58 protein-coding genes (2 of these 58 running past the window's edge) are annotated in these 55,263 nt (G+C 72.5%); 36 read left to right on the forward strand and 22 right to left on the reverse strand.

The window, feature by feature from the left end; all coding sequences use genetic code 11:
- Both HG542_RS07305 and HG542_RS07310 read left to right on the forward strand, forming a co-directional pair.
- Positions 1-578 carry the final stretch of a GNAT family N-acetyltransferase gene (locus tag HG542_RS07305; protein WP_171079250.1) on the forward strand. The gene continues 796 nt to the left of window position 1, outside the view, so the window shows 578 of its 1,374 coding nt (coding positions 797-1,374); its start codon lies off the left edge, out of view; its stop codon occupies positions 576-578.
- Between the two features lie 32 nt (positions 579-610).
- Entirely contained in the window at positions 611-2,296 is a 1,686-nt protein-coding gene (locus HG542_RS07310) for a DUF885 domain-containing protein (RefSeq protein WP_171079251.1), read from the forward strand.
- A 17-nt stretch (positions 2,297-2,313) separates the two neighbouring features.
- Here the strand turns inward: HG542_RS07310 and HG542_RS07315 are convergent, their stop codons facing one another.
- From HG542_RS07315 to HG542_RS07325, 3 genes are read right to left on the reverse strand one after another with little or no spacing between them, the layout of a single operon-like run.
- Entirely contained in the window at positions 2,314-5,436 is a 3,123-nt protein-coding gene (locus tag HG542_RS07315) for an AAA family ATPase (protein WP_171079252.1), read from the reverse strand.
- The gene (locus HG542_RS07320; RefSeq protein ID WP_171079253.1) at positions 5,433-6,599 is read right to left on the reverse strand and encodes an exonuclease SbcCD subunit D; all 1,167 of its coding nucleotides are present in this window, start codon (positions 6,597-6,599) and stop codon (positions 5,433-5,435) included. The genes HG542_RS07315 and HG542_RS07320 overlap by 4 nt, the downstream gene beginning before the upstream one ends.
- Positions 6,600-6,659: 60 nt before the next feature.
- Positions 6,660-7,286, reverse strand: a complete 627-nt coding sequence (locus HG542_RS07325) for a YigZ family protein (protein ID WP_171079254.1) — start codon at positions 7,284-7,286, stop codon at positions 6,660-6,662.
- A 58-nt stretch (positions 7,287-7,344) separates the two neighbouring features.
- On the opposite strand from HG542_RS07325, the gene HG542_RS07330 reads away from it, so the two are divergent.
- The gene (locus tag HG542_RS07330; protein ID WP_171079255.1) at positions 7,345-7,752 is read left to right on the forward strand and encodes a CoA-binding protein; all 408 of its coding nucleotides are present in this window, start codon (positions 7,345-7,347) and stop codon (positions 7,750-7,752) included.
- Between the two features lie 6 nt (positions 7,753-7,758).
- Here the strand turns inward: HG542_RS07330 and HG542_RS07335 are convergent, their stop codons facing one another.
- Positions 7,759-8,313, reverse strand: coding sequence for a YbaK/EbsC family protein (locus tag HG542_RS07335; RefSeq protein WP_229922599.1), 555 nt, complete (start codon positions 8,311-8,313; stop codon positions 7,759-7,761).
- Positions 8,314-8,323: 10 nt separating this feature from the next.
- Entirely contained in the window at positions 8,324-8,905 is a 582-nt protein-coding gene (locus tag HG542_RS07340) for a helix-turn-helix domain-containing protein (RefSeq protein ID WP_171079256.1), read from the reverse strand.
- 107 nt (positions 8,906-9,012) lie between these two features.
- Between HG542_RS07340 and HG542_RS07345 the strand changes: the two genes are divergently transcribed.
- The gene (locus tag HG542_RS07345; RefSeq protein WP_171079257.1) at positions 9,013-9,879 is read left to right on the forward strand and encodes a DMT family transporter; all 867 of its coding nucleotides are present in this window, start codon (positions 9,013-9,015) and stop codon (positions 9,877-9,879) included.
- 15 nt (positions 9,880-9,894) lie between these two features.
- Here HG542_RS07345 and HG542_RS07350 read toward each other — a convergent pair whose 3' ends face one another.
- The 4 genes from HG542_RS07350 to HG542_RS07365 form a co-directional block, all read right to left on the reverse strand.
- On the reverse strand, positions 9,895-10,617 hold the full coding sequence (locus HG542_RS07350) for an acyltransferase (RefSeq protein WP_171079258.1): 723 nt from the start codon (positions 10,615-10,617) through the stop codon (positions 9,895-9,897).
- 67 nt (positions 10,618-10,684) lie between these two features.
- Entirely contained in the window at positions 10,685-11,242 is a 558-nt protein-coding gene (locus HG542_RS07355; RefSeq protein WP_171079259.1) for a gamma carbonic anhydrase family protein, read from the reverse strand.
- Positions 11,243-11,252: 10 nt separating this feature from the next.
- Complete coding sequence (locus HG542_RS07360; protein ID WP_171079260.1) at positions 11,253-11,909, reverse strand: DedA family protein; 657 nt, start codon at positions 11,907-11,909, stop codon at positions 11,253-11,255.
- 154 nt (positions 11,910-12,063) lie between these two features.
- Positions 12,064-12,858 carry an AfsR/SARP family transcriptional regulator gene (locus tag HG542_RS07365; protein WP_171079261.1) on the reverse strand — a complete coding sequence of 265 codons (795 nt, stop codon included), beginning with the start codon at positions 12,856-12,858 and terminating at the stop codon, positions 12,064-12,066.
- Between the two features lie 255 nt (positions 12,859-13,113).
- Here HG542_RS07365 and HG542_RS07370 point away from each other — a divergent pair, with 255 nt between their 5' ends.
- The 4 genes from HG542_RS07370 to HG542_RS07385 all read left to right on the forward strand — a co-directional run bounded on the left by HG542_RS07370 (position 13,114) and on the right by HG542_RS07385 (position 17,741).
- On the forward strand, positions 13,114-13,434 hold the full coding sequence (locus HG542_RS07370; RefSeq protein ID WP_171079262.1) for a hypothetical protein: 321 nt from the start codon (positions 13,114-13,116) through the stop codon (positions 13,432-13,434).
- Positions 13,428-15,704 carry a TOMM precursor leader peptide-binding protein gene (locus HG542_RS07375; RefSeq protein WP_171079263.1) on the forward strand — a complete coding sequence of 759 codons (2,277 nt, stop codon included), beginning with the start codon at positions 13,428-13,430 and terminating at the stop codon, positions 15,702-15,704. The genes HG542_RS07370 and HG542_RS07375 overlap by 7 nt, the downstream gene beginning before the upstream one ends.
- A gap of 179 nt (positions 15,705-15,883) precedes the next feature.
- A complete protein-coding gene (locus tag HG542_RS07380; RefSeq protein ID WP_229922600.1) occupies positions 15,884-17,071 on the forward strand; it encodes a sensor histidine kinase in 1,188 nt (395 codons plus the stop codon).
- A 55-nt stretch (positions 17,072-17,126) separates the two neighbouring features.
- A complete protein-coding gene (locus HG542_RS07385) occupies positions 17,127-17,741 on the forward strand; it encodes a response regulator transcription factor (RefSeq protein ID WP_171079265.1) in 615 nt (204 codons plus the stop codon).
- Between the two features lie 11 nt (positions 17,742-17,752).
- On the opposite strand, the gene HG542_RS07390 is transcribed toward HG542_RS07385, so the two are convergent.
- The 4 genes from HG542_RS07390 to HG542_RS07405 form a co-directional block, all read right to left on the reverse strand.
- The gene (locus tag HG542_RS07390; RefSeq protein ID WP_171079266.1) at positions 17,753-18,997 is read right to left on the reverse strand and encodes an acyltransferase domain-containing protein; all 1,245 of its coding nucleotides are present in this window, start codon (positions 18,995-18,997) and stop codon (positions 17,753-17,755) included.
- 33 nt (positions 18,998-19,030) lie between these two features.
- Entirely contained in the window at positions 19,031-20,776 is a 1,746-nt protein-coding gene (locus tag HG542_RS07395; RefSeq protein WP_171079267.1) for a fatty acyl-AMP ligase, read from the reverse strand.
- Between the two features lie 118 nt (positions 20,777-20,894).
- The gene (locus HG542_RS07400; protein ID WP_171079268.1) at positions 20,895-21,083 is read right to left on the reverse strand and encodes an acyl-CoA carboxylase subunit epsilon; all 189 of its coding nucleotides are present in this window, start codon (positions 21,081-21,083) and stop codon (positions 20,895-20,897) included.
- A gap of 66 nt (positions 21,084-21,149) precedes the next feature.
- Entirely contained in the window at positions 21,150-21,830 is a 681-nt protein-coding gene (locus HG542_RS07405; protein ID WP_171079269.1) for a hypothetical protein, read from the reverse strand.
- A gap of 205 nt (positions 21,831-22,035) precedes the next feature.
- On the opposite strand from HG542_RS07405, the gene HG542_RS07410 reads away from it, so the two are divergent.
- The 9 genes from HG542_RS07410 to HG542_RS07450 all read left to right on the forward strand — a co-directional run bounded on the left by HG542_RS07410 (position 22,036) and on the right by HG542_RS07450 (position 28,541).
- Positions 22,036-22,209 carry a hypothetical protein gene (locus HG542_RS07410; protein ID WP_171079270.1) on the forward strand — a complete coding sequence of 58 codons (174 nt, stop codon included), beginning with the start codon at positions 22,036-22,038 and terminating at the stop codon, positions 22,207-22,209.
- A gap of 55 nt (positions 22,210-22,264) precedes the next feature.
- The gene (locus HG542_RS07415) at positions 22,265-24,040 is read left to right on the forward strand and encodes an acyl-CoA dehydrogenase family protein (protein WP_171079271.1); all 1,776 of its coding nucleotides are present in this window, start codon (positions 22,265-22,267) and stop codon (positions 24,038-24,040) included.
- 13 nt (positions 24,041-24,053) lie between these two features.
- Positions 24,054-24,878, forward strand: coding sequence for a 4'-phosphopantetheinyl transferase family protein (locus tag HG542_RS07420; protein WP_171079272.1), 825 nt, complete (start codon positions 24,054-24,056; stop codon positions 24,876-24,878).
- A 17-nt stretch (positions 24,879-24,895) separates the two neighbouring features.
- Positions 24,896-25,747 (forward strand): thioesterase II family protein, encoded by an 852-nt coding sequence (locus HG542_RS07425; RefSeq protein ID WP_171079273.1) that lies wholly within the window; start codon positions 24,896-24,898, stop codon positions 25,745-25,747.
- Positions 25,748-25,776: 29 nt separating this feature from the next.
- Complete coding sequence (locus tag HG542_RS07430; protein WP_171079274.1) at positions 25,777-26,601, forward strand: AfsR/SARP family transcriptional regulator; 825 nt, start codon at positions 25,777-25,779, stop codon at positions 26,599-26,601.
- Positions 26,602-26,687: 86 nt separating this feature from the next.
- Positions 26,688-26,957: an acyl carrier protein gene (locus HG542_RS07435; protein WP_171079275.1), complete on the forward strand. Its 270-nt coding sequence runs from the start codon at positions 26,688-26,690 to the stop codon at positions 26,955-26,957.
- Complete coding sequence (locus HG542_RS07440) at positions 26,954-27,703, forward strand: SDR family NAD(P)-dependent oxidoreductase (RefSeq protein WP_171079276.1); 750 nt, start codon at positions 26,954-26,956, stop codon at positions 27,701-27,703. Before HG542_RS07435 ends, HG542_RS07440 begins: the two co-directional genes overlap by 4 nt.
- Positions 27,703-28,092 carry a SchA/CurD-like domain-containing protein gene (locus HG542_RS07445; RefSeq protein WP_171079277.1) on the forward strand — a complete coding sequence of 130 codons (390 nt, stop codon included), beginning with the start codon at positions 27,703-27,705 and terminating at the stop codon, positions 28,090-28,092. Before HG542_RS07440 ends, HG542_RS07445 begins: the two co-directional genes overlap by 1 nt.
- Complete coding sequence (locus HG542_RS07450; RefSeq protein WP_171079278.1) at positions 28,089-28,541, forward strand: anthrone oxygenase family protein; 453 nt, start codon at positions 28,089-28,091, stop codon at positions 28,539-28,541. The genes HG542_RS07445 and HG542_RS07450 overlap by 4 nt, the downstream gene beginning before the upstream one ends.
- Before the next feature lie 85 nt (positions 28,542-28,626).
- Here the strand turns inward: HG542_RS07450 and HG542_RS07455 are convergent, their stop codons facing one another.
- Positions 28,627-29,025: a SchA/CurD-like domain-containing protein gene (locus tag HG542_RS07455; protein ID WP_171079279.1), complete on the reverse strand. Its 399-nt coding sequence runs from the start codon at positions 29,023-29,025 to the stop codon at positions 28,627-28,629.
- A 176-nt stretch (positions 29,026-29,201) separates the two neighbouring features.
- On the opposite strand from HG542_RS07455, the gene HG542_RS07460 reads away from it, so the two are divergent.
- The 11 genes from HG542_RS07460 (at position 29,202) to HG542_RS07510 (ending at position 37,219) form a co-directional block, all read left to right on the forward strand.
- Entirely contained in the window at positions 29,202-29,537 is a 336-nt protein-coding gene (locus HG542_RS07460) for a TcmI family type II polyketide cyclase (RefSeq protein ID WP_171079280.1), read from the forward strand.
- Entirely contained in the window at positions 29,534-29,968 is a 435-nt protein-coding gene (locus tag HG542_RS07465) for a cupin domain-containing protein (RefSeq protein WP_171079281.1), read from the forward strand. The genes HG542_RS07460 and HG542_RS07465 overlap by 4 nt, the downstream gene beginning before the upstream one ends.
- Entirely contained in the window at positions 29,965-31,254 is a 1,290-nt protein-coding gene (locus HG542_RS07470) for a beta-ketoacyl-[acyl-carrier-protein] synthase family protein (protein WP_171079282.1), read from the forward strand. Before HG542_RS07465 ends, HG542_RS07470 begins: the two co-directional genes overlap by 4 nt.
- Entirely contained in the window at positions 31,251-32,483 is a 1,233-nt protein-coding gene (locus tag HG542_RS07475) for a ketosynthase chain-length factor (RefSeq protein WP_171079283.1), read from the forward strand. Before HG542_RS07470 ends, HG542_RS07475 begins: the two co-directional genes overlap by 4 nt.
- 60 nt (positions 32,484-32,543) lie before the next feature.
- Positions 32,544-33,008 (forward strand): SRPBCC family protein, encoded by a 465-nt coding sequence (locus tag HG542_RS07480; protein ID WP_171079284.1) that lies wholly within the window; start codon positions 32,544-32,546, stop codon positions 33,006-33,008.
- Between the two features lie 10 nt (positions 33,009-33,018).
- The gene (locus tag HG542_RS07485; protein WP_171079285.1) at positions 33,019-33,480 is read left to right on the forward strand and encodes an anthrone oxygenase family protein; all 462 of its coding nucleotides are present in this window, start codon (positions 33,019-33,021) and stop codon (positions 33,478-33,480) included.
- Between the two features lie 64 nt (positions 33,481-33,544).
- Positions 33,545-34,297, forward strand: a complete 753-nt coding sequence (locus HG542_RS07490) for an SDR family NAD(P)-dependent oxidoreductase (protein ID WP_171079286.1) — start codon at positions 33,545-33,547, stop codon at positions 34,295-34,297.
- Positions 34,294-34,626 (forward strand): antibiotic biosynthesis monooxygenase family protein, encoded by a 333-nt coding sequence (locus tag HG542_RS07495; RefSeq protein WP_171079287.1) that lies wholly within the window; start codon positions 34,294-34,296, stop codon positions 34,624-34,626. Before HG542_RS07490 ends, HG542_RS07495 begins: the two co-directional genes overlap by 4 nt.
- Positions 34,616-34,927, forward strand: coding sequence for an antibiotic biosynthesis monooxygenase family protein (locus HG542_RS07500; protein WP_171079288.1), 312 nt, complete (start codon positions 34,616-34,618; stop codon positions 34,925-34,927). Before HG542_RS07495 ends, HG542_RS07500 begins: the two co-directional genes overlap by 11 nt.
- A gap of 17 nt (positions 34,928-34,944) precedes the next feature.
- On the forward strand, positions 34,945-35,832 hold the full coding sequence (locus HG542_RS07505) for an NAD(P)-dependent oxidoreductase (RefSeq protein ID WP_171079289.1): 888 nt from the start codon (positions 34,945-34,947) through the stop codon (positions 35,830-35,832).
- Between the two features lie 193 nt (positions 35,833-36,025).
- Complete coding sequence (locus HG542_RS07510; protein WP_171079290.1) at positions 36,026-37,219, forward strand: nucleotide disphospho-sugar-binding domain-containing protein; 1,194 nt, start codon at positions 36,026-36,028, stop codon at positions 37,217-37,219.
- Positions 37,220-37,337: 118 nt separating this feature from the next.
- On the opposite strand, the gene HG542_RS07515 is transcribed toward HG542_RS07510, so the two are convergent.
- On the reverse strand, positions 37,338-38,192 hold the full coding sequence (locus tag HG542_RS07515) for an LLM class flavin-dependent oxidoreductase (protein ID WP_171079291.1): 855 nt from the start codon (positions 38,190-38,192) through the stop codon (positions 37,338-37,340).
- Between the two features lie 55 nt (positions 38,193-38,247).
- On the reverse strand, positions 38,248-39,000 hold the full coding sequence (locus HG542_RS07520; protein WP_171079292.1) for an SDR family NAD(P)-dependent oxidoreductase: 753 nt from the start codon (positions 38,998-39,000) through the stop codon (positions 38,248-38,250).
- 162 nt (positions 39,001-39,162) lie between these two features.
- Between HG542_RS07520 and HG542_RS07525 the strand changes: the two genes are divergently transcribed.
- On the forward strand, positions 39,163-40,395 hold the full coding sequence (locus HG542_RS07525; protein WP_218039010.1) for an FAD-dependent oxidoreductase: 1,233 nt from the start codon (positions 39,163-39,165) through the stop codon (positions 40,393-40,395).
- Between the two features lie 109 nt (positions 40,396-40,504).
- Here the strand turns inward: HG542_RS07525 and HG542_RS07530 are convergent, their stop codons facing one another.
- From HG542_RS07530 to HG542_RS07540, 3 genes are all read right to left on the reverse strand, one after another.
- On the reverse strand, positions 40,505-41,257 hold the full coding sequence (locus HG542_RS07530; RefSeq protein WP_171079294.1) for an SDR family NAD(P)-dependent oxidoreductase: 753 nt from the start codon (positions 41,255-41,257) through the stop codon (positions 40,505-40,507).
- A 117-nt stretch (positions 41,258-41,374) separates the two neighbouring features.
- Entirely contained in the window at positions 41,375-42,724 is a 1,350-nt protein-coding gene (locus tag HG542_RS07535) for an FAD-dependent oxidoreductase (RefSeq protein WP_229922601.1), read from the reverse strand.
- Between the two features lie 109 nt (positions 42,725-42,833).
- On the reverse strand, positions 42,834-44,165 hold the full coding sequence (locus HG542_RS07540) for a lysine N(6)-hydroxylase/L-ornithine N(5)-oxygenase family protein (protein WP_171079296.1): 1,332 nt from the start codon (positions 44,163-44,165) through the stop codon (positions 42,834-42,836).
- Positions 44,166-44,377: 212 nt separating this feature from the next.
- On the opposite strand from HG542_RS07540, the gene HG542_RS07545 reads away from it, so the two are divergent.
- Entirely contained in the window at positions 44,378-44,893 is a 516-nt protein-coding gene (locus HG542_RS07545) for a flavin reductase family protein (RefSeq protein WP_171079297.1), read from the forward strand.
- Between the two features lie 70 nt (positions 44,894-44,963).
- On the opposite strand, the gene HG542_RS07550 is transcribed toward HG542_RS07545, so the two are convergent.
- Positions 44,964-45,977, reverse strand: a complete 1,014-nt coding sequence (locus tag HG542_RS07550) for a methyltransferase (protein ID WP_171079298.1) — start codon at positions 45,975-45,977, stop codon at positions 44,964-44,966.
- A 210-nt stretch (positions 45,978-46,187) separates the two neighbouring features.
- On the opposite strand from HG542_RS07550, the gene HG542_RS07555 reads away from it, so the two are divergent.
- Positions 46,188-47,792, forward strand: a complete 1,605-nt coding sequence (locus tag HG542_RS07555; RefSeq protein ID WP_171079299.1) for an FAD-dependent monooxygenase — start codon at positions 46,188-46,190, stop codon at positions 47,790-47,792.
- Positions 47,793-47,837: 45 nt separating this feature from the next.
- Here the strand turns inward: HG542_RS07555 and HG542_RS07560 are convergent, their stop codons facing one another.
- Entirely contained in the window at positions 47,838-48,299 is a 462-nt protein-coding gene (locus HG542_RS07560) for a MarR family winged helix-turn-helix transcriptional regulator (RefSeq protein WP_171079300.1), read from the reverse strand.
- Between the two features lie 132 nt (positions 48,300-48,431).
- Between HG542_RS07560 and HG542_RS07565 the strand changes: the two genes are divergently transcribed.
- The 3 genes from HG542_RS07565 to asnB all read left to right on the forward strand — a co-directional run bounded on the left by HG542_RS07565 (position 48,432) and on the right by asnB (position 51,674).
- On the forward strand, positions 48,432-48,920 hold the full coding sequence (locus HG542_RS07565) for a hypothetical protein (protein ID WP_171079301.1): 489 nt from the start codon (positions 48,432-48,434) through the stop codon (positions 48,918-48,920).
- 139 nt (positions 48,921-49,059) lie between these two features.
- A complete protein-coding gene (locus HG542_RS07570; RefSeq protein ID WP_171079302.1) occupies positions 49,060-49,827 on the forward strand; it encodes a TenA family protein in 768 nt (255 codons plus the stop codon).
- Complete coding sequence (asnB, locus tag HG542_RS07575) at positions 49,815-51,674, forward strand: asparagine synthase (glutamine-hydrolyzing) (RefSeq protein ID WP_171079303.1); 1,860 nt, start codon at positions 49,815-49,817, stop codon at positions 51,672-51,674. The genes HG542_RS07570 and asnB overlap by 13 nt, the downstream gene beginning before the upstream one ends.
- 60 nt (positions 51,675-51,734) lie before the next feature.
- On the opposite strand, the gene glnT is transcribed toward asnB, so the two are convergent.
- Positions 51,735-53,120 carry a type III glutamate--ammonia ligase gene (gene glnT, locus HG542_RS07580; RefSeq protein ID WP_229922602.1) on the reverse strand — a complete coding sequence of 462 codons (1,386 nt, stop codon included), beginning with the start codon at positions 53,118-53,120 and terminating at the stop codon, positions 51,735-51,737.
- A gap of 159 nt (positions 53,121-53,279) precedes the next feature.
- On the opposite strand from glnT, the gene HG542_RS07585 reads away from it, so the two are divergent.
- Both HG542_RS07585 and HG542_RS07590 read left to right on the forward strand, forming a co-directional pair.
- Positions 53,280-55,031: a tryptophan halogenase family protein gene (locus HG542_RS07585; protein WP_171079304.1), complete on the forward strand. Its 1,752-nt coding sequence runs from the start codon at positions 53,280-53,282 to the stop codon at positions 55,029-55,031.
- 204 nt (positions 55,032-55,235) lie between these two features.
- Positions 55,236-55,263 carry the beginning of a right-handed parallel beta-helix repeat-containing protein gene (locus HG542_RS07590; RefSeq protein ID WP_171079305.1) on the forward strand. The gene runs 1,550 nt beyond the window's last position, so only the first 28 of its 1,578 coding nucleotides appear in the window; the start codon lies at positions 55,236-55,238; its stop codon lies off the right edge, out of view.

The raw sequence follows: 55,263 nt of genomic DNA on the forward strand, positions 1-55,263 counted from the left end.
TCGAGCTCGACACCCGGCTCGGTCCGCGGATGCCCGCACGCAGCGATGTGCTCACCCTGCCCGAGGGCAACGAGATCACCGTCCGCCGCGCCGACCTCGGCGACCTCGCCGCCGCGCGCGCCATGCACGACCGCTGCTCCGCCGCCACCCTCGCCCGCCGCTACCACGGACCGGTCACCGACGCCGACCGCTACCTGCGGCATCTGCTCGGCCCGCGCTTCGGTCGCACCCTGGCCGCGTACACCGCGTCCGGCCGGCTCGTCGCGCTGGGGCACCTGCTGTGGGACGGCGACGAGACCGAGGTCGCCCTGCTCGTCGAGGACGCGTGGCAGCGGCGCGGCGTCGGCGGCGAACTCCTGGGCCGGCTCGTCGCCATGGCCACGGAGGCCGGCTGCGCCCGCGTCTACGCCGTCACCACCTCCTCCAACACCGGGATGGTGGCGGCCATGCGGGCCCTCGGCCTGCCGCTGGACTACCAGATCGAGGAGGGCACCGTCGTCGTCACGGCCCGGCTGGCACCCGCCCGCGCGGCCGCGGGCGTGCCGGCATGGCGGTCCGCCCAGAGCAAATCCCCCTGACACGGACGCTCTTCGCGTACGAGGATGTGCGCATGCCGAAGACCACGAGCAGCCAGCTGCCCCGCCAGGTCGCCGACGCCCACGTCGACGCGACCGTCGCCCTCGACCCCATCACCGGCACCTTCCTCGGAACGGCCGAGTCAGCCCGGCGGCTTCCCGACTTCTCGCCCGACGGGCAGCAGGAGGTGGCCGGCCTGGCCCGCGCGACGCTCAAGGCGCTCACCGAGGCCGAGGCGCAGCCGGGGGCGGACAGCGACGTCGAGCGGCGCTGCGCCCGGCTGCTGCGCGAGCGGCTGACCGCCGAACTCGCCGTGCACGAGGCCGGGGAGCCGCTGCGTGCCGTCAGCAACATCCACTCGCCCCTGCACTCGGTGCGCGAGGTCTTCACCGCGATGCCCACCGACACCGCGGACGACTGGGCGGCGGTCGCCGCGCGGCTGCAGGCCGTGCCGGCCGCGCTGGAGGGCTACCGGGCCTCGCTCGCCGAGGGGATCCGCCGCGGTCTGCCGGGCGGCCCGCGCCAGGTGACCACCGTGCTCGGGCAGCTGGACGAGTGGATCGGCACCGGGAACGGCTGGTTCGGCGACTTCACCGCCGCCGGCCCCGAACAGCTGCGCTCCGACCTGGACAAGGCCGCCGCCACCGCCACGGGCGGCCTCGCCGCCCTGCGCGACTGGCTGCGCGACGTCTACGCCCCGGCCGCCGAAGGTGCCCCGGACATCGTCGGCCGCGAGCGCTACGCCCGCTGGTCGCGCTACTGGAACGGCACCGACCTGGATCTGGACGAGGCGTACGCGTACGGCTGGTCCGAATACCACCGGCTCCTCGGCGAGATGCGCACCGAAGCGGCGAAGATCCTGCCGGACGCGCGGACCCCGTGGGAGGCCTTGGCCCATCTCGACGTGCACGGCCACCACATCGAGGGCGTCGAGGAGGTGCGCGTCTGGCTCCAGGAACTGATGGACGAGGCGATCGACGCGCTCGACGGCACCCACTTCGAACTGGCCGAGCGGGTACGGCGGGTGGAGTCGCGCATCGCCCCGCCCGGCGGCGCGGCGGCCCCGTACTACAGCCAGCCGTCGGAGGACTTCTCCCGGCCGGGCCGCACCTGGCTGCCCACCATGGGCGAGACCCGCTTCCCGGTGTACGACCTCGTCTCCACCTGGTACCACGAGGGCGTTCCCGGCCATCACCTGCAACTGGCGCAGTGGGTGCACGTGGCCGACAGCCTCTCCCGCTACCAGGCCACGGTGGGCTGGGTGAGCGCCAACTGCGAGGGCTGGGCGCTGTATGCGGAGCGGCTGATGGACGAACTCGGCTTCCTCGCCGACCCCGAGCGCCGGCTGGGTTATCTGGACGCCCAGATGATGCGCTCGACGCGGATCATCGTCGACATCGGCATGCACCTGGAGCTGGAGATCCCCGGCCACTCCCCGTTCCACCCGGGCGAGCGCTGGACGCCGCAGCTGGCACAGGAGTTCTTCGGCCTGCACAGCGGCCGCCCGGCCGCGTTCGTCGAGAGCGAGCTCATCCGCTACCAGGGCATGCCGGCCCAGGCCATCGGCTACAAGCTGGGCGAACGGGCGTGGCTCGCGGGCCGGGAGGCGGCGCGGAAGCGGCACGGGGACGCGTTCGACGCGAAGGCGTGGCACATGGCGGCGCTGTCGCAGGGGTCGCTGGGGCTGGACGATCTGGTGGCGGAGCTGTCGGTGCTCTGAGGCGGTGGCCGCGCCCCTTACGGGGCGCGGTGCCGTACGGCCGAGCCCGAGCGGCCCTTGACGACCTGCAGCTGTGCGGGGATCCGCTGCCTCAGGTCGGGGACGTGGCTGACGATGCCGACCGTGCGGTCCCGTTCGCGGAGCGAGTCCAGGACGTCCAGCACCTCGTCCAGGGTCTCCTCGTCCAGGGTGCCGAAGCCCTCGTCGATGAAGAGCGTGTCCAGGCGGGTGCCGCCCGCCTCCTCGGTGACGACGTCGGCGAGACCGAGCGCGAGGGCGAGCGAGGCGAAGAAGGTCTCGCCGCCCGAGAGTGTCGCGGTGTCGCGCGCGCTGCCCGTCCAGGCGTCGACGACGTGCAGGCCGAGCCCCGAGCGGCCGCGGCCGGCGGCCCGGGCGTCGGAGTGGACGAGCGTGTAGCGGCCGCCCGACATGCGCTGCAGGCGTACGGTCGCGGCGGCCGCGACCTGTTCGAGGCGGGCCGCCAGGACGTAGGACTCCAGACGCATCTTGCGCTCGTTGCGGGCCGAGGTGCCCGCGGCGAGCGCGGCGAGACCCGCGACGCGGTGGTGCTCCTCGCGCAGCGGGGCGAGCCGTACGGCGTCGGTCGCGGCACGGCGGGAGAGCCGGTCCAGTTCCGCGCAGCGGGTCCGCGCGGCGGCGTCCCGGGCGGCGGCCTCCTGCAGTCTGCGGGTCGCCGCATCCGCGGCGGCCTGGGCGGCCGCGGGGTCGGCGGGCGGCTGCGCGGCGGCGGCCGCCAGGCTCGCGTCGGCCAACTCCGCGGCGACGGCGGCCTCTTCACTCTGCCACCGGTCGAGGCGTTCCTGGAGCCGCCGCTGCCCGGCGGCGTCCAGCAGGGCCTCGGCCGCCCGGCCGGGGGTGTCGAACCCGGCGCGGTAGGCGGCGTCGGCGAGGCGGTCGTCGGCCTCCTTGAGGCGGTCCGCAGCGGCTTCCGCGCCGCGCACGGCCTCGGCCGCCTCGGCGAGGCGGGCGAGCTGCTGCTCCAGCAGCGCCGCCCGGCGCTCGACACTCTCCTCGCCTCCGCGCGCCTGCCTCAACTCCTCCTCCAGGGAGCGGAGTTCGCGATCGAGGTCGTCGCGGTGGGAGGTGCGGGCGGCGATGCGCAGCTGGGCGTCCTGCTGTTCTCGGCGGCGGCGCTCGTATTCGTGCTCGGCGCCGGACAGCGCGTCCCGTGCGGTGCGCAGGTCCGCGGCGGCGGCCTGCGCCTGCGCGAGGGAGCGTTCCAACGCGGCGGCGTCGGCGGCGAGTTCGGCGGTGGATGCCGTGCCGGCCGTGGCGGTCGCGGCGGCGAGGGCCTCGCGCAGCGACTGCACCTGCCGTGCGGCCTCGTCGCGGAGTGCGTCGGCCGCCTGGGAGGCGTCCAGTGCGGCCTGCTCGGCCGCGCGGTCCGGGTGCTCGGCCGCAGCGCGGGCGGGGGCGGGGTGCTCGGTGGCGCCGCACACGGCGCACGGGGCGCCGGGCTCCAGTCCGGCGGCCAGTTCGGCGGCGATGCCGCGCAGGCGGCGGTCCTTGAGCTCCAGCCAGTGCTCGCGGGCGGCGGCGGCCTGTTCGCGGGCGCGCAGCAGCCGGGCCTCGGCCTCGTCGGCCTCGCCGGTGAGCATGTCGCGACGCCGGGCGGCGGCGAGCCGTTCCCGGGCGGGCGCGATGCGACTGCCGAGCTGTTCGGCCCGCGCGGCGGCCTCCTGTGCGGCGTCGACCCGCTGCCGGAGGGCGTGCCGCCGGCCGTCCCAGTCGTCGAGCCAGGACACCGCTTCCGCAACGGCCTCTTCGTCGGCCCGCGCCTCGCGGTCCAGCCGGGCGGCCTCCACGGTGACGGCGGCGGCCCGCTGTTCGGCGCGGCGGGCGGCGGCGAGCGACCCGAGTTCCTCGCGGAACGTGCGTTCCAGGGCGGCGAGTTGCTCGCCGCTCGCGTCCCGGTGCGTGTCGGGCAGTCGGCGGCGCGCCGCCGACTCGGCCGCGGCGGCGGCCCGGTGGGCCCGGCCGGCCTCGTCGCGCAACTCCAGCGCAGGCGCAACGGCCTCGGCGGCCCGCGCCGCCGCCAACCGCCCGCGCACGGGCTCCAGTTCCCCGCGCTGCGCCGCGAGCAGGGCGCTGCGCTGCCGGGCCGCCTCGTACCGCCGCTGCATCCGCGCCAGTTCACGCGCCTGTTCGGCGCGCTCCTGCGCGGCACGGTGGTCCTGCTCGGCGGCACGAAGAGCGAGCGCGGCGATGTCCCGCCTTTCCCTGGCCTGCGCCCGCGCGAGCGCGGCCCACTCGAGAACGGCCTCGACGAGCCCGTCGTCACCGGGCCCGAGAGGCGCTTCGGCGGCCCGGGGGGCGGGGACTGCGGGGCGGGTGCTGCGCCGCGGTGCGGCAGCGCCGGCCTCGGGGGGCGACTCGACGCCGCCCCCCGCACGAGCCGGCTCCCCCGCCCGGGAGGGCTCCGGTGTACCGACCTCCGGCAGGGCCGGGTCCGCCGCGGCCTGCCGTATCCGGTGGGCCAGGGCGAGGAGTTGCTCGTCCCCCGCGCGGACGCGCGCCTCCGCCGTGCGGCGGCGTTCCGCCAGGTGGTTCTCGACCGCCGCGAAGCGGCCCGTGTCGAAGAGCCTGCCGAGCAGCCGGCTGCGGGCGGTGTCCTCGGCGTGCAGGAAGCGGGCGAAGTCGCCCTGCGGCAACAGCACGACCTGGCAGAACTGTTCGCGGCTCATGCCCAGCAGCTGGATGATCTCCTCGCCGATCTCCTGGTGCGAGCGGCTGAGGCCGTGCCAGGCACCGTCGCGGTGCTCGCGCAGTGCGCTGTAGGCCTTCTCGCGCGTGAAGCCGGCGCCCTTCTTCTTCGGGCGCAGTTGCTCGGGCCTCCTCGTGAGCTCCAACTTCCGCCCGCCGACGGTGAGTTCGAGTGCCACCTCGGTGGGCAGGTCGGCGGCGGCGTGGTCGCTGCGCAGGCTCAGGCCGCTGCCCTGGCGGGCGCCGGGCACGCTGCCGTAGAGGGCGTAGCAGACGGCGTCGAGAACGGAGGTCTTGCCCGCGCCGGTGGGGCCGTGCAGCAGGAACAGGCCGGCGGCCGACAGGGCGTCGAAGTCGACGTGCTGGGTGCCGCCGAACGGCCCGAAGGCGGTGACGGTGAGCCGGTGCAGCCTCATCGGGCGGTCTCTCCGAGGGTCTCGTCCAGGCGAACCGAGTCGAGCGCGGCCGTCAGCACGACCCGCTCGGCCTCGTCGGGTCCCCGGCCGCCTCGCACGTGCGCCACGAAGTCCTCCGCGATCTCCTGGTCGCTGCGGCCGCGCAGCCGCTGCGCGTAGGAGGCGAACGAGTCCTCGGGGGCGCCCTCGGGGTCGAGGACGAGGCTCACCACGTGGGGGAAGCGCTTGGCCAGGCGCGCCATGGGGTCCTGGGGGCGTACGGGGTCGGTCAGCGTGGCCTCGACCCAGGCGTCCTCGTGGGCCGCGAGCGCCGGGTCGGCGAGGAGATCGTCGAGGCGGCCGCGGATACGGGCCAGCGGGCGCGGCACCGGGCAGTCGACGCGCTCGGCGGCGACGGTTCCGTCGGCGCCGAGGTCGATCAGCCACATGGTCTTGCGGTGGGCGGCCTCGGAGAAGGAGTAGGCGAGCGGTGAACCGGAGTAGCGGACGCGCTCGTTGATCGTCTGGCAGCCGTGGAGGTGGCCGAGCGCCGCGTAGTCGACGCCGTCGAAGATCTCGGGGCCCACGGCGGCGACACCGCCGACCGTGATGTCCCGTTCGCTGTCGCTGGGCGCGCCCCCGGCGACGAAGGCGTGCGCGAGCACGACGGACCGGGTCCCGGCGGGCCGCCCGGCCAGGTCGGCGCGCACGCGGTCCATGGCGGCGCCGAGCACGGCGGCGTGCCCGGCCCGGTCGGCGCCCAGGGCGTCGCGGACGAGTGCGGGTTCGAGGTAGGGCAGCCCGTAGAAGGCGACGTCGCCGTGGGCGTCGGCGAGGACGACGGGGGTGCCGCACCCGGCGGGGTCGGTGCGCAGATGGACCCCGGCGCGCTCGATGAGCCCGGCGCCGACGCCGAGCCGGCGGGGCGAGTCGTGGTTGCCGGAGATCATGACGGTGGGCACGCCGAGCTCCGCGAGCCGGTGCAGGGCCTCGTCGAACAGCTCGACGGCGGCGAGCGGCGGCACGGCCCGGTCGTAGACGTCCCCGGCGACGAGCACGACGTCGACGCGTTCGTCACGGGCGGTGCGCACGAGGTGACCGACGAACTCCCGCTGGGCGTCCAGCAGGCCGATGCGGTGGAAGGACCGGCCCAGGTGCCAGTCCGAGGTGTGCAGGATTCTCACCGGTGGGCTCCGCCCCGCATGCCGCTCCGTTCCCTCCGCTTCGCCGAGTGCACCAGTGTCTCAGACGTCCCCGTACGCCTCGCCGCCAAGCTCGAATTCCGCGGTGCCCGCGGTGGCGTCCGCGAGCCAGGCGCGGAAGGTGTCCACTTCCGCCTCGGGCAGCCCGATCTCGATGCGTACTCCGGCCCCGTACGTCACTTCGCGCACCGCCCGTCCCGTGGCCCGCAGTTCGTTCTCCAGCTTTCCGGCCCGCTGGTGGTCGACGGTGACGGCGGCCAGCCGGTAGCGGCGGCGGGTGACCGTGTCGAGGGTGTCGAGGGCCTCGCCGACGACCCCGCCGTAGGCGCGGATCAGCCCGCCCGCGCCGAGCTTGATGCCGCCGAAGTAGCGGGTGACGACGGCGACGACGTACCGCATCTCGCGCCGCACGAGCATCTGCAGCATCGGCACCCCCGCGGTGCCGCCGGGCTCCCCGTCGTCGCTCGCCTTCTGCACGGAGCCGTCGGCGCCGAGGACGTAGGCCCAGCAGTGGTGCCGGGCGGTGGGGTGCTCCTTGCGGATGCGGGCGACGAACGCCTGCGCCTCCTCCTCGGTCGCGACGGGCGCGAGCGCACAGATGAAGCGCGACTTGCTGATCTCGATCTCGTGCACGCCCTCGCGCGCGACTGTCCGGTATTCGTCGGCCATTCCGCCAGCCTATGCCGGACGCGGGAATGGTCCGGCAGCGGCCGCCGTTGAGCCGGTCATGTACGCAGAGGCGGGGATCATCCGCAAGATCATCGAGGGTACGGGCGACACCTGGGCCGTGGTCGGTCTGTCCTCCAACGAGCAGCGCGCGGCGTTCCGTGTCGCGGAGGTGCTGCAGCACCACGGCAAGCGCATCGTGCCGGTGCACCCGAAGGCCGAGACGGTGCACGGGGAGAAGGGGTACGCCTCGCTGGCCGAGATCCCCTTCGACGTCGACGTGGTCGACGTCTTCGTCAACTCCGAGCTGGCGGGCGCCGTCGCGGACGAGGCCGTGGCGATCGGCGCGAAGGCGGTGTGGTTCCAGCTGGGGGTGATCGACGAGGACGCGTACGAACGGACGCGCGCGGCGGGCCTGCTGATGGTGATGGACCGCTGCCCGGCCATCGAGATCCCCCGCCTGCGCTGAGCCCGTTCAGCCGCCGAGTCCGGCGAGGACCGTCGCACCGGGCAGCTCCGCGAGGGCCTTGCCCGGCACGATGAGCTTGCCGCGGCGGCTGCCGCTGCCGACGATGACGTACGGGCTGTCGGCCACGGCCTGATCGACGAGAACCGGCCATCCTGCGGGCAGTCCGACGGGCGTGATGCCCCCGTACTCCATGCCGGTTGCCTCCAGCACGGTGTCCATGGGCGCGAAGGAGGCCTTGCGGGCGCCGAGATGACGGCGGACGACGCCGTTGACGTCGGCCCGGGTGTGACCGAGGACCATGCAGGCGGCGAGGGTGACCTCGCCGCCGCGCTTCGCCGCCACGACGACGCAGTTGGCGGAGAGGTCCAGCAGCCAGGGCCCGTAACTCTCCGCCAGCACGGCCGTGTCGGCGCGCTCGGGCTCGGTGTCCACGTACAGCAGCTCCTCGACCGGGACCGGGCCGGTCCAGCCGCGCAGGGCATCGGCCACCGGCCGGACCAGCAGGTCCAGACGGTCCACGGCGGGCCGGACATCGTCGAAGGCTTCCATCGGCGTGCGCATGCGCGCCACGCTAACAGCCGCCCCCCACGGGCGGGATGGCGACGGCCATGGTGAGCTCCACCGGCCGGTCGCCGTCGTTGCGGTAGCCGTGCGGGACGTCGGACTCGAAGGCGGCCGCGGTGCCGGCGGGCAGCCGGAACTGCTCGCCGTCCACGACGAGGGTGAGTTCGCCGGCCGTGACGCGGAGCAGCTCCACGGTGCCGGGCGGGTGGGGGTCCGAGGTGCTGGCGTCGCCCGGCTCGACGTGCCAGTCCCACAGTTCCATCGGGCCGCGGACCTGGGTGCCCACCAGCAGCGTGTGGTGGCTGCCGGCCTCGCTGGACCACATGCGTGTGGCCTCCTGCGGCGGCACGATCCGCACCCGCCCCTCCTGCTCGCGCTCCAGCAGGGTGGTGATGCTGACGCCCAGGGCGTCGGCGAGCTTGACCGTGGTGCCGACGCTGGGATTCGTCCGGGCCTGCTCGATCTGGATGATCATGCCGCGGCTGACGCCCGAGCGCGCCGCCAGGGCGTCCAGGGTGAGGCGGCGTTCGCTGCGCCAGCGCTTGAGATTGCGGGCGAGCGACTGCGTGAGCTTGTCGAGGTCCGTCACGGTCAGGTCAGGTCCGTTCCGTCCAGTTTATTTGATTAAATAGTTCAGTTCATTGCACTACAGCGTGGTGCACGCAACCGTCCACCACACTGTACTGCGAGGTGCTCATGACCCCCGTCTTCGCCCTGGCCACCGCCCTCATGTGGGGCCTGGCCGACTTCGGCGGCGGACTCCTCACCCGGCGGCTGCCGGCCCTCACCGTCGTGCTGGTCTCCCAGCTGCTGGCCGTGGGCGCCCTCGGCACGATCGTGATCGCCACCGGTGCCTGGTCCGAGGCCGGACCCCGGCTGTGGTTCGCCGCGGCCGCGGGCGTCGTGGGCACCGCGGCCCTGCTCTGCTTCTACCGGGCGCTGGCCCTCGGCCCGATGGGCGTCGTCTCCCCGCTGGGCGCGCTCGGCGGCGTGGCGGTGCCGGTCGGCGTCGGCCTCGTCCTCGGCGAGCGGCCCGGGCTGCTGCAGTTCGCGGGCATCGCGGTCGCCATCGTCGGCGTCGTCCTGGCCAGCGGTCCGGGGCTGGGCGGGGCGCCCGTGCAGCGGCAGACCCTGGTGCTCACGCTGGTGGCCGCGTTCGGCTTCGGCTCGGTCATGGCGCTGATCGCCGAGGCGTCGCACAGCCTGACCGGCCTGTTCCTCGCCCTGTTCGTCCAGCGCGTGTGCAACGTGGCGGTCGGCGGAACCGTCCTCCTGGTCTCCTCGCGCCGCGGCACCCCCGCGCTGCCGGCCGGCGGCTGGAGCGTGATCCGCTCCTCGCTGCCGGCCCTCGCCTTCATCGGCCTCGCGGACGTGGCGGCCAACGGCACGTACAACCTCGCCGCCCACAGCGGCCCGGTGACGGTGGCGGCCGTGCTGGCGTCCCTCTACCCCGTGGTCACGGCCCTGGCGGCGCGCGGCGTCCTGCGCGAACGCATGCAGACGCTGCAGGCGGCGGGGGCTGGGCTGGCCCTGGTGGGAACGGTGCTGCTGGCGACGGGGTGACCCGTCCGGGCGCGACTACCCCGCGCCCTCCCCCAGTTCCGCAAGACTCGGCGGCCCCGCCGCCCGCAGCGGCGGCTCCCAGCCGCGCACCGCGTCCCACCGCCGCACCACCTTCGCCGGCACCCCGGCCACCACGGAGTGGTCCGGCACCTCGCCGCGCACCACGGCCCCCGCCGCCACCACGACGTTCCGCCCGAGCCGCGCCCCCGGCAGGATCACGGCCCCGGCCCCCAGCCAGCTGCCCGGTCCTATGGAGACGGGCGAACTCCGCGGCCACTGCCGCCCGATGGGCTGGTCGGGGTCCTCGTAGGAGTGGTTGTCGCTGGTGACGTAGACGTACGGCCCGCAGAAGACGTCGTTGCCGAAGGTCACCGGCTGCGAGGCGATGACATGGCTGCCGCGGCCGAGCACGACGCCGTTGCCCAGCCGCAGCACCGGGTCCGGGCCGAGGTCGAGCCCCGGCACCATGCCCGCGGTGAGGGTGACCTGTTCCCCGACGATGCAGTGGTCGCCGAGCTCGATCCAGCCCTCGCCGAAGACCGTGCCGAGCGGGAAGGCGAGCCGGGTCCCGGTGCCGATGCGGCGGAAGCGGTACGGTCCCGGCCGCTCGGCGGTCACCGCACCGGCCTGCTGGAGCCAGCGCCAGCCCCGGTGGACCGCACGGGAGACGGCCCGGCGCCGCCAGGCCCCGAGGGCCGCGACGGCACCGGACGAGAACGTGTTACTGGTCTTCGGCACCCGCTCACCGTACTCAGCGGGGCCGGATCGAGGCCGCGCGAAGTCCTGTGATCTTCACCCCACGGGGTCAGCGCCCGCCAGGGGCGCCGAACCCCCGGCTCTCGACGGCCTCGCGGTGGGCCTTCGCCAGCCCCAGATACGCCTCGGCGTTGGCCCTGATGTGCTCGCGCTCCTCGGCCGTCAGCGCACGCCGCACCTTGGCGGGCACCCCGGCGACCAGGGAGCCGGGCGGGACGTCCATGCCCTGCGGGACCAGCGCCTGGGCCGCGACGAGCGAACCGGCGCCGACCCTGGCGCCGTTGAGGACGGTCGCGCCCATGCCCACGAGGACGTCGTCCTCCACGGTGCAGCCGTGCAGCACGGCGTTGTGGCCGACGGTCACACGCTCGCCGACACGGACCGGGAAGCCCGGGTCGACGTGCACGGTGCAGTTGTCCTGGATGTTGCTGTCGGCACCGATGACGATCGGCCCGCCGTCGGCGCGCAGCACCGCGTGGTACCAGACGCCGGCCCCCGCGGCGAGCGTCACATCGCCGATGAGGACGGAGGTGGGCGCGGCGAAGGCCGCCGGATCGACGTCCGGCTCCTTGCCGCCGATGCCCAGGGTCAGCGCATGCCCGGTCACTGCCGCCTCCTCAGTCGGCGGCCGCGACGGACGCGGACTCGGCGGGCTCCTGCTCGGCGGCCTCGGCCGCCTTCTTCGCCTTGATCCGCATGACGACGAACGAGCCGATGCCGAAGAGGACCGCGACGGCCAGGCCGATGTAGGAGAACTTGCCGATCCACTCCTCGGCGACCTTGCCCACGGTGTAGATGAGGGCGACCGTGCCGCCGGCCCAGGCGATGCCGCCGAGCACATTGGCGATGAGGAACTTCCAGTACGGCATCTTCAGCACGCCCGCCAGCGGACCGGCGAAGATGCGCAGCAGCGCGATGAAGCGACCGATGAAGACGGCCCACATGCCCCACTTCGTGAACGCCTTCTCGGCCGTGGCCACATGGTGCGGGCCGAAGTGCTTGGGGAACTTCCGGCCGAGCCAGTCGAGCAGCGGCTTGCCGCCCTTGCGCCCGATCAGATAGCCGAGGGAGTCGCCGACGATGGCACCGGCGACGGCACAGGCGCCCAGGACGTACGGATTGATGTGGTCCTGGGAGGCGGCCAGCAGCGTGGCGCTGACGAGGACGATCTCACCGGGAAGCGGAATGCCCAGGCTTTCCAGCCCGATGACCCCGGCCACCAGGAGGTAGACGGCAATCGCCGGTACTGATTCGAGCCACTCCTGGATGTGCAACGCCGGTTCCTCCCCGGTTGACGAACTGCTGCCCGGCGTGCGCCGAGCAGACGCACGCCGGGAAGCCTACTGGAGGTAAAGACTCGTCCAGGAGCCCGTTGGTTGACAGCAGAGGGCCACTTCTGCGGAACGTCCCGGTGCGGCGCCCCGTGGCTCAGTCGACGCCGGCGGTCTGCAGGTCGGACACGGTCTCGCCGCAGAGGACCGCGTGGTGGAGCTGCTGGAGCGAGGGCGAAGGCTCCAGACCGAGCTCGGCGACCAGCGCTCCGCGCAGCCGCTGGTACGCCTCGAGGGCCCGCCAGGTGCCGCCCGAGCGGTGCAGGGCCAGCATCAGCTGGGCGCAGAAGCGCTCGTGCATGGGGTGACGTGCCGTCAGGACACGGAGTTCGGGGATGATCTCGGCGTGCCGGCCGAGGCGCAGGTCGGCGTCGATGCGCCGTTCCAGCGCGACCATGCGGTTCTCCTCCAGCCGCAGCACCTCGAGCTCGAGCATGCTGCCCGCCCGGACGTCCACGAGGGCGGGGCCCTGCCACAGGGCGAGGGCGCGGCACAGCAGCCGGGAGGCGCTGCGGTAGTCGGCGGCGTCGAACGCGGTCCGGCCGTCGACCACCAGCTGTTCGAATTCCTGCACGTCGACCGATCCCGGCTGCACCCGCAGCAGATAGCCTCCGAACTGGGTGACCAGCACGTCCTTGGCGCTGCGCGCGGGTTCGTCGGTCAGGGCCGCGGAGATCTTGCGGCGCAGTTGGAGGATGTAGGTCTGCAGCGTGGTGGACGCGCTGCGGGGGATGCGCTCCCCCCAGATCTCGGTCATCAGCGTGGGGACGGTGACCACGTGGTCGGCCTGCAGGGCCAGCAGAGCCAGTATCTGGCGGGGCTTGGCCGCGCTGGGGACCACCGAGACTCCCTGCTCATGAGCATCCAGCGGTCCCAGTACCTTGATGTCCATTGCGCGCTCTCCCCCTTCGAGTCGCATCCCGCCGAGCCGGTCGGGGCTCGCCCGGAGCCTGCGCATCAGACTGGCAGCAAGGGGCCGGCCGGCCCAGTGAGCAGGGCATGAGCGCAATCATGAAAATCTCACGGACATCCCGTGAGGGGGGCACTGCCCCGCCACGCCACGACGGCTCAGAATCACTGCCGGCACGTCGTAGAGCACGCACCCGATGACTTCGAACGAGTCTCATGCCGTGGAAGGGGCCTGTTCATGAACACCGTCGCACCGCGTACCACGTCCGTCACCGTGCATCCCGCCGAGGAGCGTTTCTCCGCCGACGCCCTCCGTTTCGCCGAACTCGCCGCCCGCAGCGGTCTGGAGCCGGAGCTGGCCCGGCGGCTCGAGAACAGCCCCGCCGCCGTTCTGGCGGAATTCGGCTTGTCCGCCGGGCACCCGGAACCGGCCGCCGGCACGACACTGCTGATCGAGGATCTGAGCCGGTCGACGGCGGGCGCCCTGGTCGTCCCGACCTGGACGGTCGTCGCGCCCACCCCGCAGGAGCCGACCGGTGCGACGGCCGGCCGATGCTGAGCAATGCAGCGGGTCCGGACATCCGGACAGTGGGGTTCAAGCGGCACCTGAACGTGCAGACCGACGAGGAAGCCGTCTATCTGCTCTCCAGCCGCGGTGTCACGATTCTGCACGGCACGGATGTGGCGGCCCTCGCCCCGCTCCTGGACGGCACCCGCACACTGCCCCGTCTGCTGCGCGAGGCGGCGGGCCGGATGCCGGTCTCCGAGGCGGGGCGAATGGTGGCGGAGCTGGCGAAGGCCAACCTGATCGGATACCGGCGGCCGGACGCCGCGGAGCCGGCCGACCCCGCCTGCCGTGCCTACTGGGACCTGCTCGGCGACGGCTCCGAGGCCACCGCCAACATCGCCCGGACACCGCTGGAGGTGATCGCGGTGGGGCGGGCCGACCGGGCGGCGGCCGTGGAGGCATGCCGGGCCGCGGGCCTGACGGTCGCGGAGCCGTCGGCCGCGGCAGGGCTGTGCCTTGTCGTCTGCGACGACTATCTCGACCCCGGGCTGGGCGCGATCGACCGGCGGATGCGCGCGGCCGGGCGGCCCTGGCTGCCTGCCAAGCCGCTCGGCGCGGAGACCTGGCTGGGCCCGGTGTTCATCCCGGACGACGGGCCGTGCTGGTCCTGCCTGGCGCACCGGCTGCGGGCGCACCGCGCGGCCGAGGACGCGGTGCGCCGGGCCATGGGTGCTTCCGGGCCGCTGCCCGTACCGGAGGCCTCGCTGGCCGCCGGCCGGGCACTGGGACTGCAAGCGGCCGTGCTGGAGGCGGCGAAGTGGGTCGCCGGGGTGCGGCAGGACGCCCAGCGCACTCTGTTCACACTGGACACCTGCACCCTGCGCTCCGCCCATCACCCTGTCACCCGGCGTCCTCAGTGCCCCGAATGCGGCGACGCCCTTCTGATGGCCCGCCGGGGTTTGCGGCCGCCGGTGCTGGTGCCCCGGCCCAAGGCGCCGGACACCGGTTCGAACCACCGCGCGCTGACACCGGGGCAGGTGCTGGAGCGGCACGGCCACCTGGCCGACCCGCTCACCGGCATCGTGGCCGAGATCGTCCGGGACCCGCAGGTGCCCGAGGCTCTCGCCTGTTATCTCTCGGGCCACAACCTGGCGTTGGCCGGGGGCACCCTGGCCGAGGTGCGCGGCGGTCTGAGACGGCTGAGCGGCGGCAAGGGCGTCACCGCGGAAGAAGCACGGGCCGGCGCGCTGTGCGAAGCGGTGGAACGATTCTGTGGAACGCGGCAGGGCGACGAGGCGGTGGTCGTGGGCTCGCTGGCGGAACTCGGCGGCTCGGCCCTCCACCCCAATGCCTGCCAGATGTACCACGAGCGGCAGTTCCGGGAGCGGAACCGCTGGAACGCCACGCACTCGGCCTTCCAGCAGGTGTGCGCCCCCTTCGATCCCCGGCGCGCCGTGGAGTGGACACCCGTGCACTCCCTGACCACGGGCCGGCAGCGGCTGCTGCCCACCTCGATGCTGTACTTCACCAGCCCGGCGGCCGAAGGACTGCCCTGGGCCGACTCCAACGGCAACGCCGCGGGCAGCAGCCTGGAGGACGCCGTGGTGCAGGGGCTGCTGGAGCTGGTGGAGCGGGACGCCGTCGCCCTGTGGTGGTACAACCGGACCCGGCCGCCGGCCATGGACCTGGACGCCTTCGACGCGCCATGGCTGGCCGGGCTGCGGGATGCGTACGGACGCATGAACCGCGACCTGTGGGCCCTGGACCTCACCTCCGACCTCGGCATCCCGGCGGTGGTGGCACTCTCCCGGCGCATCGACCAGCCGGCCGAGGACATCGCGTTCGGCTTCGGCGCCCACTTCGACCCGCGGCTCGCCCTGCGCCGTGCGGTCACCGAAATGGGACAGCTGCTCCCCCATGCGGCCGGTGCGGACCCGGGCGGCACCGGATACCGCACGGACGACCCCGCCGTCCTTGCCTGGTGGACCCGGGCGACCGTACGGAACCAGCCGTACCTCCTGCCCGATCCGGCCGAATCGCCCCGCGCACCCGGCCACTTCGACGACATGTCCCGGGACGATCTGCTCGAGGACGTCCAAGCGGCCACCGCGCTGCTGGAGCGGCACGGGCTGGAGGTGCTCGTCCTGGACCAGACGCGGCCGGACGTGGGCCTGCCGGTGGTCAAGGTCGTCGTGCCCGGACTGCGCCACTACTGGGCACGATTCGCCCCGGGGCGGCTGTACGACGTTCCGGTACAACTCGGTTTGCGGGACCGGCCGGTGGCCTATGAGGAGCTGAACCCCATCCCCATGTTCGCATAAACCACAGGGCAATTCAGGCAGCCCAGGCGCCTCAAGGTCACGTTAACATGTGCCGCGGGTTCGGATCCCGGCGAACTCGCAAGGAGGCACGCATGATCGGCCCCTTCCGGCGCAGGCAAGCCGGAGTCAACCGCAGAAGTAACGTTCCTGCGGGACATGGAACACCTGGAACACAACAGTTGGCACCCACCGGCATCGGCATTCCGTCAACTCCGCGGCAGAACGAGGACGTTCTTGCCACCCATGTCGCCGAGATCATCACGATTGCCGTGCTGTGCGGCTACACGGCTGTACTGCTGCTCAACGTCCTGTGGGAGAAGCCGGGTCCGTCCAGGCTGATGCTGTTGATCGGCTGTGTGACCTCGCTCTTCGCCATCCAGCTCCTGCACACCTCACCGAAGACCCGGCGCTGGCCACTGCCGCGGAAGGCGCTCACGCTCGGCCTGCAAGCCGCCCTCACCTTCGTGCCGTTTCTCTGGTTCGGCATCACCTGGGGCAGCATGGGGGGCATTCTCGACGCCTCGATCCTCCTCATGCTGCCCTCGCCGCTCTCCTGGGCCCTCTTCGCACTGGTGGCCGTGGGCATCGGCGCCTACGCGATCACCCTGCACCTCGCAGTCATCAGTGACATCTACACCCCGCTCACCACGCTGCTGACGGGTCTCGTCCTTTACGGGCTCACCCGTTTGACCGATCTGGTGCACGAAGTCCAGGCCACCCGGGCCGAATTGGCCCGCATGGCTGTCGCACAGGAACGCCTCCGCTTCTCCCGGGACGTCCACGACCTGCTGGGCTACAGCCTGTCCGCGATCACACTCAAGTGCGAGCTGATCCACCGGCTGGTCGTGACCAACCCGGAGCGGGCCCAGGAGGAGGTGACCTCCGTGCTCCAGGTGTCCCGGCAGGCGCTCGCCGACGCCCGCATGGTGGCCAGGAGTTACCGCGAGATGTCGCTGGCCGAGGAGGCGGAATCGGCCGCGGTCGTGCTGGCTGCGGCCGACATCCGCACGACCCTGGAGATCTCGTGCGGCCGCCTGCATCCGGCCGTGGACACCGCGTTCGCGACGGCGCTGCGCGAAGGGGTCACCAACATCCTCCGGCACAGCAAGGCCCAGTCGTGCGGGATCACGGCGGTGCGGGCGGGCGGCACCGTGCGGCTGGAACTGGTCAACGACGGTGCCGTCAGCACGGATCCGGCCGACGGCACGGGAGGCAACGGACTGGACAACCTGCGCACCCGGCTCGGCACCGTCGGCGGCCGGCTGACGGCCGGAGCATGCGGGGACGGGCACTTCAGGCTGGTGGCCGAGGCACCGGTCCGGCCGGGGCGCAGCGCGACCGACCCGGTGACGCGGGAGATCGCTTAGTCTTCAGTGTGCGTCAGCACGCTTGATCGGGCAGTTCACGGGAACGGGGGAGCCCATGCTGTCGGTGAGAATCCTGCTCGCCGAAGACGTGCACATGATCCGCGGTGCGCTCATCGCCCTGCTGGAACTGGAGCCGGACCTGGAGGTGGTGGCGTCGGTGGACCGGGGCGACCTGATCGTGGAGACCGCCCTGCGCACCGGCCCGGACGTCGCCGTGATCGACATCGACCTGCCCGGTTCCGACGGCATCACCGCCGCCGCCGAGCTGCACGAGCGGCTCCCGGCCTGCCGGGCGCTGATCCTCACCAACCTCGGTCGCCCGGGCACCGTACGCCGCGCGCTGTCCGCACACGTCAGCGGTTTTCTCCTCAAGGACGCCCCGCCCAGCCAACTTGCCCAGGCGGTACGGTCGGTGGCGGCGGGCCAGCGGGTCGTCGATCCCCAGCTGGCGCTGTCGGCCTGGGAGGCCTCGGACTCCCCGCTGTCGCCGCGGGAGACCCAGGTGCTTCGGATGGCGGCCCGGGGAGCCGACGCCGACGAGATAGCGGGGACGCTGTACCTCACCACGGGCACTGTCCGCAATTACCTCACGGCCATCGTCTCCAAACTCAACGCACGCAACCGGATCGATGCCATCCGGATCGCCGAGGAGGCCGGCTGGATCCCGTGACCGGGGCGGCTTCACCACCTCACGGTGCTCTCGGCCAGCGGCCCGGCGTCCAGCTCCGAGAGCACGCCGGCCAGGTCCACCGCATCGGACTGCGGCCCCTGGCACACAGGAAGGCAGCGCGGTCCTTCCGGCCCGCCGATCCGGCGTACGAACGGGGTCAGTACCGGCCTGGGGCCGATCTCCACGACATGGGTGGGTGCGTGCCGGTGCAGCATCTCCCGTACCGCGTCGGCGAACCGGACCGGTGAGGTGATGTGCTGCGCCCAGTAAGCGGCACCGAGCGGCTCGGCCGACTGCCGCCCGTAGACGGCGGAGTAGTAGGGAAGCCGGGGCACGGCGCCCCCGAACTGTTCGGCCGCAGCCCGGAGTTCCGGAACCACCGGCTCCATGAGAGGTGAGTGGAAGGCGTACCGCACCGGCAGGAACCGGCTCAGGACCCCGTCCCGCGCGAGCCGGTCGCGCACCCGCCCCAGGCCGTCGAGCGTGCCGGAAAGCACCGTCGCACGGGCCGCGTTGACCGCGCCGATGGAGACACCCGGTTCACAGGCCGCGGCCTCGGCGGCCTCGTACGGGCCGACGCACACCGCCAGCATGCCGCCGCCCTCCGGCAGCCGCTGGACGGACGCGCCGCGCAGCACCACGAGCCGCGCCGCATCGGCGAACGGGACGGCTCCCGCGACCGCGGCGGCCGCCAGTTCCCCCATGCCGTGGCCCAGCACCGCGACGGGCCGCACACCGGCGTCCAGCAGGGTCTGTGCCAGGGCACAGCCGACGGCGAAGAGAGCCGACTGCGACAACGCGGTGTCCTCGGTGTCCGGGCCCCTGCCGAGGGCCGACTCGACGACGGAGCGGCCCAGGCAGGGCCGCAGCATCTCGTCGAAGCGTCCGAGACAGGCGCGGTAGGTGGCCGAGTCCCGGTACAGGCCTCCCGCCATACCCGGGTGCTGCCCGCCCTGCCCCCCGAACACGAACGCCACCCGGATGCGGCGCCCGCGGACCGCCGGGGTGCCGCACACCACCAGCCGATGCGCCAGGTCCCGCACAGTGGGACAGGCCCACATGTCCTCGGGGCCGATCAGCGAGCCGCACTTCTCCTCGACGTCTCCGAAGAGGCTCAGCATCGCCACCGAGTCCAGTCCGCACTCCGCGATCGGTGTTCCGGGCACCACCGGCCTGCCCCCGTGATAAGCGATCCGCTCCGTCAGCCAGCACAGAAAACCGCTGATGCCCGGCTCGCCCTGCGGTACGTGCTCCACATCGCCCTCCCCTGGTCGTTCACCTGGTCGTGCTCACCCGGCCCGGGCCATGTCCGTGCCGGTCAGGAGTTCACGGTCGAGTCGCTGGTGCAGCGGACGGATCCGGCCGCGGAGGAACAGCTCGCGCATGGCGGAGCGTTCGACCTTCCCGCTGGTCGTACGCCGGACCGTGCCCGGCCGGACCAGCAGGACGCCGCCGACACTGACTTCGAACTCCTCGGCGAGGCACCGCTCCACCTGCGCGGCCAGTGCAGCGAGATCCACGTCGTAACTGCTGCGGGTGCGGAGTTCCTGCACCATCACCACACGCTCGCGTTCGCCGGGGACGGCGAAGGCCGTGCCGGGTCCGAAGAGCACGCTGACCTGCTGGACCGTGCGCTCCATGTCCTGCGGGTAGAGGTTGCGCCCCGCCACCACGATCATGTCCTTCAGGCGACCGGTCACATGGAGCCGGCCGTCCTCCAGCGTGCCCAGGTCACCGGTGCGCAGGAATCCGCCCTCGCCGTCCGCCGTCGCGACCCGGAACACCCGTGCCGTCTCACCCGGGTTGCGCCAGTAGCCGAGGGCCACCCCCGGCCCGCGGACCCAGATCTCGCCGATCCGCCCGTCGGGGAGCGGGGTCGCGGTGTCCGGATCGACGACGCGTATCTCGCAGCCGACCGCGGGGCCGCACGTCGGCACCCGGCGCACCGGCCGTCCCGGAACCGGGTCGCGCCACTGGTGCCGTTCCAGGCTGCCGGAGTCCACTGCGCGTTCGGGAAGCGGCGGGGCGGCGCCCCGGCCGCCCGAGACCAGCAGGGTCGCCTCGGCCAGCCCGTAGCAGGGCGCGAACGCCTCGGCCCGGAAACCGGCGGGCGCGAAGCGCTCGGCGAACCCTGCCATCGTCTCGGCCCGCACCGGTTCGCCGCCCGAGACGGCGACCCGCCACCCCGACAGGTCCAGTCCGGCGAGCTGTTCGTCGGTCACCCGCCGGGTGCACAGGTCGTAGGCGAAGTCGGGGGCCCCGCTGACGCTGATCCGGTGACGGCCGACGGCTTCCAGCCAGCGCACCGGGTGCCGGACGAACGACTCGGCCGGAAGCATCACGGAGGTGCCGCCGAGCCACAGGGGATGCAACAGCTGCCCGACCAGACCGAGGTCGTGGTGGAGCGGCAGCCACCCGCCCAGCCGGCAGCACGGCTCGGTGCCCAGTGCCTCCTGAATGGCCTGCTGCGTGGCCAGCAGATTGGCGTGGCTGACGACCACTCCGCGCGGCTGCCCGGTGGATCCCGACGTGTACTGCAGGTAGGCAGTGGTCTCCGGCGGGAGGTCCGGCGGGCTCCACACGGGAGCGCCGGGGACCGCGTCGGCGGGCAGACAGGGCATGCTGCCGTGCCCGCAGTCGGCCAGCAGTCGTGACATGTCGAGGACCAGGGCGGCATCGGTGAGCGCCACGCAGGGAGCGGTGTCCTTGACAATGCCGGCGATCCGCTCCAGGTGGTGCGACCGTCCGCCGCCCGGCGGTGCGGGCACCGCCACCGCGCCCGCGTACAGGCAGGCCAGAAAGCTCACCGTGAACTGGCGGCGCGACCGGTGCAGCAGCAGCACCCGCCGGCCGGCGGCGCCCTGGTTCTGCAGCCAGCCCGCCAGCCGACGGACGGACGCGTCCAGGTCGCGGTACGTGACCGGTGTGGCGTGGCCCCGGTCCGGGCTGCCCGGCAGCAGGAGCAGGGCTTCCCTCCCGGGATCCTGTTCGACCCGGGACAGCAGGAGATCGGTGAAGTTCCGGTGATCGGTCAAGGCCTCCCCCTTGTGAAGGTTCCAGCGACGCTGTCCCCGGACACGGACCCGGGGCGGTCGGACGGGGGCCTGGCTCCCCGGCCCCGGGCACGGCCGTCGGGCCGGCGCGCTGCGCCGGTCACGGGGCCGCCCAGGTGACCGCCGAACAGGGGCGGAACCGGGACCTTCCCCACAGGGCCCGTCGCGGCGTCCGGGCGCCGGCCGGCCCGGCGGCGCTCAGCCGCGCCATCAACACCACTGTCACAGCGGCCAGTTCGGCCTCGTCCGGATGGCCACGAACCACGGTGAGGAACGTTTGTTCAGGCATGTCTCCAGCGTGTTCCAAGCCACTTGAACGCCCCTCGTGCCGCACCGGAAGCCTCCGCAGGTGCGGTCAGCCGCGGTGGGCGACGACCTCGGCCGGTTCCGCGCGGAGACGAGCCGGAACCATTGCCGGCCGGGGCCGGCGGTCCGGCATCGGTCCGCCGCACAGGGCATCGTTCCGGCCTCCGGCGCTGTGCCACCAGATCAGACCGAGATAGTCACGCGGCTCGAGGGCCGAGCACAACAGCAGCCCACCGCCGCGGTCCGCGCCGTGCAGCATCTTCCCCACCAGGGTGCCGAAGTCCATTTCGAACCGGTCCGCAGGGCCGGACCGCAGCGCCCTCGCCAGCACGACGTGGCCGGCCCCGGCCAGGTCCGGCACGGCGCCCAGCAGCCCCGCGCCCACGGCCCGGCCGGCCTCGACGCCGGCCAGCCGGCCGAGCCGGTCGAGCTGGGCGCGGTGGGCGTCGGCGCAGCAGGCGTCGGACAGTTGCTCCGGCGACTGCCAGAAGCCGAGGTGCAGATACGTACCCGGGCGGGCCGGCAGTCGCAGGGTCACCTGGACCTGCAGTCCGTCCTGCTCCCCCAACAACCGGTCGTACCGCAGCAGTTCCTGCTCGAGCGCCGTCGGGTTCCCGCCATCGCGGAGCTCGAACCACTGCACGAGCACCAGCCGGTCGGCCGGTCCCGTCCCGGTGCCCGGCGGACGCGGCCGTCGCCTTCTCCCGTCGCGCGCGGCATTCGGCGCCACGACGCCCTCCCTTCGGCCGCACGGCCGCCTCGGACCGCACGGTGCTCACCGCCATTTGACCAGCAGTCGCTCGAGGCCCGCTCGAACCCGGCCTCCGCCGGGCCCGGCGGCCCGCCCGCGCGCACTGCTGAGGGTTCCTCGAGGCCCGGTTGAGGACACGCTGCAACGCTGCCCCGCCTCATGACCGACTGGAGGAGTTGACGACATGTCCGAGTCGGGCAAGACGCTCGCACCGCGCGCGCAGGCCGCGGTGCGCAGCCTGCTGCGCCCGGTGGGTGATGCCCTGGCCGCCTGCGGCCGGCTGTGGCTGGCCACGCCGTCGGAGGTGCCCGACGACCCGTGGTGCGAACACGGCGGCACGCCCATGGTGGGCGAGTGACCTCGAGCCGCTCTTGACCGGGCCGGTCGACGTACGCAGGAAGGAAGGAGGGCCGATGACCACGGCGGTGGAGGTGAGCGGCACGGAGCTCGGGGGGAACTCCGTGCAGGAACGGATCACCCGCCTCGAGCGGGGTTTCGGGGACCTGGACGATCCCGGAAACCCCCTGGGAGCCGAGCAGTTCGTGCGGGCCGACAGGGAGCGACGGATCCTCCCGGCGGCGGAGAACCTGCTGGACGGCTTCGGGCTCAACGCGGAGTTCGTGCCACGCGAGCTGGGTGGCAGGCTGGAAGGTCTGGACGCACTGGTGCAGGTGATGCGCTCGGTGTTCCGCCGGGACGCGTCCCTCGGCCTGGGCTACGGGATGAGCTCGTACATGTCCGCGGTGGTCGTCTGGGCCGGCGGCTCGGCCGGACAGCAGCGTGCCGCTGCCGAACTGCTGCTCGCCGGCGGGCGGATGGCCTGCGCCTACCCACAGCCCGCCGAGGGCAACGACTTTCTGCACAATCGCTTCACCACGGTGCCCGACGGCTCCGGCTTCCTGCTCAGCGGCCGGAAGGAGGCTCTCAACAACGCCGCACGGGCGACTTCGCTCCTGCTGTTCGCGCACTCCGGACGCGAGCCGGACGGCAGCGGCGACCCGCGCACCGAGGATGCCTGCAGCGCGTTCCTGATCGACACCCCCGCCCCGGGCACTCCCGGCTTCCGGCTGCTGCCCCGGCGCACCACCACCGGCACCCGCGGCTGTCTGGTGCACGGCCTCGAGTTCACCCGGTACCGCATCGGCGCCGACCGAGTGCTCGGCGCTCCCCTTGCCGGAGCCGGCCTGGCCGCACGGGCCTTCCCGGTCATCCGCAGCGCCGGGCCCTCCATGGCCCTCGGGTGCGCCGATACGGCGCTGCGCACCACGGTCGCCTTCGCCCGATCGCACCGGGCGCGCAGCCGGGCATCGCTCGCGACACCCCGGACCCGCACCGCGCTGCTGGACGCATTCGGCGACCTGCTGCTGTGCGACGCGCTCGCTCTGGTCGCGACCCGGTCACTGCACCTGCTGCCGCGGGAGAGCGCCACGCTCGGCGCGGTGGTGAAGTACCTGCTGCCCATGCTCCTGACGGAGATGGTGTACGACCTGTCCATCGTGCTCGGCTCGGAGGCCTACGCCCGTGGGGGTACGTACGCCGCGTTCCAGAAGTCGGCCCGCGACCTGCCGATGATCGGCCTGGGTCCGGTGGGCAGCGCGGCGAGCCGCGCCGCGATCGCGGCCCACCTGATCCGGCTGCCGGCGCTGAGACCGCCCACGGACGGGGACGCCCCGGACCGCCCGGAGCTGTTCCGCCCCTTCGGCAGGCAACTGCCGTCGCTGTGCCCGCCGGAGCCGGCGCCGCCCACGGACGGGGATTCCCTGGTGGGCTCGCTGGACCGCGCGGTGGAGCAGGCCCGCGGGCTCGGCGGCGGCGCCACGGAGCGGGCCCTCGCGGGATACGCGACGGCGCTCGGGGCCGAGTTGGAACGGCTGCGCCGGGACTGCCGAGAGCTGGTGGACGGGCACCGCCCGCCGGTGCCCCGGGTGTACGCCTTGGCCGACCGGTATGCGCTGATCGCCGCCGGGGCCGCCTGCCTCGGGGTGTGGCAGCACCACACGGGCCCGGCGGACAGCCTGCTGGCCGGCCCGGACGGGGCGGTGATGGTCCTCGCCCGGCTGCTGCGCAGGCTCGACCCCGCAACACCGAAACCGCCCCCGCAGGGTGTGGAACGGCTTCTCGCCGAACTGCAGCGCCGCTTCGACGATGCGCGCAGCTACGACCTGTACGCGACCGTGATCGGCCGTTGAGAGGAGTGTCCCGATGGCTGTCCCGCCGCCCTGCCGGGTACCGGCAGAACCGTCCCTGGCCGACGCGCTGTTGCAGAACCGGGGCCCCGGGGACTCGTGGGAGCCGGTGTGCGACGCGGTGGACCGCGCGGGAACGGGCGTGCTCCACGCGGCGATCGCCGACTGGCTGCCCGCCGACCTCGACGACAGCCGACTGGCCGCGGCACTGGGGACGGACCACGCACGGCTGCGGCAGATCACCCGGCCACAGCTCCGGCAGCGGTTCGCGGCCTCCCGGCTGCTGCTGAAGTCCGCGGCGAGCGCGGTGCTGGGGACGCGTCCGGAGGAACTGGAACTGGCGTACAAGCCCGGTGGGCGGCCCTATCTGCGCGGCATCGACCAGCTCGACGTGAGCCTGAGCCACACCGAGGAACTGCTGGTGGTCGGGCTGACCCGGCACAGCCGCGTCGGCGTCGACGTCGAGCGTGCCGACCGTCGGATGCTGGGGCTGGGCACGGAGCGTCAGGTGTGCACACCGTACGAGCTGGAGGCGCTGCAACAGGTTCCCCAGGAGCTGCGCAACGGGGAGCTGGTGCGGTTGTGGACGCTGAAGGAGGCCTACAGCAAGGCGATCGGCCAGGGACTGAGGTTCCGGTTCACCGAGTTCGGCTTCGGTCCCCGGGACCGGCAGGTGCAGATGCTGCGCCCGGACGGATCCCCGGGCGTCGGCGAGGAGTGGTCGTTCACCAGCTGGTCGGTGGGGGGCCGGTACGCCGTCAGCGCTGCGGTGTACGACCCGGGCTTCGGCGGTGCGCCGATGTTCCGGCTCCTCCCCGACCCCGGCTCCAGCGCTCGTTGAGCGGCTTTCCAGGGCGAGTGGTGACGCTCTTGGCCGTCCCGGTCGGCGACGCCCGCAAGGCGCACGGGCGTCGCACGGCCGGCGTGCGGAAGGGGGACCACGACGTGCATCGTTTTCTGGCTGCGAGGCCGCCCGCCGACAGGTCGGCGCGCAGACTGCTGTGCTTCCACCATGCGGGCGCGGGCGCCATGGCCTTCGCGGGATGGCGGCAGCGCGTGGGACCCGGCGTCGCCGTGCTCCCGGTACGGCTGCCCGGCAGGGAGTCGTTGCTGCGGGAACCGCCGCTGACGGACACCGGGAGGCTCGTCGAGACCCTGGCGGAGGATCTGGAACCGCTGTTCCAGGAGCCGTACGCCTTCTACGGGCACAGCCTCGGGGCGCTGGTCGCCCACCGGCTCGCCCTGCACCTCACCGGCAGCGGACGCAGGGGACCCGACGTGGTGCTGGTCGGCGCCTGCTCCGCGCCGCAGTTGCCGTCCCGGCTGCTGGACGCCACGGCCCCCGGCCTCAGCGACGAGCGGCTGGCCTGCCTGCTGGGGGACGACGACTCGCTGCCCGTCGCGCTGCTCGAGCGCCCGGCATGGCGCAGTGCCACACTCGCGGCGCTCCGGGCGGACCTGCAGTTGGCCCGCAGTCTGCGCTCCGCGCCGCCGGCCCCGCTGCCGTGCCCGCTGTGGGCATTCGCGGGCCGGGACGACCCCATGGTGACCGTGGCCGAGGTGCGCGCGTGGGAGCTGTGCACCACCTCGCGGTTCCGGCTGCGCACGGTTCCCGGGACGCACTTCTTCGTACGGGGCCACGAACTGCCGCGTGCCGTCGGCGAAGTGCTCCGCGCCGAGCTGCCCGTGTCCGCGCCGCACGTCGACTGAAATCGTTCGCTCTGTCAGGAGGTCAGCGGATGGACATCAGCGTACTGGGCCCGTTCCGGGCTGCGCAGTCGGGCGCGTCGGTGGCACCCACCGCCGTCAAGCCCCGCAAGGTGCTGGCCCTGCTCGCCCTGCAGGCCAACCAGCTGGTCTCGGTGGGCTCATTGGTGGAGGAGGTGTGGGGGGAATCGCCGCCGCGCAGTGTGCAGACCACCTTGCAGACCTACATCCTCCAGTTGCGCACGCTGATCGCCGACGCGCTCGGCGAGGACCACGCCGGACTGCCGAACGGGGCCAAGAGCGTGCTGGTCACCGAGCCCGGCGGCTATCTGCTCGACACCCAGGGCGGGGTGGTCGACATGCAGGAGTACGAGGCCCTGGCCACCACGGGGCACCGGGCACTGGAACGGGCGGAATGGGCCGCCGCCTCGGGCTATCTGGGCCGGGCGCTCGCCCTCTGGCGCGGCCGGGCCCTGGTCGACGTGCAGTGCGGACCGCTGCTGGAGGTGGAGGCGACCCGCCTGGAGGAGTCACGGATGAGCGTGCTGCACGGGCGGATCGAGGCGGACCTGAGACTCGGCCGCCACCACGAGCTCATCGGCGAACTGGCCGGGCTGGCCGCCCGGTATCCCCTGCACGAGGGCATCCACGAGCAGTTGATGGTGGCGCTGTACCGGGCCGGCCGCCGGGGCGACGCCCTGAACACCTACCGGCAGCTTCGCACCGCCCTCGGGCACAGCCTCGGCCTCGACCCCTCGCCCAGGATCGAGCACCTGCAGCGCTCCGTCCTCGACTCCTCGCCCCTGCTGGAGGTGGACCACTCCCTCCCGCCCGGACGGCTGGTCGGGGCCGGCTGACGCCCGGCCCGCCGGTGCCCCGGCCCCGGCACACCCAGCTTCCCCACCATCCCCGGCTGAGCCGGAAACCGAAAGGAACACCGACCATGAACGACATCACCCTGGCCGAGCTCGGCGAGCTGCTGCTCGAGTGCGTCGGAGCACCGGAAGAGGGCATGAGCCTCGACGGGGACGACGCCCTCGACACGCCCTTCATGGAGTTCGGGTACGACTCCCTGGCGCTGCTTCAGGTCACCGGGGTCATCGAGCACCGGCACGGCGTGGTGCTCTCCGACGACGCGGTGGTCGAGGCCCAGACCCCGCGGCTGCTGCTGGAGATCATCAAGGAGGCGCCGCGCGCCGGAGTGGCCCGGTGAACGCGCCCCCGGCTCCCGGCCCGGCCGCCCGGCGGGTCGTGGTCACCGGCGGCACACGCGGCATCGGCCGGGCGGTCGCCCTGGCCTTCGCCCGGTCCGGTGCCCGGATCGCCGTGGTCCACCGCACGGACGGCGAGCCGGCCCGGAAGCTGTCCGCGGAACTGTCCGCCGCCGGCGGGTCCCCCGTCCTGGTGCGGGCCGACGTCACGAGCGTCGACGGCGCCCGGTTGGTGGCGGACACCGTGCGCGACCGGTTCGGCGGTGTCGACGTCCTGGTCAACAACGTGGGCGTGGACGGCCATGCCGCGTTCGAGAACCTCGCCGAGACGGAGTGGCACCGGGTGATGGATCACAACGCCACCTCCGCCTACCTGGTCACGCATGCCCTGGTCGGGCTGCTCGCCGACGGCGCTTCGGTCGTCAATGTGGGCGCGTCGGTGGCGCTCCGCGGACGCCCCTTCGGTGTGCACTACAGCGCTTCCAAGGCCGCCCTGGTGGGGTTCACCCGGGCGCTCGCCAAGGAACTGGGCGGCCGGGGCATCCGGGTCAACACCGTGGCTCCCGGCGCCACCGAGACCGAGCCCGGTGCCGGTCCGCCGCCCGCGGTCGCCCGACGCATCGCCGGCCTCACGGCGCTCGGCCGGCTGGGCCGCCCCGAGGACGTCGCCGGCGCGGTGCTCTACCTCGCCGGCGACTCGGCAGCCTATGTCACCGGCGTCACTCTCGAAGTCGACGGAGGAATCTGATGCCCTACGCAGCCATCACCTACCGGGTCAAGCCCGGCCACGAGGACGAGATCGCGGAGATCTTCGCCGGGTTCCGACGGGTCGACACGCCCGACTTCGCCGACGAGGCGGGCGAGGCGGCCGGCCGGCTCCTCGGCACGGCGGTGTTCGTCAAGGACGACGTGCTGGTGCGGGTCATCCACTACGCGGGCGACTTCGCCGCGATCGCCCGTCATATGGCCGCCCAGCAGGGCGTGCACCTCCTGGAGGAGAAGCTGGCCCCCTTCCTCGCCGAGGAGCGCGACACCCGGTCCGCACCCGATTTCGTCACGTACTTCCGCAACGCCACCATGCGTTCCATCGCCCAGCTCACCGTGGACACCCATCCGGCCACGGCCGAGGCGTCATGACGGTGCTGTTCGCCGTCGCCGCTCTGCTCGGCGGCGGCATCACCGCGGGAGTGCTGTTCGCGGTCGCCCTCAGCGTGCTGCCCGCGCTGTTCGCCATGGACACCGGCACCTACGTGTACACACACCGGCTGCTGGGACGGAACTGGGATCCCACCATGCCGGTGATCGTGCTCGGCAGCGCGCTCCTCGACGGCACACTGGCGGTGCGCACCGGCGGGTCCGCCCGGCCGCTGTTCGCGGCCGCAACGGTGCTGCTGGTGGGGGTTTCGGCGGTTTCGCATCTGTGCAACGTGCCCATCAACCGGCGGGTCAAGGCCATCACGGACCCTTCGGCGCTGCCCGCGGACTGGCAGGACCCGCGGCCCGTCTGGCGGCGCTGGCACCTCTTGCGCACGGCACTGGCCGTGCTCGCCCTGGCCGTGACGGCGGCTGCGGTCACAGCTGTCTGAACCTGCAGAGCCCGTTCCCGGACAGGCCTGTCCTCCGGCGCACCGTGACGCCGGAGGACAGGCCTGTCCGGTTGCCGGCGTGCCGTCAGGCCGCGTCCGTCCCGGCACCCGCGGCCCCGCGGTCCCGGACCGAGATCTCGGCGACCGTCGTCAGCAGGCTGCGCCGGAAGACCGCCAGGAAGCCTTCGGGGGTGTCGGTCTCCCGAGGCCTGCTCAGGTAGGGCTTGAGCCTGCGCTCGACCTCCCGCACCCCGGGCTGGGACGCCATGTGGCGGGCAACCGCCTCGAGGTCGCCGGTGTACTCGATGACGCGCACCAGGGTGTCGTCCCGCAGGAAGACGGCGGTGGCCAGGATGGTGCCCGCCGTGCGGCCCTCGGCGTCGGTGATGCTGCTGCCCCGTACCCGCTTGAAGTTGCCGAAGATCTCGGCGAGTTCCTTCTCGTGGCCGGGCTCGATGTCATAGGTGATCGCGGCAAACGGCATGGCCGTCCTTCCTGTTCGCTCCGCATGTGAGGGCCAGCGCAGCCGATGGGACTCGGGGACGGCTCGAGGCGTCTGCAGACCCCCTGCCGGAGCTGCACCTGTCTTCGAGCGGCTCTCCAGACCGTGGTGCGACCGTCCGCATCTGATGCTGTCCGTGGCTCCTTGGGAGGTACGCCGTGCACCGCAGTCTGATCGTCGCCCGCCTCAAACCCGACAAGGCCGACGACATCGCCCGCATCTTCGCCGAATCCGACGCAACCGAACTGCCGCACATGATCGGCGTCTCGCGTCGGGCCCTCTTCCGCTTCCACGGGCTCTACTTCCATCTCGTCGAGGCCGACGAGGACATCACGCCCAATCTGTACCGGGCCCGCAGCCACCCGCTCTACGAGGACATCAACACCCGCCTCGCGCAGTGCGTCGAGCCCTACGACCCCGGCTGGAAGGAGCCCAAGGACGCGATGGCGGAGCCCTTCTACGTCTGGACCAAGGAAGGAGGCCGGCTCCAGTGACGAACGCCGACACCCGGGTCGTCAAGGTCCGTGCGGACGCGGTCGCCGCCAACACCAAGCGCGGCGGCGACATCCGCGTGACCCTCAGCCCCCGCACCGTCGGGTGCACCTCCGGCTTCGGCGGCGTCCTGACGCTCGAGCCCGGCGACCACGTCACCGAGCACTACCACCCGTACTCCGAGGAGTTCATCCACGTCATCTGCGGCGACCTGCGGATGACACTGGACGACGAGCCGGTCGGCCTGACCGCCGGCGACTCGCTGCTGGTGCCGATCGGGGTCCGTCACCGGCTGGTCAACACCGGTGACAGCACTGCCCGGTGCACCTTCCACCTCTCCCCGCTGGCGCCGCGCCCGGAGCTGGGGCACGTCGACACCGAACCGACCCGGCAGCCGGGTGCGGCGTCCCCGGACGTGGGTGGGACACCGTGAGCCGACGGGTCGTCATCACCGGTATCGGTGCCGTGGTGCCGGGCGCGGTGGGCCGCGAGGCGTTCTGGCGTCTGCTGTCCGAAGGGCGCACCGCCACCCGGCGCATCACCCTGTTCGACCCGGCCCCGTTCCGCTCGCAGGTCGCCGCGGAGGTCGACTTCGACACGGCAGCGGCGGGCCTGGAGCCGCGGCAGGTACGGCGGATGGACCGGGCCGCCTGCTTCGCGGTGGTCTCCGCCCGGGAAGCGGTGCGCGACAGCGGCCTGGACCTCGCCGCCCTGCCGCCGGAGCGGCTCGCGGTGAGCATCGGCAGCGCGGTGGGCTGCACCATGGGGCTCGAGGAGGAGTACGTCGTGCTCAGCGACCGCGGCCGCAAGTGGCTGGTCGACCACGAGTACGGCGTACCCCATCTCTATGGCTACATGGTGCCCAGCACCCTGGCCGCCGAGGTCGCCTGGGAGGTGGGCGCAGAGGGGCCGGTCGCCCTCGTCTCCACGGGCTGCACCTCGGGGCTGGACTCCATCGGGCACGCCGTGCAGCTGATCGAGGAGGGCACCGCGGATGTGGCGGTGGCCGGTGCGACCGACGCGCCGCTGTCCCCCATCACCTCGGCCTGCTTCGACGCCATCAAGGCGACGACCCCGAACAACGCCGATCCGGAGCACGCTTCGCGCCCCTTCGACCGGGACCGGGACGGCTTCGTGCTCGCGGAGGGCTCGGCGGTACTGGTCCTCGAGGAGCGCACGGCCGCCGAGCGGCGCGGCGCCCGGATCTACGGGGAGATCGTCGGCTTCGCCGGGCGCAGCAACGCCTACCACATGACGGGCCTGAGACCGGACGGGCGGGAGATGGCCGAGGCCATCACGGTCGCCCTGGACCGGGCCCGGCTCGACCCCACCGATGTCGGCTACGTCAATGCCCACGGCTCCGGCACCAAGCAGAACGACCGGCACGAGACGGCCGCGTTCAAACGCAGCCTGGGTGCGCACGCGTACGACATCCCGGTGAGTTCCATCAAGTCCATGGTCGGCCACTCGCTCGGCGCGATCGGCTCCATCGAGGTCGCGGCCTGTGCCCTCGCGCTCCGGCACCAGGTCGTGCCGCCCACGGCCAACCTCCACCACCCCGACCCGCAGTGCGACCTGGACTATGTGCCGGTCACCGCGCGGGACCACTCGATGGACGTGGTGCTGAGCGTCGGCAGCGGCTTCGGCGGGTTCCAGACCGCGATGCTGCTGGCCCGGCACGGCAGCGCGGCCGCTGCAGCCGGAAGGAGCGGCTCATGAACAGCGCCCGTGCCGAGGAGGCCCCGGTCATCACCGGTATCGGCATCACGGCGCCCACCGGGATCGGGGTGGAGGCACACTGGTCCGCAGTGCTCGCCGGCAAGTCGGCGATCGCCGCGATCGAACGATTCGACGCCTCCGGCTACCCGGTGCGGCTCGCGGGCGAGGTGCCCGGGTTCGACGCCGGGACCGCGGTGCGGCCGCAACGGCTCGTCTCCCAGACCGACCGCTGGACGCACCTGGCGCTCGCAGCCGCCGAGGAGGCACTCGCGGATGCGGATGTCGACCCGGCGGGGCTTCCGGAGTACGAGATGGCCGTGGTGACCTCGTCGTCCTCCGGCGGCACGGAGTTCGGGCAGCGGGAGATGACGGCGCTGTACCAGCACGCCCCCTCCTGGGTGGGTGCCTATCAGTCGATCGCCTGGTTCTATGCCGCCACCACCGGGCAGCTGTCCATCCGGCACAAGATGCGCGGCCCCTGCGGGGTACTGGCGTGTGAGCAGGCGGGCGGGCTGGACGCCATCGCCCAGGCCAGGCGGCTGACCGACGGGGGCGCCAGGCTGGTGCTCACCGGCGGCACCGACGCCTCGCTGTGCCCGTACGGCTTGACCGCCCAGCTGTCCACCGGCCGGCTGTCCACGGCAACCGACCCGGAGCGGGCCTACGTGCCCTTCGACGCCGGGGCCCGCGGCTACGTCCCCGGCGAGGGCGGGGCCATCCTGGTCCTGGAGAGCGCCGCGGCCGCCACGGCACGCGGCGCGGGGCCCGGCTACGGCAGGGTGCTCGGCCACGCCGCCGGGTTCGATCCGCCACCGGGCAGCAGCCGGCCGCGGGCACTGCGGCGCGTCGCCGAACAGGCGCTGCGTGCGGCCCGGTTGGACCCGGCCGACATCGATGTGGTCTTCGCCGACGCGGCCGGGGTGCCGGCCGACGACCGTGCCGAGGCGGAGGCCGTCACAGCGCTCTTCGGCGCGCGGGCCGTCCCGGTCACCGCGCCCAAGACGCTCACCGGCCGGCTCTACGGCGGCGGCGCGCCGCTGGACGTGGCGACGGCTCTGCTGGCACTGCGCGACGGCGTCGTCCCACCGACCGCGGGCACTCTCCGTCCCGCCCCCGGGCTGGAGATCGACCTGGTCACCGGCGCTCCCCGGGAGTGCGCGCTGCGCCACGCGCTGGTCCTGGCACGCGGCCACGGCGGCTTCACCTCCGCCCTGGTACTGGGACGTTGAGGCCGACCGGACACGACACGGTGCACATCACCGCGATGACAACAGTGAGGAGATTCCACGATGGCCGGACACACCGACAACGACATCGTCATCGACGCGCCCCTGGACCTGGTGTGGCGGATGACCAACGACGTGGCCGACTGGCCGAACCTCTTCAGCGAGTACGCCTCGGCCGAGGTGCTGGAACGCGACGGCGACACCGTGCTGTTCCGGCTCACCATGCACCCTGACGAGGAAGGCCGGGTCTGGAGCTGGGTGTCCCGCCGGACCAGCGACCCACGTACCCGTACCGCGGACGCGGAGCGCGTGGAGACCGGCCCGTTCGCCTACATGAAGATCCACTGGGAGTACGCCGAGGAGCCCGGTGGCGGCGTGCGCATGCGCTGGGTGCAGGACTTCCACATGAAGCCCGGGGCGCCGGCCACCGACGAGACGATGACCGACCACCTCAACCGGAACACCAAGGTGCAGATGGCACTGATCAAGGAGAAGGTCGAGGCCGCCGCGCGCGCCCTCGCCGCCTGAGGAGGGCCGCGTGCTCGCCCTGCTCGCTCCCGTCGCGCTGCTGCTCAACGGGCTGGCCGCCGGAGTGCTGTTCGGCACCCAGCTGGGCGGCTTCCCCTATCTCGCCTCCCTGCCCGCCGACCGGTACGTGCACGCGCACGCGTTCTTCGGCACCCGCTACGACCCGGCGATGCCCGTCTGCCTGCTGGGCACCATCGGCTGCGACACGGCGCTGGCGTTCCTGGCGCCGGAGCCGGCCGCACGGGCGGGGTTCGCCGTGGCGGCGCTGCTCGGCGCGGCAACCGCCGTCATCTCGGTGACCCGGAACGTTCCGGTCAACCGGTGGATGCGCACCCTCGACCCGGACGACCTGCCCGCGGACTTCGCGGCGCGGGATCCCCGCCGCGCCTGGGGTGCCTGGAACCGCAGGCGGAGCGTGCTGACCATCTCGGCGCTGGCGGTGAACTGCGCCGCCCTCGGCGTACTGCTCTGATACCCGTCCCCTTTCCCCTTCCCACCTTGTCACCACAGTTCGTCGTCCCGACTGCGGAGGAATCATGGATCTGGCAATCCGAGGCAAGAAGGCCCTGGTAACCGGCGGAACACGAGGCGTCGGCCGGGGCATTGTGCTGGCCCTGGCCCGGGCCGGTGTGGATGTCATCACCTGCTACCGGAGCGAGAGCGAGCATGTCGCTTCGCTCCAGGCGGAGTTGAAGGAGACCGGCGGCGACCACCACGTGCTGCGGGCCGATGTCAGCAGGCCCGCCGACGTCGCCGAGCTGCTGCGACAGGCAGCCGACCGTTTCGGACGGCTGGACGTCGTGGTGAACAACGCGGGGGCGATCAGCCACATACCCTATGCCGAGCTCCCGTTGGAGGAGTGGCAGCGCATCTTCGACACCAACGTCACCGGCGCCCATCTGGTGATCCAGCACGCGCTGCCGCTGCTCGGCGAGGGCTCGTCGGTGATGAGCATCGGCTCCCGTTCCGTCGAAGCGGGCATCCCGCTGCGTGCCCACTACACGGCGACCAAGGCGGCCCTGGTCGGGCTGAACCGCTCGCTGGCCAAGGAGTTCGGCCCGAAGGGCATCCGCTTCAACGTCCTCGCCCTCGGGGTCATCGAGACGGAGAACTTCCACGCCCTGCCCGAGGAGCAGCGCACGCTCATGACCGAACGCTACGGCGCGAAGACCGCGCTCGGCAGGCTGGGCACTCCCGAGGAGGTCGCGGGCGCCGTGCTCTGGCTGGCCAGCGACCTGTCCCGGTACGTCACCGGCAGCACCGTCGGCGTCGACGGGGGGATCTCATGACGTTCCGGGTGATGCTCCGCATGGAGATAGAGCCGGGCAAGGAGGCCGCCTTCGAACGGGTCTGGCGTGCAGGCGGCACCGTCGTGACCGGGCACCCCGCAAACCTCGGCCAGTCCCTGGCGCGGGCCACCGACGAGGAGAACACCTACTACATCGTCAGCGACTGGGTGGACGAGGCACGGTTCCGGGAGTTCGAGAACAGCCCCGCACACCTGGAACACCGCGCCACACTGCATCCGTTCCGCCGCAGCGGCGCCTTCCACACCATGGAGCTGGTGGCGCACCTGGACGGCACGGCGGCCGACGAGACGGTCGGCCGTGCCGGCTGAGGTCCGTGTCCTCGTCTACCAGGCCGCGCACGACGAGGAGCAGCTGGCCGCGGTACGGGCGGCCTACCACCTGGTGAGCGAACGACTGGCGGGGGTGCCCGGCCTGCTCGGCAACGAGCTGCTGCGCAGCCCCGCCGACCCCACGGCCCTGGCCGTGATGAGCCGCTGGGAGTCCATGGCCGCCTTCCGGCGCTGGGAGCAGGGAGGCGGCCACCGCGGCGACACGGCGCCGCTGCGTCCGTTCCGCGACACCCGCACTCCCGTCCCGTTCGCCGTGTACGAAGTCGAGGCCGCGTACTGAGGAGGAGTTGTCCCGTCATGGATCATCGTCAGCTGGCGTTCATCGGCCTTGGCGCCATGGGCGGCGGAATGGCGCACCGGCTGCTGGACAGCGGTTACCGCCTCACCGTCTTCAACCGCACTGCCGCGAAGGCCGAACCACTGGTACGGGCCGGGGCGCGGGAAGCGGCCTCTCCGGAGGACGCGGCCGCGGGCCACCGGGTCGTGCTGCTGAGCCTGAGCGACGAACAGGCCGTCGACGAGGTGCTCTTCGGCCGGGTCCTCCCCGTGCTGGAGCCCGGCGCGGTTGTCGTCGACACGTCCACCGTGTCCCCCGGCTACGCCCGCCGGGCAGCGGAGCGCCTCGCCGGCAAGGGGCTGCGCCGGGTGGAGGCCTGTGTGGTGGGCAACCCCCTGCAGGCCCGTCGGGGCGAGTTGCGGGTCCTGGTATCCGGGGAGGAGCGGGATCTGGACGAAGTGCAACCGGTGCTGGAGGCGTTGGGGGGCTCCCAGGTGGCCCGCCTGGGAGCGCCGGGCACGGCGACGAGCATGAAGCTCATCCTGAATCTGCTGCTCGGTGCCCAGGTCGCGTCGATGGCCGAGGCCGTCGCCTACGGGGTCGCCGCCGGGCTGGACCGGGACCGCGTCATCGGCACCATCGCCGACTCGGGTTTCAGTTCGGCGGTGATGCGGTTCCGGGCGGCGCTGATGCGCCGAGGGACGTACGAACCGGCCTTCTTCCGCGCGGATCTCATGGAGAAGGACATCCGCGTCGCCACGGCCGCCGCCCGGGACAGCGGCCTGGAGCTGACGGTCCTGGACACGGTACGGGACCGGTTCGCCGCGGTGGTCGCCGCCGGTGACGGGGCGAAGGACGCCTCCGTCATCGTCGAACACCAGGGAACCGGCCGCGGGCACGCGGGCTGACCGCTCGCGCCGCGGTGGTGAGGGCCCTTCCTCCGGCCGGCGGGGAAGGGCCCTCACCGTGCCTGGGCGGTCCCGGCCGCCCTGCGGGTCGAGCGGAGTACGAGGCGGGTGCGAGCAGTCCGGCCCACCGTCGGTTCACGGCGGATCCGCCGCCGTCATATGAGGGTCCGTCACAAAGGGGCTGAGGCGAGTCATGCGCGTACTGTTCACCACGTGGGCCTGGCCCTCGCACCTGTACGCCCTGGTGCCGCTGGCCTCCGCCTTCCGGGCGGCGGGCCACGAGGTACTGGTGGCGAGCCAGCCGGGGCTGAAGCCGGAGCTCGACCGGACCGGTCTGCCCGCCGCGGTGGTGGGCGAGGACGTCGACGCGGTCGGCATGGTGAGCGGCTATGTGCTGCCGCCCACGGCCGGGACGCCGGCGGCCCCGGACGGCAAGGGCCCCCGCGCGCTGCGGATGCTGGAGGCACTGGCCGCAGCGATGACCGACGGTCTGGTGGAGCTCGCCCGCGACTGGCGTGCGGACCTGGTGGTCCACGAACCGACCGCACTGGCCGGTCCGGTGGCCGCGGCGGCGGCCGGGGTGCCCGCGATCCGGATGCTGTACGGCACGGATCTGCTGGCGCGGGCCGACGCGCTGCTGCCGCAGGTGGTCGCGCCGTTGCTGGAGCGCCACGGGATCGAGCCCGCGGAATTCGACGCGTCGGGCGCGCTGACCCTGGACCCCTGTCCCGATGCCCTTCAGGACGGACCACGGGGGCCGCGGCTGGCCGTGCGCCACGTCCCGTACAACGGGTACGGGGGCGTGCCGCAGCCGCCGTTGCCCTGCCGTGCTCCCGGAGTGCGACGGGTCCTGGTGACGTGGGGGCACACCCTGGCCAGGATCGATCCCCGCCTCTTCCTCGCCGGGCAGGTGGCCGCAGCGCTGCCGGGCCCGGACGTGGAGGTGGTCCTGGCGGTGTCGGCAGCACAGTACGGGCTGTTGGAGCCGGAGCTCGTCGCGGGGGGTCCCGGGGCAGGGGTGCGGGTGGTGGTGGACGTTCCGCTGCACGCCCTGGTTCCCTCGGCCGACCTCGTCGTCGCCCACGGCGGCGCGGGCACGGTGCTGACCTCGCTGCGCGCCGGCGTCCCCATGCTGTTGGTGCCGCAGCTGCCGGACCACACCGGACATGCCGGCCGGGTCGCGGCTGCCGGTGCCGGCCGGGTACTCGGCCGGGCCGAGGCGGTCCCCGGGCGGCTGCACACCGAGGTGAGGGAGCTGCTGGAGGACCCGGCGGCGCGTTCGGCAGCGCGGGAACTGCGTGCCGAGATGCTCGCCCGGCCGACGCCCGCCCAGGTTGTCACCCGCCTGCAGCGGTCGGTTCCCGTCCCGGGCGGCGGCATCCGATGACCGGCGGCCGGTGACCGGCGCCCCGCACGCCAGGGGCCACCCGCGATGTATTCGCGGGTGGCCCCTGGTCGTGTGACGGACGGTGCGGTGCCGGCGGAACGCGGCTCCGGCCGGACGGTCAGAGCACCGCCTCCGCAAGCGCCTCCAGCTGGCCCGGGTCCGCCGAGCAGGGCATCAGGATGAGCTCGTCGCAGCCCGATTCGGCGTAGCCCTGCGCCAGGTCCACGAGTGCCCGGCGGTCTGTGAGGGCCATGGAGGCGATGCGCTGGGCGACGGGTCCGGCGAAGGAGTAGTAGTCGCCGAGGTATTCCTGGGCCGTCTGCAGGGCGTCGGGGCCGAGCGCGGCGTACGCCAGGGCGACCAGGCGTGGCCTGTCGGTGCGGCCCGCGTCCTGCCAGGCCCGGTGGACGCGGGCGACGAGCTCGCCGTAGCCCGACGCGGAGCTGCCTCCGCAGAACCAGCCGTCGCCGAACCGGGCTGCCCGCTGCATCGCGGCCGGTGAATGCCCGCCGACCAGCAGCGGCGGCTGCCCTTCCGCGAGGCGGGGCCCGATGCCGGGCACGGGGCCCTTGCCCTGCCAGATGTCACGGAGTTCCGCGAGCTGCCCGTCCAGCCGGCGTCCCCGGTCGTGGTACGCGGCGTCCACGGCCCGGAAGTCGTCCTCACGGCCGCCCGCGGCGACGCCCAGGACCAGCCTGCCGCCGGAGAGCGCCGAGACGGTGGCCGCCTGCTTGGCGAGCAGCGCCGTCTGGGTCCGGTAGGGGGCGATCAGGATGCCGGTGGTGAGCCGCACCCGCTCGGTGACTGCCGCGGCGGCGGCCAGCGAGGTCAGCGGCTCGAAGTTGTCGTACACCAGGCGGTCGATGACGCCCAGACTGGCGAACCCCGCCTCTTCGGCGCGGCGGGCCCACGCCGTCAGCGCGGGGCCGTCCTTGTCCAGGACCGTGGTCGGCAGACCCAACCCGAATTCCATGCCTGTTCAGCTCCTTGTCGGTCGGTGCGAGGGAGTGCGAAGCCGTCGGCCGCGGTCAGCACAGTCCGCCGTCCACGGCCACGGTGCAGCCGGTCACGTAGCGTGCGAGGTCACTGGCCAGCCACAGGACGGCATGTGCCACCTCGTCGGGCCTGCCGGTCCGGCCGAGCGCGATCAGATCCGCGTAGCGCCGTCGCATGGCTTCCTGCTGCTCGTCGGGCAGTTCGCGCCATGTCTCGGTCTCGACGATGCCGGGCGCGATCATGTTGACGCGGATGCCTTGGGGGCCGAGTTCCCGGGCCAGTGACCGGGTGAGGCCGGTGAGCGCCGCCTTGACGGCGGTGTAGTGGGCGCGGCCCGGGACCCCGATGTCGACGGCCCGGGATCCGATGCCGATGACCGATGCTCCCGGCCTCAGCAGCGGCAGGCATTGCTGGACCAGCAGATACGGGGCGGTGAGCCCGGTGGCGACGGTCCGCTGCCACTCCCCCGGCGTCAGCCCGGGATAGGGCACCTGGTGGATGACCCCCGCGTTGTTGACGAGAACGTCGAGGTGTCCGAAGGCGTCCGCGGCACACCGGGCCAGCTGCCCCGCCTGCCCGGGATCGCTCAGGTCGGCGCGTACGACATGGTGGGTGCCGGGCAGCGCGGCCAGTTCCCGGCGCAGCGACTCGGCGTGCCCGCCCGGCTGCCGGTGACAGGTCATCACCTCGGCACCGGCTCCGGCCAGGGCGAGGACCGTGGCCCGTCCGATGCCCCGGCTGCCGCCCGTCACCAGGGCCCTTCTGCCCTTCAGGCTGATGGCCATCTGCACCTCTCGGTGGTTTCGCGTGGTTGCGGACACTGTGCGGCCGGCTTCTCGAGCGCCCGTACATTCCCGCTGGATCCCCGGCGCGCTCCAGGGAACCCCGAGTGCCCCGGCCCACAGTGGGCGCACAACTCGCCGTGCGACGAAGGAGTGTGCATGCCCATGGGCGGCAGGGGAATCCGGGTCCTGATCGTCGGAGGAGGCATCGGCGGCCTCTGCCTGGCACAGGGGCTGCGGAAGGCCGGAGTGGACTTCACCGTCTACGAGCGGGACACCGCCGCCGGGGCCCGGCAGCAGGGCTACCGGCTCAGGATCAGCCCGGAGGGCGAGGCCGCGCTGCGCGCCTGCCTGCCCCCGGCCCTGCAGGAGCTGCTGACGGTGACCGGCCACCGGCGTGGGGAGAACGGACTCGACGCCTACGACGAGCAGTTGCGGCCGCAGTGGACGCCGCAGTTCGACGATCCACGGGGCGACCGGCCCGACAGGGTCGACGCCGTGGACCGGGACATACTGCGCCGGATCCTGCTGGCCGGGCTGGAGGACCGGGTCCGTTTCGGCCGGACCGTCGTGGGGTGCGAACACCTGCCCGGCGGGCGGGTGGCGGCGCGCTTCGCCGACGGCAGCACCGCCGAGGGGGACGTCCTGGTGGCCGCCGACGGAGCCAACTCGCAGGTGCGCGGCCGGCTGTTGCCGACGAGCCGGCCCACCGACCTGGGGGTGCGCACGGTGTTCTCGCGCATCGCCCGCGAGGACGCCGTGCGTGCCGGGCTGCCGGAGCCGTTGCAGGACCGCTTCAGCTATGTCATCGGGGCGGACAGCCATCTCGGTCTGATGCCGATGTCCTTCCGCAGCTCTCCCCGGCAGGCCGCGGCCCGGCTGTGGCCCGGGCTGGAGCTGCCGGACTCCGGCGACTACTACATGGTGGTGCTCAATGTGCACCGCGACGACCTCGGCATCTCCGATCAGGAGTTCTTCGCACTCGACGGGCCGGGGCTGTGCCGCTTCGCGGCGCACCGGACCGCCGCCTGGCATCCGGGGCTGCGCGGCCTCTTCCACCACGCGCGGGCCGACCTGTCCTTCGGGGTCGCCCTGAGGGCGCAGGTGCCGGTCACGGGATGGGACACCTTCCCCGTGGTCCCGCTCGGGGACGCGGTGCACACCATGCCGCCGTCGGGCGGCGTGGGCGCCAACACGGCGGTGAGGGACGCGGCCGCGCTGACCGGGGCACTGGCGGCGGTGGACCGGGGCGGGCGGGACGCGGCGGATGCGGTGGCGGAGTACCAGAAGGCCATGGCCGTGTACGCGACCGAAGGGGTGGAGATGTCGCTGCGGATCGCACGCTGGTCGATCAAGAAGGTGGACGCCGTCGCGGGCGCCGGGGAGCACGGGAACTAGCCTCGTGCGGGAACACGGCCGCCGCCGACCGCCGGGCCGCCCCGGGCGGGGGAATACCGGGGCGGCCTGGCGGTCCGGCGGCGGCGTGGGCCGGGAGGACGGTGGAGGGTCAGCGGCCGCCGGCGGTGTGGATGACCTCGCCGTTGATGTTGCCGTTGCCCGCCGAGCCCAGGAACACGATGAGTTGGGCAACCTCGTCCGCCGTGGTCAGGCGTCCGCTCGGGGTCTCCTGGATGCTCTTCTCGATCAGCTTGGGGTCCACGTTGGCGAGTTGCTCGGTGACCGTGCCACCGGGGGCCACGACGTTGACGAGGATGCCGTCGCTGTTCCACATCAGACCGCGGGCGAAGCCGTGCAGTGCCGACTTGGCCGCACTGTAGATCTCCGAACCGGGCATTCCCGTCTGCGCGGTGACCGAGGAGAGCAGCACGACCCTGCCCCAGCCCCGCTCGCGCATGCCGCGCAGCGTGTGCCGGACGGTGCGGATGTGGCCCTCGACGTTGGCCCGCATCGTGGCGAACCACTCGTCGACCGGCAGGTCCTCCAGCGGCGGCTGCTTGTCGGGGTCGACCCAGACCCAGGTCTGGGCGTTGGCGACGACGACGTCGATGCCGCCCCACCGCTCCTCGGCGGCCCGGACTCCGGCGGCGATGGCATCCGGGTCGTTCAGGTCGAGCGGGACCGCGTACGCCCGCTCCCCGCCGCCGAGTTCCTCGACCAGCTGCTCGGCCTTGGCAGGGGCCGAGTGGTAGGTGATGACGACGCGGGCTCCCTCGGCGGCGAACGCCTGGGCGGTGGCCTTGCCGATGCCCTGGGTCGCTCCGGTCACCAGTACCCGCTTGCCCTGCAGTCCCAGATCCATTGTTGCCTCTCCTACCGGCAGGCCCGCGTGTGCGCGCCTGCTGAACGTGTGTGACGTGCCGTGTGGTGGTGCATGGTGCGCAGAGGTGACGCATGGCGGTGGGCCATGCCGGGCGTGCTACTCCCGCTCGCCACCGCGGTATTCGTAGAGTTTGTCGGCCATCTTGCGCTTGGCGGGCGGCAGATGGTTGAGCGCCCACAGGCCGGCCCTCATGCCCACCAGCGCCACCCGGCCGAGGACATCGCGGTGCACGACCTGGTCGCCGCTGAAGTTCTTGCGCGAGTCCAGCACCGCCTTGAACCCGTACTCGACCATCTGCGTCTCGTAGTCGTGCACGGCGTCGTGCAGGGTCATGGAGCCCTTGCTCACCGCCGTCAGGTTCTTGGTGAGCAGCGCGGCGTCGCGCAGCGCCGTGTTCGCGCCGACGCCCATACCCGGGGTCATGGTGTGGATCGCGTCGCCGAGCAGGGTCACGTTGGTGGTGCGCCACTGGGGAACGGGCTCCGTGGTGTGCACCTTGATGGGGAAGCAGGTGCTCGGGTCCCCCATGCGGAACAGCTGGTGCAGCTGGGGCGCCCAGCCCGGGGTCATGCGCAGGACGAGGTCGATGAGTTCCTTGCCGCGCATCTGCATCACGTCGGACGGGAACTGGCGGGTGGCCGCGTTGAAGCCCCAGTTGATGTAGTCGCGGGTGTTGTCGTAGAGCAGGCCCGGCCAGTTCTTGATGAGTTCGGCGTCGGTGTTGCCGATGCCGTGCTTGAGCTCGCCCTCGCGGTCCCAGGGGAACTCCATGGTGTGCAGGATGCAGGTGTAGCCCCTGGGGGCCATCACCAGGCCGATGCCCTGTGTGACCTCCCTGGGCAGCAGCGCCCGGGACTCGTCGGTGAGCGGGACCTTGCAGGTCACGGCGATGACGCCGGCCTCCTGGACCGTGGCGTGCGGCAAGTACTGGCGCCGCACCCGGGAGTTGCTGCCGTCCGCGGCCACCAGCACGTCACCGGTGGCCGAGGTGCCGTCCTCGAAGAAGGCGGTGACCGTGCCGTCGTCGTTCTGCTCGTAGTGGGTGAAGACCTTGCCGAACTCGACCACGTCCTCCACTCCGGTGACCAGCACCTGGCGCAGGGTCATCCGGCTGACCGACTTCTCGCTGTTGACCGGGTCGGTCGGCGGGTGGAGTTCGAGGGTGAGGGATTCCTTGAGCTGTTCGGTGCGGATGCAGAAGTAGCTCGCCGTACGTGCGCAGGTGGCGACGAAGGTGTCGAAGAGATCGGGGGACAGGCAGGCCTTCAGCGCCCGGCTGCCGTCCGGGTCGATGCCCACCCGGTAGCCCTGCACTCCGTCGGCGCGAGTGCGGTCGCGCTCGTAGACGCGCACGCTGACGCCCGCGCGCTTGAGTCCGTGCGCCAGGCACAGGCCGCCCGTACCACCGCCGATCACGATGACGTGGGGGGTAGTGGTGTCCTTCACATGTGCCTCCGTGGTCCGTTGCGTTCGCGGATGTCTTGACGACCAAGCAAAATTAGCTTGGCATTCAAGATGCTTGATTGTCAAGAGATAGATGGGCCCGCCCTGGCGCTCAGGCCCAGGCAGTGCTGACGTGCTCGTCACGGACGACATAGGCGGTCCGCTCCAGCACCGAGTTGAGGATCGTCGCCGAACGCACCGCGAGCAGGCTGAGGTTGGGGTCCGCGATGCCATGGCCGATCCGGCTGCGGTTCTGCAGGTACAGCCGGTTCCGCTCGGCGTTCTTCCAGCGGACCGAGTAGTCGGCCTCCAGCAGGGGCCGGCCCGACTCGTCCGATTCCATCAGCGCCGCCAGCCCGGGGGCGAGCGGAAGTCCGGCCGGTTCCCGGCCGGTGGCGAGCACCACCAACGGCGCGGCGTGCCGCTCCCGGCCTCCCCAGTCCCGCTCGCACCACAGGGCGATCTGACCGTCGCGCCGCGAGGCCCGGACCACGTCCCGGCCGGGCAGCAGCATCACCGGATGGCGGCCCTCGCGCAGGTACGTCTCGTAGTTGAGCTGGTAGACCTCCTGGAGCGTGGCCAACGAGATGCCGTCACTGGTGAGTTGCTGCTGTGCGACGTAGCGCCGCCGCACCTCCTCCGGCAGCCCGTGGAAGAACCTCAGGTACGTGGGCCGGAAGAAGTCGTTGGCCGAGGGCGAATCGTCCATGGGCGCGAACCAGTTGCGCCGGCCGATCCAGCGCACGTCGCGGAAGCCGTGCCGGATCAGCATCAGCACACACTCGGCCCCCGTCTGGCCGCCCCCCACGACCAGCGCCGGCTGGTAGGGCAGCACCGCCGCCCCGCTCAGCCGGGTCTGCAGCCGCTCGGCGAGCACGAGCCCGCGCGCCCCTTGCAGATCCTCGAAGCACGCGGGCACCCGGGGCCGGGTGCCGAGCCCCAGCACCACATGGTCCGCGGTCGCCACCACCCCCTCCGGGCCGCTGAGGACGAACCGCCCGCCGCCCGAGCCGTCGTCGGCGTAGGAGACGCACTCGACGGGTGTACTGCAGTGGATCGTGCCCAGTTCGCCGGCGGCCCAGGCCAGGTACCGCGCGAACTCCAGCCGCGGGATCTCCGCGTACTGGGCGTTGAAGAACGAGTACAACCGCCCGCTGGACACCAGGTAGTTCAGGAAGGACAGCCGGTTGGTCGGGTCGACCAGGGTCACCAGGTCCTTGACCCAGGACGTCTGCAGCTTGCTGCCCTCGCTCAGCTGACCGGGGTGCCATGCCGGCGCCGGGCGTCGTTCGTAGAGGTGGACGCCGCCGGGTACCACCTTCTCGCCCAGTGCGGCCAGGCTCAGATTGGCGGGCCCGGCACCGATGCCCGCCACTGCGTGGTGAGGCGGCCGGTCGGACCGCTCCGGAGTCGCCCCGACGGGGCACTGGCGCTGCTCGCTCATCCCTCTCCTCCCGGACTGCATCCGCCGCCTCCCGGCGGGCCGACGTGTTGCCGGATCAAGGGTCGGCAGTACGCATCGCGCGACACTCGCGGCCCGCTCGCCCGGCGCTGGTGCCGCACTCGTGGCATCGGGCCCGCGCGCGTCGAGCCTTCCGCTAGTGGCTCTGGAGGCGTGCACCGCATGCTCGCCGCCTCTGTCGGAAAGGACGAGCGATGAGCAGCTCACCGCCCACTCAGCTGGTGGACAGCGCCGGATTCCGGTCGATGATGGCCCGCTTCCCCTCGGGTGTCTCCGTCGTGGCCGCGTACGGCACCGACGGCACCCCGCACGGGATGACCTGCACCTCGCTGTGCAGCGTCAGCCTGGAGCCGCCGACCCTGCTGGTCTGCCTCCGCAACGGCAGCGCCACCCTGGACGCGGTGCTGTCCTCGGGTGCGTTCACCGTCAACCTGCTGCACACGGCCGCGCGGGCGGCGGCGGAGCTGTTCGGCTCCGGCCGGCAGGACCGCTTCGACGTGACGACCTGGTCGGACTCCCCCACCGGAGCCGGACCGTGCCTGACCGCCGACGCACTCGCGGTGGCGGACTGCCGGGTGGACACGACCCACCTCGCGGGCACCCACACCGTGGTCTTCGGCAAGGCGGTCCACCTCCTGCTGCGGCCGGGGCGTCCACCGCTGCTCCACGGTCTGCGGGCGTACGCCGACTGGCCGTTCCCCGCCCCGTGAGCCGGCCGGGACGGACGGAATCCACGAAGCCGGGGTGCCCGATGCGGCGGGCACCCCGGCTTCGTGGTGCTCAGGCACCCTTGCGGCAGACCACCAGAGTGTCGTAGTCGCTGAGCGGCGTCACCTCGGTGCCGGCGAATCCCGCCTTCTCCGCGACCGCCGTGATCTCCGAGATCGGGTACTCCTCACCGCCGTCGGTGACCAGCAGCATGTCCAGGCTGATCACCAGGTTCTCGATGTGGTCGGGTTCGTCCTCGAGCATCCGGTCGTAGATCAGCAGGGTGCCGCCCGGGTTGACCGCCTCGTAGGCCTTGGCGACGAGCGCCGCACGCTGCTCACGGTCCCAGTCGTGCAGGACGTGCCCCATCGTGACCACGTCCGCGTGCGGCAACGTGTCGTCGAAGAAGTTCCCGCCGGTGAAGGAGACCTTCCCGGTGAGCCCGTACTCGGCGACCTTCTCGTCGAACAGCGGCTCCATCGCGGGCAGGTCGAAGACGTGCCCGGTCAGGTGCGGGTGCGCCCGGACGATGAGGGAGCACAGATTGCCCCGTGCGCCGCCCACATCGAGCACCGAGGCGTGGCCGGAGAAGTCGTACGTCCGGGCCAGCTCCGGCCCCACCACGTTGGTGAGCGCGTCCATCATGCCGACGAACTGCCGCAGGATCTCCGGATTCCGGGTGACCTGGTCGAAGGCGCTGCCGGACTGCTGCTGCCCGGTCCGCAGCCCCTCGGCCAGCCGGCCCCACGCCGGGTAGAGATTCCGGTTGGAACGCTCCATGAAGCCGCCCACGTAGCCCGGCCGGCCGTGGACGAGGAAGGCATCCGCGCCCGGGCTGTTGCGATAGCGGCCCTCGGCGCGCTCCAGCAGGCCCAGCGCGGCCAGCAGGTCGAGGAAGTCGGACAGTCCCCGCCCGTGCAGCCCGAGGGCGGTGCGGATCTCCTCCCGGGTGGACGGGCCCTTGTCGTGCAGCACGGTGAACAGACGCAGTTCCACTGCGGTCAGCAGCGCCTTCGCATCGCAGAACATGTTGCCCAACCGGATGATCCCGGCCGGGGTGCTCACATCGGGCATGGTGTTGGTCATGTGCAGGCTCCTTCCGGCACCGACCGTGGCCTGGTGCCACAGGGTTGCCGGGACCTTGGCAAAGCCGGGTTGAGCTCCCCTCGAGAAACCGCCACACCGGTGACAGGCGGTTCTCCAGCACCGCTTGAGGCGCCGGCGGTTTCATCCTGACGCCCCGCCGGTTTCGCGCGGGTTCCGATCGGTCCACCCGGAGGGGACAAGGGGACATGCATGTATGACGTGAGAATCCCGGTGCTGATCGTCGGCGGAGGCCCCGTCGGGCTGGCCACCGCCCTGTTCGCGGGACGGCACGGGCTGCGGACGATGGTCCTGGAGAAGCGGGACGACACCTCCACCCTGCCCCGGGCCCCGGGCCTGCAGGCCCGCACGATGGAGCTGTTCCGGGCGGCGGGTCTGGGCCCGGACATCCGGGCGCTGGAGATGGGCGACTCGCATCCCTACTTCGAGGGCGGCATCATCAAGGTGCGCACCTACGCCGACATCGACGAGGCGGAGGTGCTGGAGGTGCCGTCGCTGGACGGCCCCGAGGTCAGCCCCGAGCGGGTGATGGGGTGCGGTCAGGACCGGTACGAGAAAGTGCTGGTCGCCAAGGCCGAGGAGTACGGCGCGGACGTGCGCTTCGGGTCCCGGCTGGTCTCCTTCGAACAGGACGACGAGGGCGTGACCGCCGTCGTCGAGGAAGTCCGGGACGGCCGCCGGTACACCGTCCGCGCGGACTACCTCGTGGGCGCCGACGGGGCGAGCAGCCGCACCCGGGAGGCCCTCGGAGTGCGCCGCACCGGGCGCGGCACCGTCTTCAACGCACTCAGTGTCTACTTCCGTGCGCCCGAACTGGAACAGCTGCTCAAGGGCCGCAAGTTCATCCTGTGCTACGCCTCCGCGGGCGGAGGCCTGATGGGGCTGTCCCGCCTGCACGGCCGCGACCCGTGGCTCGCCGCGCCGCTCTTCTTCCCGGAGAAGGGCGAGAAGCCGGAGGACTTCACCGACGAGCGGTGCGTGGAGATCGTGCGGCAGGCCGCCGGGCGGGACATCGACGTGGAAATCGTGGACAAAGTGCCCTGGCGCGGGGCGCAGTTGGTCTCCGAGACCTTCCGGGTGCACCGGGTGTTCCTCGCCGGGGATGCCGCACATGTGCACCCGCCCGCCGGCGGGTTCGGCGCCAACACCGGTATCCACGACGCCCACAACCTCGCCTGGAAGCTCGCCGCGGTGCTGAAGGGCTGGGGCACCGACGCGCTGCTGGACACCTACGACGCCGAGCGGCGTCCGCTGGGTACGGCCATGTCGGAACAGGCCCTGGTCCGCAACCGGATCCGGCACGGCCACGCCACCGACCGGGACCGGGCCGACTTCGTGGACGATGTGATCATCACCCTCGGCTACCGGTACCGGTCCGCGTCCGTGCTCGCCGAGCCCGGGGCCCGGGTGCTCAGCCCCGAGCTGGAACTCGCCGGCGAACCCGGGACCCGGGCGCCGCACGTGTGGCTGCGCCGCGGCTCGGAGACGATCTCCACGATCGACTTGTTCTGGGACTCCTACGTCCTGCTCACCGGCCCCGGGGGCACGGCCTGGGCGCAGGCGGCGGAGCCGGTGGCGGAGAAGCTCGGCATACCTCTGCGCACCGTCACCCTCGGCGCATCCGGCGGACTGCTGCCCGTCGACCGGGACTGGGCGGCGGCGTACGGAGTGGGCCCGGGCGGGGCCGTGCTGGTCCGCCCGGACGCGTTCGTGTCCTGGCGCGCGGCAGAACCCGCCGCGGATCCGCAGGAGGTCATGGCCGACGTGCTGGCGCGGGCGGCCTGCCAGGGCTCCTGACGGCACGGCACCGGCGGGGGCGGACGCGGGCATCGCATGCTGCGGTCACCCCCTGATGCGGGCCATGTGGTGCTCCTGGGCCTCCCGTGAGGCACGCATGAAGTCGAGGAGCAGCTTCACCTCGTCCACCGAGTAGCGGTCGATCATCCGGCGGCCCTCCTCGGCGAGCGGGCCGTAGATCTCGAGCAGTCGCCGACGTGCCTGCTCGGTCGGCTGGATCACCGCCTTGCGGCGGTCGGCCGGATCGGGGGCACGGGTCACGTACCCCGTCCTGACCAGCCTGTCCAGCATCGTGGTGACGCTTCCGGTGGTCAGTTTCAGCGCCGCCCCCAGTTCGGTGGGGGCGGCGCTGCCGCGTTGCATGAGGACGTCGAGGCAGGCCAGGTCGGTGCGGTTGACCCCCAGCCGCTCGGCGGCAGCCGCGTCCACCGCGTCGACCGCCGTCTGCAGGGCCCTGGCCTGATCGGCGAGTTCGTCTCTGAGCGCCTTCGCTTCTTCGCTTGACATTCCAGTATCTCGACCTTCAAACTAAATTTATCTTGACCATCAAGGTACCGATGGTCGGCCCAGATGGCGAGAGGGCGAGGGCCTTCTCGACGCGTCCTCGGGGAATTCTCGAGGCTCCGGAAGGAATCAATCATGAGCGACGAGTACCTCGGCCACCCGCACACCTCCGCCGGCGCCACCGAGCGGATCGAGGCCCGGTTCACCAGCGAGAGGCGGCTCGGCGCGTGGACCGACGCCCGCCGGTTCGACGTGCACGCGCTGCGCAGCTCCGTCCAGCTCGACCTGCGCTCCAACCGCATCCCCGCCGGCGACCTGGAGGTCTGCCTCGACTCCGAGCGGTCCTCCGTGAAGCTGAGGGTGCCGGACGACGCCGTGATCGACATCTCGGAGCTGCGCCGGGTGGGCCGCACCAAGTTCCACGGCGAGCCCGGCCGGCGCGGCGCGGGCGGCCGGGTCGTCCGGCTCACCGGCGAGCTCCGGGACGCCGAGATCCGCATCGCCCGGGGCGGTGCGGCCACTCCGGAGGAAGGTCTGTCGCAGGAGTTCGTCGACGCCTGCCGGACGCTGTACCACGAGGGCCGCCGCCTGGCTGCGGAGCACGGTCCCCGCCACGCCCGGTGACCCGCCGGGGCGCCCGCCGACCGCACCGCGCGCGGATCGCCCCCTCCTTCCCTGCCGTCTCTCCCCCGCACAGGCCGCGGCCTTCCGGTCCGAGCCGCGTCCAACCGTTCCTCGAGGCCGCCTGGCCAAGCTCATCCGCATGGAGCGCCAGACGACCGACCGGTCCGCCCCACCGGTCCGGGCCGAGCTTTCCGGGATCATGCGGCACACCGCCCGGAAGCTGGTGGACCACCCCTTCTACCAAGGGCTCGCGGACGGCACCCTGCCGCCCGGGGCCCTCGCGCACTTCCTCCAGCAGGACCACTGGCACGTGCTGCCCGCCTACGCCGACGCCCACGCCGGCTGCGCGGCACGCGCCACCGACCCCGGCCATGTCCTGCTGTTCCGCCGGATGAGCACCGGCACCGCGGACGATGCCGGCCGCCGCCGCGCCCGGGTGCGCCGATGGGCCGCACGCCTGGACCTGCCGCTCGCGGACGGCGAACCGCCCCTTCTGCCGACCACAGTCGGCTACACCGGCTTCCTGCGCGCGGGCGCCGCCCGCTCCCTGGCCGCCGGGACCGGGGCCGTACTACCGGCCGCCTGGCTGTTCCTGCTGGTCACCGACGAGCTGCTCGCCCGCGGCACCCCGGCCTCCCGCTATGCGGAAGTGATCGAGGAGTGGCACCCGGGTGACACCTACCGCGCCCTGCTGGGGACCCTGCTCGACACGGTGGACGAGATCGCGCAGCAGCTCCCGGCGGCCGGCCGCCGGGAGCTGGCCGGCCACGCCCGCCGGGCCGCCGCCCACGAGTGGGCCCATGTGGACGCGGCGTGGCGGCGCGAGGCCCCGCCACGTGACCGGATCACTTCCGACGAACCCCATGAGAACGACGACACCGAGGAGCGAACCGCATGTGCGGAATAACCGGCTGGGTCGACTACGCCCGTGACCTGACACACGAGCGCGCCACGGTCGAGGCCATGAACAACACCCTGGGAAACCGGGGACCGGACGCCCGTGGCGTGTGGGTCGCCCCGCACGCGGGCCTGGGTCACACCCGCAATTCGATCATCGACCTGGCCGGGGGCGTGCAGCCCATGACGGCCGAGGAGAACGGCCGCACCCTCGCGGTCCTCACCTACAGCGGCGAGGTCTACAACTTCAAACAGCTGCGCAGCGAACTCGAGTCCCGCGGCCACCGCTTCCGCACCCGCTCGGACACCGAGGTCGTACTCCGCTCCTACCTGGAATGGGGTGAGAACTGCGCAGAGCACCTGGAGGGCATGTTCGGTTTCGCGGTGTGGGACCTGCGCACCGAGCAGCTGGTGCTGGTCCGCGACCGCCTGGGCATCAAGCCGGTGTTCTACAGCGTGCGGCCGGACGGCATCCTCTTCGGCTCCGAGCCCAAGGCGCTGCTGGCCCACCCCGACATCCGGCCGGTGGTCGGCGTACCGGAACTGCAGGAGCTGTTCTCCACCGCCAAAACACCGGGCCAGGCCGTCTTCCGGGACATGCAGGAACTGCTGCCCGGCCACACGCTCACGGTGAGCCGCTCCGGCCTGCGCACCCGCCGCTACTGGACGCTCGAGGCCCGTCCGCACACCGACGACCTGGACACCACGGTCGGGCACATCCGCTCCCTGCTCGAGGAGATCGTCACCCGCGAACTGGTCGCCGACGTACCGCTGTGCACCACGCTCTCCGGCGGCATCGACTCGAGCGTGGTCACCGCCCTGGCCGCCCGGGCCCGGGCCGCGGCGGGTGACGAACCCGTGCGCACGATCACGGCGAACTTCGTCGGCTACAGCGAGAACTTCCGTCCGGACGACCAGCGCGACACACCGGATGCCCCGTACGCGGCCGAACTGGCCCGGCATGTCGGCAGCGACCATACGGACATCGTCCTCGGCACCGCCGACCTGATCGGGTCCACGGCCCGCGAGGCCGCGGTCGTCGCCCAGGACATGCCCACGATGCTGGGCGACATGGACACCTCCCTGTACCTGATGCTGCGCGCCACCCGTGAGCACTCGACCGTCGCCCTCACCGGGGAGACCGCCGACGAGATCTTCGGGGGGTTCAAGTGGCTGCACGACAGTGAACTGGTGGCCGCCGACAACTTCCCCTGGATCGAGGCGGAGAAGCGTCAGGAGGGCAGCCGCAACGGGCAGGGACGCGGCCTCTTCGAGCGCGGTCTGCTGGACAAGCTGGACATGCCGGCGTACTACGCGGACGCCTTTCAGCAGACACGTTCTCTGACGCCCCATCAGGCGGGCGAGGACGCCCGCGAGTTCCGGATGCGCGAGCTGTGCTACGCCCATCTGACCCGCTGGCTGCCGATGCTGCTGGACCGCGGGGACCGGCTCGCCATGGCGTCCAGCCTGGAGACCCGAGTGCCGTTCTGCGACCACCGGTTGGTGGAGTACGTCTACAACACCCCCTGGTCGTTCAAGACCTTCGACGGCCGGGAGAAGAGCCTGCTGCGCGCCGCGGGCAAGGACCTCCTGCCGGTGTCGGTCCTGGAACGCCCCAAGAGCCCCTACCCCGTCACCCAGGACCCCGCGTACACCCGTGCGCTGCACGACGCGATGGCCGAGGTCCTGGCCGACCCCGGCGCACCCGTGCTGCCCCTGCTGGACGTGGCCGCGGCGCGCAAGGCGGTCGCGGACGACTCCCCCACCGCCCACGAGTGGCACAGCCGGTCCAACCTGGAGATGGCGCTCGGCGTCGACTTCTGGCTGCGCCACTACGGCATCACCCTCGAGGTGTAGCAGGCATCGCGGCCGGGCCACCCGTCTCCGGGCGGCCCGGCCGCATTGTGCTGCCCCGGCTCACACCTGCAGATAGCGGCGCAGCTCCCACTCGGACACCTGGCGGTGGTAGTCGTCGAACTCCGCGCGCTTCACGGCCGCGTAGTAGTCCGCGTAGTCCCCGTCGGCCGTCTTGCCCAGGCCCTCGCGGAGCACGCCGTCCCCGGTGAGCGCCTCCACGGCATGCAGCAGTGTGGGCGGCAGCGGGCGCAGCGGCCCGGCGCCGGGGACGGACGCGGCACCCTCGAGATCGGCGGAGACGGGCGCGCCGGGATCGGCTCCGCGCTCCATACCGTCCATGCCCGCCGCCGCCAGGCCCGCGAGGGCGAGGTAGGGGTTGGCCGCGGAGTCCACGCAGCGCACCTCGATCCGGCCCGCGTCCGGTACCCGCACCATGTGCGTGCGGTTGTTGCCTCCGTAACTGGCGTATCCCGGAGCCCAGCTGGAGCCGGACAGGGTCGCCGCACCGGCGCCGAGCCGCTTGTACGAGTTCACGGTCGGGCAGGTCAGGGCGATCAGGCCGGGCGCGTGGTCGAGGACGCCCGCGATGAAGCCGTACGCCTGCTGCGACAGGCCGAGCCCCCGGGGGTCGTCCGGCGCCGCGAACACCGGCACACCGTCCCGCCACAGCGACATGTGCAGGTGCAGTCCGCTGCCCGTGAGGCCGGTGAACGGCTTGGGCATGAACGTGGCGACCAGACCGGCCCGGTGCGCGGCGAGCCGCACCAGATGCCGGAAGACCACGATGCGGTCGGCCGTGCGCAGGGCCTCCGCGTAGCCGAAGTTGTGCTCGAACTGGCCGTTCGCGTCCTCGTGGTCGTTGGAGTAGTTGCCCCAGCCGAGAGCGTCGACGGCCCGGCTCACCGTGGTGAGGTGGTCCAGCGCCCGGGTGGCGGCGTGGGCGTCGTAACAGGGTGAGGCCGCGTCGTCGAGCTCGTCCGCGACCCGGATGCCGCCGTCCTCCGTGCGCCGCACGAGGAAGTACTCCGGTTCGGCCCCGACCTTCAGCTCGAGGCCGAGGCCGGCGAGCCGCTCCAGCCGGCGGCGCAGGATGCCGCGCGGCGCGTACGGCCATGGCTCGCCGCCGACTTGGAGGTCGCACTGGACGATGCCGAGGTTCTCCTGCAGCGGCATCCGGACGTACGAGGCGGGGTCCGGTACCGCCACGACGTCCGGGTCGGCCGAGCTCTGACCCAGCCCGTCGGCCGCGTTGCCGGCGAAGCCCAGTCCTTCGCCCAGGAGCCGGTCGAGGGTGTGTGCCGGTGCCAGCTTGGCGCAGGCCTTGCCGTGCAGGTTGACGAACATGACCAGCAGGAACTCCACGCCGTCGCGGTCGACCGCGCGAGCCAGTTCCTCGGCGTTCGCCGGTGGTGTCGGTGCCGTCATCGTGACCTCGCCTTCGAGCATGCACGTCGGTTTCTTCCGCCGGACACGGTGACCAGGACCGCTCGAGAGCCACTAGGGCGATGCGCCGCAATGCACTCCACCGCGTCTCGAGCCGGAGACCTCACGGTGGGCCCGCACGGCATGTCCCGTTCCGGTGACCGCAGGAAGGCAGAGGCACGGATGGACCACAAAGCACTCAAGAGGGGCCTGGCCGCTGGGCCGGGGAACGCACTGGACCGGCTGCTCGGGACCCTTCCCGCCCAGGATGCCGAGGCGGTGCGGTCGTGGCTTCCGGGACCCGGAGGCGCGACGGAGCCCCTGGCGCTGCTGGAGACGCTGGCGGCGTCGGCCGGTGACGTCGTCCGCCCCGACGACTCCACGCCGCGCGCGGTGCGCCGGGTGGGCGTCATCGGCGGTGGCACCGCGGGCTACCTCACCGCGCTCGCGCTCAAGGCCAAACGCCCGTGGCTGGACGTCACCCTGGTGGAGTCGCCGCAGATCCCCATCATCGGGGTGGGTGAGGCCACCGTGACCTACATGACGCTCTTCCTGCACCACTACCTCGGCATCGACGCCGAGGAGCTCTACCGCCGGGTGCGACCGACCTGGAAGGTGGGCATCAGGTTCGACTGGGGCCCGCACCCGGACGGGTTCATGGGCCCCTTCGACTGGTCCAGCGACAACGTGGGCATCCAGGGTGCGATCGCGGCCACGGGCACCATCAACGGGGCCACGCTCGGCTCGGCGCTCATGATGGCCGACAAGGCGGCGGTCTACCGGACCGGGGACTCGCCGACGTCGTTGATGAAGTACGTGCCGTTCGCCTATCACCTGGACAACGGCCTGCTGGTGTCGTACCTGACCGAACTCGCCCGGCGGCGCGGCGTGCACCACATCGACGCCACGATCGCCGACGTGGTGCTCGACGGTCCCGAGTGGGTGGATCATCTGCGGACCTCGGACGGCCGCGACCTCGGCTTCGACCTCTACGTGGACTGCACCGGGTTCCGTTCCCAGCTGCTGGGGAAGGCGCTGAAGACACCGTATCTGCCGTACTCCGGCACCCTGTTCACCGATTCCGCGGTCACCGGCAACGTGGACCATCACGGTGACATCAAGCCCTACACGCAGGCGACCACGATGAACGCCGGCTGGTGCTGGCGCATTCCCACCCGGGACAGCGACCACCGCGGCTACGTGTACTCCTCGGCGGCGATATCCGACGAGGAGGCCGCCGAGGAACTGGCGGCACGGTTCCCCGGCATCTCCGAGCCGCGGGTCGTCCGCTTCCGCAGCGGCCGTCATGAGAAGGCATGGCGTGGCAATGTGATGGGCATCGGCAACTCCTACGGTTTCGTGGAGCCGTTGGAGTCCACCGGCCTGATGATGATCGGGATCGAGATCCAGACCCTGGTGTCCTGTCTGCCCGCGTCCTGGGACGGCCCGCAGGTGCGCGATACCGTGAACACCGCCCTGGGCCAGCAATGGGACGCGATCCGCTGGTTACTCGGCCTGCACTACCGGTTCAACACCCGCCTGGACACCAAGTTCTGGCAGGAGTGCCGCAACAGCGCGGATGTCTCCGGCTTCCAGCCCTTGCTCGACGTCTACGCCGGCGGCGCTCCGCTGTCCCGCCGCAATGCCTTCGTCCGGGACATGCTGGACCGGGTGACGCCCACCTTCTTCGGCCTGTACGGCATCGACTACCTGCTGCTGGGCCAGCAGGTTCCGACCCGCATGCTGCCCATGGACGAGCCGCCGGCAGCCTGGCAGGCACGCAGGCGGGCCGCCGACGCGCTGGTACGGGCGGCGCTGCCGACCGGCGAGGCGCTGGCTGTGTACGACGCGCATCCCGAGCTCCACCGGCAGCTGCTGCAGGACGAGGACAGCTGGGCGGGCACCAGGATCGCGGAACGGCTGGGAATGCTCTGAGCCCGTACGCCGCGGCGGCGTGATCCGGCCATGTGGCCCGGACCAGCCGGTCGTCACGATCCGTAAGCATTCACCTACCACATTGATCCGTGAAAGCCAAGAGGAATCCACGCCTTCTCAAGCGGCGCTCCGGCGACCCGGACCACCATGCGGGGCATCCCGGCGCCGGGCGACGGACGTCCGCGTCGGCGAAACGGAGGAAATGTGCGTAGGGGGATTGTTCCAGGATCGG

The sequence above is a fragment of the Streptomyces morookaense genome (genome assembly GCF_013030945.1).
Lineage (GTDB): Bacteria > Actinomycetota > Actinomycetes > Streptomycetales > Streptomycetaceae > Streptomyces > Streptomyces morookaensis.

Bases quoted from the DNA above. Each gene is read 5' to 3' on its own strand.
- HG542_RS07310 (WP_171079251.1), top strand. From the start codon at position 611: ATGCCGAAGACCACGAGCAGCCAGCTGCCCCGCCAGGTCGCCGACGCC.
- HG542_RS07315 (WP_171079252.1), bottom strand. From the start codon at position 5,436: ATGAGGCTGCACCGGCTCACCGTCACCGCCTTCGGGCCGTTCGGCGGC.
- HG542_RS07325 (WP_171079254.1), bottom strand. From the start codon at position 7,286: ATGGCCGACGAATACCGGACAGTCGCGCGCGAGGGCGTGCACGAGATC.
- HG542_RS07330 (WP_171079255.1), top strand. From the start codon at position 7,345: ATGTACGCAGAGGCGGGGATCATCCGCAAGATCATCGAGGGTACGGGC.
- HG542_RS07335 (WP_229922599.1), bottom strand. From the start codon at position 8,313: ATGCGCACGCCGATGGAAGCCTTCGACGATGTCCGGCCCGCCGTGGAC.
- HG542_RS07345 (WP_171079257.1), top strand. From the start codon at position 9,013: ATGACCCCCGTCTTCGCCCTGGCCACCGCCCTCATGTGGGGCCTGGCC.
- HG542_RS07365 (WP_171079261.1), bottom strand. From the start codon at position 12,858: ATGGACATCAAGGTACTGGGACCGCTGGATGCTCATGAGCAGGGAGTC.
- HG542_RS07370 (WP_171079262.1), top strand. From the start codon at position 13,114: ATGAACACCGTCGCACCGCGTACCACGTCCGTCACCGTGCATCCCGCC.
- HG542_RS07375 (WP_171079263.1), top strand. From the start codon at position 13,428: ATGCTGAGCAATGCAGCGGGTCCGGACATCCGGACAGTGGGGTTCAAG.
- HG542_RS07385 (WP_171079265.1), top strand. From the start codon at position 17,127: ATGCTGTCGGTGAGAATCCTGCTCGCCGAAGACGTGCACATGATCCGC.
- HG542_RS07400 (WP_171079268.1), bottom strand. From the start codon at position 21,083: ATGCCTGAACAAACGTTCCTCACCGTGGTTCGTGGCCATCCGGACGAG.
- HG542_RS07410 (WP_171079270.1), top strand. From the start codon at position 22,036: ATGTCCGAGTCGGGCAAGACGCTCGCACCGCGCGCGCAGGCCGCGGTG.
- HG542_RS07415 (WP_171079271.1), top strand. From the start codon at position 22,265: ATGACCACGGCGGTGGAGGTGAGCGGCACGGAGCTCGGGGGGAACTCC.
- HG542_RS07420 (WP_171079272.1), top strand. From the start codon at position 24,054: ATGGCTGTCCCGCCGCCCTGCCGGGTACCGGCAGAACCGTCCCTGGCC.
- HG542_RS07430 (WP_171079274.1), top strand. From the start codon at position 25,777: ATGGACATCAGCGTACTGGGCCCGTTCCGGGCTGCGCAGTCGGGCGCG.
- HG542_RS07435 (WP_171079275.1), top strand. From the start codon at position 26,688: ATGAACGACATCACCCTGGCCGAGCTCGGCGAGCTGCTGCTCGAGTGC.
- HG542_RS07445 (WP_171079277.1), top strand. From the start codon at position 27,703: ATGCCCTACGCAGCCATCACCTACCGGGTCAAGCCCGGCCACGAGGAC.
- HG542_RS07450 (WP_171079278.1), top strand. From the start codon at position 28,089: ATGACGGTGCTGTTCGCCGTCGCCGCTCTGCTCGGCGGCGGCATCACC.
- HG542_RS07455 (WP_171079279.1), bottom strand. From the start codon at position 29,025: ATGCCGTTTGCCGCGATCACCTATGACATCGAGCCCGGCCACGAGAAG.
- HG542_RS07475 (WP_171079283.1), top strand. From the start codon at position 31,251: ATGAACAGCGCCCGTGCCGAGGAGGCCCCGGTCATCACCGGTATCGGC.
- HG542_RS07480 (WP_171079284.1), top strand. From the start codon at position 32,544: ATGGCCGGACACACCGACAACGACATCGTCATCGACGCGCCCCTGGAC.
- HG542_RS07490 (WP_171079286.1), top strand. From the start codon at position 33,545: ATGGATCTGGCAATCCGAGGCAAGAAGGCCCTGGTAACCGGCGGAACA.
- HG542_RS07495 (WP_171079287.1), top strand. From the start codon at position 34,294: ATGACGTTCCGGGTGATGCTCCGCATGGAGATAGAGCCGGGCAAGGAG.
- HG542_RS07505 (WP_171079289.1), top strand. From the start codon at position 34,945: ATGGATCATCGTCAGCTGGCGTTCATCGGCCTTGGCGCCATGGGCGGC.
- HG542_RS07510 (WP_171079290.1), top strand. From the start codon at position 36,026: ATGCGCGTACTGTTCACCACGTGGGCCTGGCCCTCGCACCTGTACGCC.
- HG542_RS07515 (WP_171079291.1), bottom strand. From the start codon at position 38,192: ATGGAATTCGGGTTGGGTCTGCCGACCACGGTCCTGGACAAGGACGGC.
- HG542_RS07520 (WP_171079292.1), bottom strand. From the start codon at position 39,000: ATGGCCATCAGCCTGAAGGGCAGAAGGGCCCTGGTGACGGGCGGCAGC.
- HG542_RS07525 (WP_218039010.1), top strand. From the start codon at position 39,163: ATGGGCGGCAGGGGAATCCGGGTCCTGATCGTCGGAGGAGGCATCGGC.
- HG542_RS07530 (WP_171079294.1), bottom strand. From the start codon at position 41,257: ATGGATCTGGGACTGCAGGGCAAGCGGGTACTGGTGACCGGAGCGACC.
- HG542_RS07540 (WP_171079296.1), bottom strand. From the start codon at position 44,165: ATGAGCGAGCAGCGCCAGTGCCCCGTCGGGGCGACTCCGGAGCGGTCC.
- HG542_RS07545 (WP_171079297.1), top strand. From the start codon at position 44,378: ATGAGCAGCTCACCGCCCACTCAGCTGGTGGACAGCGCCGGATTCCGG.
- HG542_RS07550 (WP_171079298.1), bottom strand. From the start codon at position 45,977: ATGACCAACACCATGCCCGATGTGAGCACCCCGGCCGGGATCATCCGG.
- HG542_RS07555 (WP_171079299.1), top strand. From the start codon at position 46,188: ATGTATGACGTGAGAATCCCGGTGCTGATCGTCGGCGGAGGCCCCGTC.
- HG542_RS07560 (WP_171079300.1), bottom strand. From the start codon at position 48,299: ATGTCAAGCGAAGAAGCGAAGGCGCTCAGAGACGAACTCGCCGATCAG.
- HG542_RS07565 (WP_171079301.1), top strand. From the start codon at position 48,432: ATGAGCGACGAGTACCTCGGCCACCCGCACACCTCCGCCGGCGCCACC.
- HG542_RS07570 (WP_171079302.1), top strand. From the start codon at position 49,060: ATGGAGCGCCAGACGACCGACCGGTCCGCCCCACCGGTCCGGGCCGAG.
- asnB (WP_171079303.1), top strand. From the start codon at position 49,815: ATGTGCGGAATAACCGGCTGGGTCGACTACGCCCGTGACCTGACACAC.
- glnT (WP_229922602.1), bottom strand. From the start codon at position 53,120: ATGCTCGAAGGCGAGGTCACGATGACGGCACCGACACCACCGGCGAAC.
- HG542_RS07585 (WP_171079304.1), top strand. From the start codon at position 53,280: ATGGACCACAAAGCACTCAAGAGGGGCCTGGCCGCTGGGCCGGGGAAC.